Below are 45,450 nucleotides of genomic sequence, written 5' to 3' on the forward strand. Positions count from 1 at the left end.
GGCAGGGCGTGGGCGCTCGCGCTGGCGGGGTGGTTGATCTTGCCGCCGCTGTTGCTCCTCGCCGTCTCGCACCTGGTCACGCCGGTCTATGTGGACCGGTATCTCTTCGTGACCGCCCCGGCCTTGGCGCTGCTCGCGGGGCTGGCCGTGGCGGGTGTCCCGCGTTTCCACGTGGCGGCCGGGACGGCGGTGGTGCTGCTGGGCTGCGTGCTCGCCTTTCCCGCTCATGTGGAGATACGGGAGGAGAACGGGCGCTTCGAGAACATTCCTTGGGCGCTACGGGTGATCAAGGCTGAGCCCGAGGATGCGATCGTGTACGGGCAGAGTCAGCTGCGCACGGGGTTCGACTACTACGCGGATTCCTTGATGCCGGTCGATGTGCTGCGGGCCAGTGATGCGCCCCTGCCTGATGGGTTCGGCTATCCCGAGCGATCGGATGTTTCGGTGGCGCTGGACGGGCTCGAGCGGGTTTGGGTGGTGTGGCGGGGGTCGAGGACGTCGGGTCTGGAGGGTGACGGGATTCCTCGGGTGGGAGAGGTGAAGGCGGCTGGGTTCGAGCTCAGCGTGGCCAAGCACTCAGGGGATCTGCCAGGGCTCACGGTGGCGTTGTTCACTCGTCGGTGAACTGGTGAGCCCAGCGGGACGGCTCTTCCTCGTGCGCCCGGCCCGGACGTAGTGGGTCTCCCGGTCCAGCGCCTATTACGCCGAAGCGGGCCTTCCGTCGCCGGAGAGACCCGCTTCGGCAAAGGTGGTCAGCCGACCTCGACGCCGCCGATCGACTTCTTGCCGCGCCGCAGCACCATGAAGCGGCCGTGCAGCAGGTCGTCGGCGGTCGGCGCGTACGACTCGTCGGTGATCTTGACGTTGTTGAGGTACGCCCCGCCCTCCTTCACCGCGCGGCGGGCCGCCGACTTCGACTCCACCAGGCCGCTGTCGGCCAGCAGGTCCACGAACAGCGCCCCCAGCGCGGGGATCTCCGCCTTGGGCACCTCGGCCAGCGCCGCCCCAAGCGTCGAGGCGGGCAGGTCCTCCAGCGTGCCCTGGCCGAAGAGCGCCTTCGAGGCCGCCACGACCGCGTCGAGCTCCTGCTTGCCGTGGAGCAGCTCGGTGAGGTCCTCGGCCAGCGTCCGCTGTGCCTCGCGGGCGAAGGGGCGTTCGGCCACGGCCTTCTCCAGGGCCTCGATCTCCTCGCGGCTCTTGAACGTGAACACCTTCAGGTAGTGGATCACGTCGCGGTCGTCGGAGTTGAGGAAGTACTGGTAGAAGGCGTAGGGCGAGGTCATCTCGGGGTCGAGCCAGAGCGCGCCGCCCGCGGTCTTGCCGAACTTGGTGCCGTCGGTCTTGGTGATGAGCGGCAGGGTGAGCGCGTGCACGTGCGCGCCCTCGATGCGGCGCACCAGGTCGGCGCCCGCTGTGATGTTGCCCCACTGGTCGCTGCCGCCGATCTGCAGCGTGCAGTCGTAGCGGCGGTGCAGCTCCAGGTAGTCGTTGGCCTGCAGGATCTGGTAGCTGAACTCGGTGTAGCTCAGCCCTTCGCCCTGCAGGCGCGCGGAGACCGCCTCCCTGGCCAGCATGCGGTTGACGGGGAAGTGCTTGCCGATGTCGCGCAGGAAGTCGATGGCGCTCAGCTCGCCGGTCCAGTCGAGGTTGCTGACCATGAGGGCGGCGTTCGGCTGGGCGTCGAAGTCGAGGAAGCGGCCGACCTGCCCGCGCAGGCGCTCCACCCACTCGGCGACGACCTCGGAGGCGTTCAGCGAGCGCTCACTGTTGCGGCCGCTCGGGTCGCCGATCAGGCCGGTCGCGCCGCCGACCAGGCCGATCGGGCGGTGCCCGGCGAGCTGCAGGCGGCGCAGGGTGAGCAGCGGCACGAAGTGCCCGACGTGCAAGGAAGGAGCGGTCGGGTCGAAACCGGAATAGACCGTGATCGGTCCCTTGGCCATGGACGCGCGCAGGGCGTCGAGGTCGGTGGACTGAGCGATAAGGCCTCGCCAGGCGAGGTCATCGAGAATGTCGGTCACGGTGCCGGCTTTCCAGTAGTTAGACATTTGGATGGATACAGCGTGCCCGATCGCCTCGGTCGCGCGCCACTTGGATACGCTCGGTGTCCATGTGGAGGGTCCGTCGCGAGCTGGCCGTTTTCAAGATCTTAGGGGCTCTGGTGTGTGCCGGGCTCGCCGTCTACTGGTGGGTCGAAGGCGATTTCCGCGGGGTGATCCTGGCCGTTCCCGCGGCCGTTCTGGTGGGCGCGATGGGGCTGCGCGACCTGCTCGCCCCGGTGCGGCTGGCGGCCGACGAGAGCGGGATCACCGTGGTGCACGGGTTCGCCGGTAAACGGCATGTGCCGTGGGAGTCGATCTGGGACATCAAGGTGGACGTCCGCAGGCGTTGGGGCGTCAGGAGCGAGATGCTGGAGATCGACACGGGCGACAACCTGCACATCTTCAGTCCTCACGAGCTGGGCGCCTCCCCCACGGAGGTGGCGGCGGCGTTGCGGCGGCGCGGCACGTGAGCGCGGTACGGCGACACGGTGGGGTCGCCGTCGATCCAGAACCGCCACGGCACTTCCTTGGCCGTCGAGATCCCGGTGCGGGGCCCTGACCTGATCGAGGAAGGGTCGGCGGGCACGCCTTCGAGCATGGTGGCCGACTGACGGGGCCGGCCGAGCGGCGAGCCCTCCATGATGGTGTCGAGGCCGTTGTGCTCGCGCATCAGGCCCAGAGCGACCGCGAGCCTGGCCGGGCCGCGAGCGAGGTCCCGGTCGGCGAGCGGTTTGCCGTTGGAGCGCCGCGCCCGCGCTTCGGCCAGGCCCTCGACGACCTCGCCCGCCCGCAGCAGCACGGCCGAGCCGAAGCCGTCGGGCAGGCACACGAGGTTCGCGCAGAAGTGCATGCCGTAGGTGAAGTACACGTACAGGTGCCCCGGCGGGCCGAACATGACGGCGTTGCGCGGCGTCCTGCCGCGGTAGGTGTGCGCGGCCGGGTCCTCGCCGGGGCCGCCGTACGCCTCGACCTCGGTCAGGCGCACGGCGACGGAACCGTGCGCGAGGACGCGCCCGAGCAGGTCGGGCGCCACCTCGTGCGACGGCCGGTCGAAGAAGCTCCGCGGCAGCGCGGCGAAGCTCAGCTGCCCGCGGCCCATGCCGCCTGCGCGTCGACCGCCTCGCGGAGCGCGATGAGCTGGTCGCGTACGCGGTCGGGCGCGGTGCCGCCGTGTGCCTTGCGCGCGGCGAGGGCGCCGGGCACGTTGAGCACGTCGCGCACGTCGGGCGTGAGGTGCGGCGAGACCTTGGCCAGCTCGTCGTCGGTGAGCTCGCCGAGGTCCTTGTCGTGGACCTGGCACCACACCACCAGGTGGCCGACGGCCTCGTGGGCGTCGCGGAACGCCACGCCGCGGCGTACCAGCAGCTCGGCCAGGTCGGTGGCGAGCGCGAACCCGTCGGGGGCGGAGGCCTCCATGCGGGCGGTGTTGACCCGCATGGTCGCGACCAGCCCCGCCATCGCCGGCAGGACGAGCAGGAGCGTGTCGACGGTGTCGAAGACCGGCTCCTTGTCCTCCTGCAGGTCGCGGTTGTAGGTCAGCGGCAGGCCCTTGAGCGTCGTCAGCAGCGACATCAGGTTGCCGATCAGGCGGCCTGACTTGCCGCGGGCCAGCTCGGCCACGTCGGGGTTCTTCTTCTGGGGCATGATCGACGAGCCGGTGGAGTAGGCGTCGTCCATCTCGATCCAGCGGAACTCCTGCGAGGCCCACAGGACGATCTCCTCGCCCAGCCGCGACAGGTGCACGCCGATCAGAGCGGCGTCGAACAGGAACTCGGCCGCGAAGTCGCGGTCGGCGACGGCGTCCATGGAGTTGGGCGCGGCGGCCGAGAAGCCGAGCTCCTCGGCCACGGCCTGCGGGTCCAGCGGCAGCGACGAGCCGGCCAGCGCGCCGGCCCCGAGCGGGGAGAACGCGGCGCGCTTGTCCCAGTCGATGAGCCGGTCGATGTCGCGGGTGAAGGCGTGCACGTGCGCCAGCAGCTGGTGGCCGAACGACACCGGCTGCGCGTGCTGCAGGTGCGTCATGCCGGGCGCGGCCGTCTCGGCGTGCTCGGCGGCCTGGGTCATGAGCGCCGTCTCCAGCTCGACCAGGCGGGAGACGATCGTGCGGGCGTGGTCGCGGAGGTAAAGGCGCAGGTCGGTGGCGATCTGGTCGTTGCGCGAACGGCCGGCGCGGAGCTTGCCGCCGAGCGAGCCGAGCCGCTCCAGCAGGCCGCGCTCCAGCGCGGTGTGCACGTCCTCGTCGGCCACCGTCGGCCGGAACTCCCCTGCCTTGCAGGCCCGCTCCAGGTCGTCGAGCGCGCCGATCATGCGCTCGAGCTCCTCGGCGTTCAGCAACTCCGCCCTGTGCAACACGCGTGCGTGCGCCCTGGACGCAGCCAGGTCGTACGGCACGAGCCGCCAGTCGAAGTGCACGCTCACCGACAGCCGGGTCAGCGCGTCGGCCGGGCCGCCTTCGAAGCGCCCGCCCCACAGCCGCATCGGCTTGCCATCACTCACCGTCATCTCCTTCGTGCCTGTATTGATGGTCGCGCCCGCTTCGGTGCTCGTTGGCATCGTGCCTCGCTCTCCCCCCGAGCTACTGCGCTCCGGCGCGACCATAGTGCAACTCAACCCTTCTTCGCGTCACGAGCCGCCGCGATCTTCGCGGGGAGTGAGAAGAGCTGGACGAAGCCCTTGGCGAGCGACTGGTCGAAGGTGTCGCCGGTGTCGTACGTGGCCAGCGAGAAATCGTACAGGGACTGCGCGGAGCGGCGGCCGGTGACGGTGGCCTTGCCGGCGTGCAAGATCATGCGGACGTCGCCGGAGACATGCTTCTGGGCCTCGGCGATGAGCGCGTCGAGGGCGTCCTTGAGCGGCGAGAACCACAGGCCGTCGTAGACGAGCTCGCTCCACCGCTGGTCCACGCCGCGCTTGAAGCGGGCCAGGTCGCGCTCGACGGTGACGTTCTCCAGCTCCATGTGGGCGGAGATGAGCGCGACGGCGCCCGGCGCCTCGTACACCTCGCGGGACTTGATCCCGACGAGCCGGTCCTCGACCATGTCGATCCGGCCGACGCCCTGGGCGCCGGCGCGCTGGTTGAGCTCGTCGATGACCTGGTACGGCGTCAGCGACCGCCCGTCGATCCTGACCGGGACGCCGGCCTCGAACGTGATGACGACCTCGTCGGGCTCGCGCGGCTGGGACGGGTCGGCGGTGTAGGAGTAGACCTCCTCGGTGGGGCCGTTCCAGATGTCCTCGAGGAAACCGGTCTCGACGGCGCGGCCCCAGAGGTTCTGGTCGATGGAGAACGGGTTCTTCTTCGACGTCTCGATGGGCAGGCCCTTGGCCTCGGCGTACTCGATGGCCTTGTCGCGGGTCCAGGCGAAGTCCCGGGCGGGCGCGACGACCTTCAGGTCAGGCGCCAGCGCGGCCAGGCCGGCCTCGAAGCGGACCTGGTCGTTGCCCTTGCCGGTGCAGCCGTGGGAGACGACGGTGCCGCCGAACTGCTGGGCCGCCGACACCAGATGCTTGACGATGAGCGGCCGCGACAGCGACGACACCAGCGGGTAGCGGTCCATGTAGAGGGCGTTGGCCTGCAGCGCGGGCACACAGAAGTCGGCGGCGAACTCCTCCTTGGCGTCCACCACGACCGACTCGACGGCGCCGCAGTCGATGGCCCGCTTCTGGATCGCCTCCATGTCCTCGCCGCCCTGGCCGAGGTCCACGGCGACGCAGACGACCTCAGCGTCCATCTTCTCGGCCAGGTACGGGATGGCGACGGAGGTGTCGAGTCCGCCCGAATACGCGAGGACTACTCGCTCGGTCATTTCTGCTCCAAACTGCGCCGGTCGGCGGCCTTCAGCAGCGCGTGGGCGAGCGTCTGCCCCCCGGCCGGGTCGCGGCTGATGACGAGAATGGTGTCGTCGCCCGCCACGGTGCCGAGGATGGACTCCCAGTCCGCGTGGTCGATGGCCGAGGCGAGGAACTGGGCGGCGCCCGGCGGGGTCCGCACGATGACCAGGTTGGCCGACGCCTCGGCGCTGACCAGCAGCTCCTCCGCGATACGGTGCAGCCGCGCGGCCGGGGACTCCCCGGTGCCCAGGCGGGCGACCGGGATGCGGGCGCCGCCTTCGCCGGGCAGCGCGTACACGAGCGAGCCGTCCTCCGCGCGGAGCTTGAGCGCCCCGAGCTCGTCGAGGTCGCGCGAGAGCGTGGCCTGGGTGACCTCGACGCCGCTGTCGGCGAGCAGTTTGGCCAGCTCCGGCTGGGAGCGCACGGCCTGCCGCCGCAGCAGGTCGGTGATCTTCGCCTGCCGGCCCGCCTTGGTCATCGGGATGGTCACGGCCGGGTCACCAGCCAGTGCAGCAGCGCCTTCTGCGCGTGCAACCGGTTCTCGGCCTGGTCCCACACGACGCTGCGCGGCCCTTCGAGCACCTCGTCGGTGATCTCGTAGTCGCGGTAGGCGGGCAGGCAGTGCAGCACGATCACGTCCGGCGCGGCGTGTTCCAGCAGCTCGGCGTTGACCTGGTACGGCATGAGGTCGCGGACCCGCTGGTCCTTGCCGTCCTGGCCCATCGACACCCAGGTGTCGGTGGCGATCACGTGAGCGCCCTGGGCGGCGGCGACCGGGTCCGACAACGCGACCACCGAGCCGCCGGTCTTGACGGCGATGGCGGCGGCCTGGTCGAGGATCGCCGCGTCGGGCTGGTAGCCGGCGGGGGCGGCGATGCGTACGTGCATCCCCGCCGTGGCGCCGCCGAGCAGGTAGGAGTGGGCCATGTTGTTGGCGCCGTCGCCGAGGAAGGTCAGCGTGAGCCCGGCGGTCCTGCCCAGGTGCTCCTTGACGGTCTGCAGGTCGGCGAGGATCTGGCACGGGTGGAACTCGTCGGTGAGCGCGTTGACGACCGGCACCCGGGAGTGGGCGGCCATCTCCTCGATGAGCTCCTGGCCGCTGGTCCGCCAGACGATGGCGGAGACCTGCCGGTCGAGCACCCTGGCGAGGTCGGCGGTGGGCTCGCCGCGGCCCATCAGGACCGAGACGTTGTCCACGACCAGCGGGAGACCGCCGAGCTCGCCGATGCCGGTGTGGAAGGAGACGCGGGTGCGGGCCGAGGGCTTGTCGAACAACACCGCGACCGTCTGCGGGCCCTCGAACGGGCGGTAGCCGAACCGGTCCTTCTTCATCGCGGCGGCGAGATCGAGGACCTCCGCCTGCTCCGCCGGCGACAGGTCGTCGTCCTTCAGGAAGTGCCTGATTTGCGCCGAGTCCGCGCGGTGTCTGACTTGCGCCGAGTCCGCGCGGTGTCTGACTTGCGCCGAGTCCGCGCGGTGTCTGATTTGCGGCGAGTCCGCGCGATGTCCGGTCATTGTGCGGCCTCCGCCAGAATCGCCGGGAACGCCGCCACGAAGGCGTCCACCTGGCCGGCCGTCACGACCAGCGGCGGCGCGATGCGCACCGCGTCGGGCTGGAGGGCGTTGACCAGGAAGCCGGCGTTCGCGGCGGCCTCCTGGACCTGGGCCGAGCGCGGCTCGTTCAGTACGGCGGCCAGCCACATGCCGCGCCCGCGGACGCCCTTCAGCAGCGGGTGGCCGACGGCCTCCAGCCCGCTGCGCAGGTGCGCGGAGACCGACTTGACGTGGTCGAGGTCCACGGTGTCCAGCACCGCCAGGGCGGCGGCGCAGGAGACCGGGTTGCCGCCGAACGTCGAGCCGTGGTCGCCCTTCTCGAACAGCTTGCCGGCCTCGCCGAAGCCGATGCAGGCGCCGATCGGCATCCCGCCGCCCAGGCCCTTGGCCAGGGTCAGGATGTCCGGCGTGACGCCGTCGGCCTGGTGGGCGAACCAGTGCCCGGTCCGCCCGATCGCCGACTGGATCTCGTCGGCCACCAGGAGCGCGCCGGTCGAGTCGCAGATCTCACGCGCCGCCTCGAAGTAGCCGGCCGGCGGCGGGACCACGCCGGCCTCGCCCTGGGTGGGCTCGAGGAAGACCGCGATGCAGTCGACGGTCACGGCCTCCTTGAGCGCGTCGGCGTCGCCGTACGGGACGAAGCGCACGTCGACCGGGAACGGGCCGAACTGGTCGCGGATGGATTGTTTGCCGGTCAGCGACAGGGCGCCGATCGTGCGACCGTGGAAGCCGTTCTCGGCGGCGACGAAGTAGGAGCGGCCCTCGCGGCGGCCGTACTTGAGCGCCAGCTTGTACGCGGCCTCGTTCGCCTCGGTGCCGGAGTTGGCGAAGAAGACCCGGGCGGGGGCGTTCAGCAGGGTGAGGAGCTTCTCGGCGAGCAGCACCTCGGGCTCGTGCAGGAACAGGTTGCTGGTGTGCGCGATGGTGGCGACCTGCTTCGACACGGCCTCGACCAGGGCGGGGTGCGCGTGGCCGAGCGAGCTGGTCGCGATGCCGCCGATGAAGTCGAGGTATTCCTTGCCGTCCACGTCCCACACGCGGCTGCCCTCGCCGCGCGCCAGCGCGATCGGCGGGACGCCGTAGTTGGGCATGAACGCCTTCTCGAACCTCTCAAAAAGGTTCATCAGGGCATCACCATCGTTCCGATTCCCTCATTGGTGAAGATCTCTAGCAGCAGTGAATGGGGTACGCGGCCGTCGAGCACGTGGGCCTGGGGCACGCCGCCCTGCACCGCTGTCAGGCAGGCCTCCATCTTGGGGACCATGCCGCTGGACAGCGTGGGCATGAGCGTCTCGAGCTCGTCGGCGCCGAGTTTGTCGATCACGTCGGTGTCGTCGGGCCAGTTGGCGTACAGGCCCTCGACGTCCGTCAGCACGATCAGCTTCTGCGCCTGGAGCGCCACGGCCAGCGCGGCGGCGGCGGTGTCGGCGTTGACGTTGTAGATCTGGCCGTCGTCTCCCCTGGCGACGCTGGAGACGACGGGGATGCGGCCGTTGTCGATCAGCGCCTTGACGGCGCCGGCGTCGACCTTGATGATCTCGCCGACCTGGCCGATGTCGACCGGCTCGCCGTCCACGAGCGCGTGCTTGCGTACGGCGGTGAACAGGTGGGCGTCCTCACCGGACATGCCGACCGCGAACGGGCCGTGCCGGTTGACCAGGCCCACGATCTCGGGGTTGACCTGTCCTGTCAGGATCATCCTGACGACCTGCATGGCCTCGGGCGTGGTGACCCGCAGGCCCGCGGTGAACGTCGACTCGATGCCGAGCTTGTCCAGCGCGCTGCTGATCTGCGGGCCGCCGCCGTGCACCACGACCGGGCGCAGGCCCGCGTGGTGCAGGAAGACGATGTCCTCGGCGAAGCCCTTCTTGAGCGCCTCGTCGGTCATGGCGTTGCCGCCGTACTTGATGACGACGGTCGCGCCGTGGAAGCGGATCAGCCAGGGCAGGGCCTCGATCAGGGCCCCGGCCTTGGTCTGGGCGGTGGAGATCCTCATGAGCTGTACGCCGAGTTCTCGTGGACGTAGTCGGCCGTCAGGTCCGTCGTGTGCACGGTCGCGGTGTGCGGTCCCGCCGACAGGTCGATGGTGATGGTCACATCCCTGGGGCGCATGTCGACCTTGGAGCGGTCGTCGCCGACCGCGCCGCCGCGGCAGATCCAGATGCCGTTGATCGCCACGTTGAGCCGGTCGGGCTCGAAGACGGCGTCGGTGGTGCCGACCGCGGCCAGCACACGGCCCCAGTTGGGGTCCTCGCCGTGGATGGCGCACTTGAGCAGGTTGGACCGGGCGACAGAGCGGCCGACCTTGACCGCGTCCTGCTCGGAGTCGGCGCCGACGACCTCGATGGCGATGGCCTTGGTGGCGCCCTCGGCGTCCACCAGGAGCTGCCTGGCCAGGTCGGCGCAGACCTCGGTGACCTTCTGCTCGAACTCCGCCAGGTCCGGCTTGACCCCGGAGGCGGCGCTGGCCAGCAGGAGCACGGTGTCGTTGGTGGACATGCAGCCGTCGGTGTCGAGCCGGTCGAACGTCTGCGCGGTCGCCTTGCGGAGCACCACGTCGAGCTCGTCGCTGGTCACGTCGGCGTCCGTGGTGATCACGCAGAGCATGGTCGCCAGGGCCGGGGCGAGCATGCCCGCGCCCTTGGCCATTCCGCCGACCATGTAGCCGTTGGCCCGCTTGAACGAGATCTTGGAGACCGTGTCGGTCGTCCGGATGGCGTCGGCCGCGGCCAGGCCGCCGTCGCGGGACAGCTGGGTGGCGGCGGCGTCGACGCCGGACAGCAGCTCGTCCATCGGCAGCCGCTCGCCGATCAGGCCGGTCGAGCAGACCGCGACCTCGCCCGCCGAGTCCTCGATCGCCTCGGCGACCTTCTCCGCGGTGGCGTGCGTGTCCTGGAAACCCTCCGGGCCCGTGCAGGCGTTGGCGCCGCCGGAGTTGAGCACCACCGCTCGCAGCCGGCCACCCGCCAGGACCTGCTGCGACCACAGCACGGGAGCGGCCTTCACGCGGTTGGCGGTGAAGACTCCGGCGGCGGCGCGGCTGGGCCCGTCGTTGACGACGAGGGCCAGGTCGCGGGCGCCGCCGGATTTGATCCCGGCGGCGACACCCGCGGCTCTGAATCCAAGCGGGGCTGTGACACTCAAGGTGCGACTCCTGTCAGGGGGAGGCCGAGCTCTTCCGGCAGGCCGAGGGCGAGGTTGACGCTCTGGATCGCGCCTCCGGCCGTGCCCTTGGTGAGGTTGTCGATGGCGATGACGGCGACCACGCGGCCCGCGCGCTCGTCGAGCGTCACCTGCAAGGCGGCGGTGTTGGCGCCGTAGGTCATGGCGGTGGCCGGCCAGACGCCTTCGGGCAGGAGCCGGACGAACGGCTCGTCCTTCAGCGCGGCCTCGTACGCCGCCCTGAGCGACTCCTTGGTCACGCCGGGCGCGGCGGGGGCCGTGCAGGTGGCGAGGATGCCACGGCTCATCGGGGCCAGCGTCGGGGTGAACGACACCCGGACCGGGGTGCCGGCGACGGCCGACAGGCCCTGCTCCATTTCCGGGGTGTGCCGGTGCCCGCCGCCCACGCCGTACGCGCTGACCGAGCCCATGACCTCGCTGCCCAGCAGGTTGGGCTTGAGCGACTTGCCGGCGCCGCTGGTGCCGCTGGCGGCCACCACGACCACGTCCGGCCCGGCCAGCCCGGCGGCGAACGCCGGGAACAGGGCCAGCAGGACCGAGGTCGGGTAGCAGCCGGGGACCGCGATCCGGGTGGCGCCGCGCAGGACGTCACGCTGCCCCGGCAGCTCGGGCAGGCCGTAGGGCCAGGTGCCCGCGTGCTCGCCGCCGTAGAACTCCTGCCAGGCGGCCGGGTCGGCGAGCCGGTGGTCGGCGCCGCAGTCCACCACGACCGTCTCCGTGCCGAGCTGGGCGGCCACCGCGGCCGAGTGGCCGTGCGGCAGCGCCAGGAAGACGACGTCGTGACCGGCGAGCACGTCGGCCGTGGTGTCCTCGATGATCCGGTCGGCCAGCTGCGGCAGGTGGGGCTGGTGGGCGCCGAGGCGGCTGCCCGCGCTGGAGGCCGCGGTGAGCGCGCCGATCTCAAGCTCGGGATGGCCGAGCAGGAGACGCAGCAGCTCTCCGCCCGCATAGCCGCTGGCTCCGGCGATCGCCGCCCTCATTCCCATCCTCCTGCATATTCATGCATAACTACTCATGACCTTGCTTGTGAAGATGATGCACTGCTCAGGATGGATGTGCAAGCCAGCTCTCCCAAGCAGGCTGCAGGTGAGGCCCAAGTAGCAGGAAGAACGATGAGCGTATGAGCGAATTCTTGCCCGATGTGCAGTTCGTCACACCTGCTGGGAGGGACCCCGGACGGGTGCAGAAGGTCGTCCTCGTGCTGCTCTGGCTCGGGGTGTGCCTGCTGCCCATGGTGTTCGCGGTCCGGGATCTCCAGCTCGCCACGGGTCGCATCGGTACGCCGGGCACGCTGCGGGTGGTCTCGTGCGAGGACCTGGGCGAGGGACGCTACGACTGCAAGGGGATCTTCACGCCGGACTCAGGCCCGGCTGACCGGGGCGGCGCTCCCGTCCCGGTGGACGCCTCGCCGGACTCCACTGCGGGGGACGTCAAGCGGGCGCAGCTCACGCCCGAAGGGGACCGGGCCGTTCCGGCCGGGACGATGGGCGTCCTGGCCGCTCTGACGTTGCCGGCGGTCGGGTTCGGCGGGCTCGGGTTCCTGCCTTACGTGATCATGTACTGGGCGGGTGTGCGCAAGGGGCGGCGGGCCGCCGTGATCGGAGGTCTCCTGATCACGGCGGCCGGCGTCGCGGGGATGCTCGTCGGGCTGGTGGCCGCCTATGCCTAACGCAGGAAGGCGGCGGCCACGCCGGCGTCCACCGGGATGTGCAGGCCCGTGGTGTGGGTGAGGTCGCCGCCGGTGAGGGCGAAGACCCCGGCGGCCACGTGCTCGGGCAGCACCTCGCGCTTGAGCAGGGTGCGCTGCGCGTAGAACTCGCCGAGCCGCTCCTCCTCGACCCCGTAGACCTTCGCGCGGTTGGCGCCCCAGCCGGAGGCGAAGATGCCGGAGCCGCGTACCACGCCGTCGGGGTTGATGCCGTTGACGCGGACGCCGTACGCCCCCAGCTCGGCCGCGAGCAGGCGGACCTGGTGGGCCTGGTCGGCCTTGGCGGCGCCGTAGGCGACGTTGTTCGGTCCGGCGAAGACGGCGTTCTTGGAGGAGATGTAGATGATGTCGCCGCCCATGGCCTGGTCGATCATCACCCGGGCGGTCTCGCGGGAGACCAGGAACGAGCCGCGGGCCATGACGTCGTGCTGCAGGTCCCAGTCCGCGAGGGTGGTCTCCAGCAGCGCGCGTGACAGCGACAGGCCGGCGTTGTTGACGACCAGGTCCACGCCGCCGAAGGCCAGCACACCCGCGCGGATCGCCGCGACGACCTGCTCCTCCGAGGTGACGTCCACGCCGACGGCCACGGCCACGTCGGAGACGCGGTACGCGGCGGCGCCGATCTCGGCGGCCACCTTCTCCGCGGCGGCCAGGTCACGGTCGGCGACGACCACGCAGGCGCCTTCGGCGGCCAGGCGGCGGGCGGTCGCCGCGCCGATGCCGGAGCCGCCGCCGGTGACCAGCGCCACGCGCGTGGCCAGGGGCTTGGGCTTGGGCATGCGGCGGAGCTTGGCCTCCTCCAGCTCCCAGTACTCGATGCGGAACTTCTCCGACTCGGGAATGGGCGCGTACGTCGAGACGGACTCGGCGCCCCGCATGACGTTGATGGCGTTGACGTAGAACTCGCCGGCCACCCGGGCGGTCTGCTTGTCCTTGCCGAAGGAGAACATGCCGATGCCCGGCACCAGCACGATCGCCGGGTCCGCGCCGCGCATCGGAGGCGAGTCCGGGGTGGCGTGCCGGTCGTAGTAGGTGGTGTACTCCTCGCGGTAGGCGGCGTGCAGCTCGCGCAGCCGCTCGACCGCCTGCTCCAGCGGAGCGTCCGGCGGCAGGTCGAGCACCAGTGGCGCGACCTTCGTCCGGAGGAAGTGATCCGGGCAGGACGTGCCGAGCGCGGCCAGCCTCGGGTGCTCGGCGCGGGAGACGAAGTCCAGCACCTCGGGCGTGTCGGTGTAGTGGCCGACCGTGCGCACGTCGCTGGAGGCGAGGCCGCGGATGACGGGGAACAGCGCGGCCGCGCGCGCGTGCCGCTCGGCCTCCGGCAGCGTCTCGTGGATCACCGAGCCGAAGGGGTCCGGGCGGCCGTGCTCGGCCAGGTACGCCTCCGCGGTCCGGATGATCTCCAGCGAGCGGGACTCGCACTCCTCGGACGTGGCGCCCCAGGCCGTGATGCCGTGGCCGCCGAGGACGCAGCCGATCGCCTGCGGGTTGGCGTCCTTGATCGCGGCGATGTCCAGCCCGAGCTGGAACCCGGGCCGCCGCCACGGCACCCACACGACCCGGTCGCCGAAGACGCGCCTGGTCAGCTCCTCGCCGTCGGCGGCGGTCGCGATGGCGATGCCCGCGTCGGGGTGCAGGTGGTCGACGTGACCGGCCTCGACCAGGCCGTGCATGGCCGTGTCGATCGACGGTGCGGCCCCGCCCTTGCCGTGCAGGCAGTAGTCGAACGCGGCGACCATCTCGTCCTCGCGCTCGACGCCCGGGTAGACGCCCTTGAGCGCGCGCAGCCGGTCCAGGCGCAGCACCGCCAGGCCGGGCTCCTTGAGCGTGCCCAGGTCGCCGCCGGAGCCCTTGACCCACAGCAGCTCGACGTCCTCGCCGGTCACCGGGTCGGCCGCGCTGCCCTTGGCCGAGGTGTTGCCGCCGGCGAAGTTGGTGTTGCGCGGGTCGGCTCCGAGGCGGTGTGAGCGTTCCAGCAGTTCGTTGATGACGTCCATGATGGTGTCAGGCCCCCCAGCCGGCCTGGTTGCCGCCGACGCGCTCGGCGGCGATCTTCTCGAAATATCCGGACTTGGCGTACGCGGCCATCGGGTCGGGCGCCAGGCCCATCTCCTCCCGCAGCTCGGCGAGCAACGGCCGCACGTCGGTGTTGTAGGCGTCCATGAACACGGCGTTCGAGCCCAGCACGTCGCCCTCGTTCTGGGCGGCGGCCAGCGCGTCCCGGTCGACCAGCAGGGCCTTGGCGGTGGCCTCCTGGACGTTCATGACCGAGCGGATCTGGCCAGGGATCTTCGGCTCGATGTTGTGGCACTGATCCAGCATGAAGGCCACGTTGAGCTCAGGATCGAAGCCGCCGCCGCGCACCACCTCGAACATGATGCGGAACAGCTGGAACGGGTCCGCCGCCCCCACCATCAGGTCGTCGTCGGCGTAGAAGCGGGAGTTGAAGTCGAAGCCGCCGAGCTTGCCCTCGCGCAGCAGGAACGCCACGATGAACTCGATGTTGGTGCCCGGCGCGTGGTGCCCGGTGTCCACGACCACCTGGGCCTTGGGGCCGAGCTTGACGCAGTGCGCGTAGGCGGTGCCCCAGTCGGGCACGTCGGTGGCGTAGAAGGCCGGCTCGAACAGCTTGTACTCCAGCAGGAACCGCTGGCCTTCGCCGAGCCGCTCGTACACCTCGGCCAGGGACTCGGCCAGCCGGTCCTGGCGGGCGCGGATGTCGTCCTGGCCCGGGTAGTTGATGCCGTCGGAGAACCACAACTTCAGCGTGTCGGAGCCGGTGGCGTCCATGATGTCCACGCACTCGAGCAGGTGGTCGGTGGCCTTGCGGCGGACCCGCGCGGACGGGTTGGTGACGCTGCCGAGCTTGTAGTCGTCGTCCTGGAAGACGTTGGAGTTGATCGCTCCGATGCCGACGCCCAGGTCCTTGGCGTGCCTGGCCAGGTCGGCGTAGTCGTCCACCTTGTCCCACGGGATGTGCAGGGCGACCGTGGGCGCCACCCCCGTATAGGCGTGCACCTGCGCGGCGTCGGCGAGCTTCTCGTACGGGTCGCGCGGCACGCCCTGCTGGGCGAACACCTTGAACCTCGTGCCGCTGTTGCCGTACGCCCAGGACGGCGTCTCGATGTGCTGCGCGCGTAGCGCGGCCTTGATGTCAGTCATGACTCCCCGATCAATCCAGGTGGAACACTTCGGTCAGCGGCGCCATGCCCTCGTCTGGGCGCCCGTCGAGGTCTTCGAAGAACGGCGCCATCTCGGCCTGCCAGCGGGCGTTGACGTCCGTCTCGGCCATGGCCTTCTTGGCGGCCTCGAAGTCCTCGGTCTCCAGGTAGCCCACGAGCAGGCCGTTGTCCCTGAGGAAGAGCGTGTAGTTGTGCCAGCCGGTGCGCGACAGCGCCTCTCGCATCTCCGGCCAGACGTTCTGGTGGCGTTCCCGGTACTCCGCCAGCCGCTCTGGGCGGACTTTCAGCAGGAAGCAGACGCGTTGCACTGACACTCCCTTCAAAACGTTTTAATCCTCCGTGCAGGAAACTATGATTCCTGGTGCTCGCTGTCAATGCGAGCCCCCCCCCGGCTTGACCATGGGGTCAGCCGGGGGCGGTGACACGTTTTAATGGTCAGGTGGGGAGCTTGTCGCCGACGAGGGCCATGTTCTGGATGGCGGCAAGGCCGTACAGGGCGGTGGTGTTGGTCGAGACCCAGGCCGCCTCGTCGGTCGGGTTCAGGGTGGCGGTGACCTTCTCCGACTTCCACGGCAGGGTCGGGGCGTAGCCGTCGCCGGTGCGGAACTCCGTCCAGGCCCGGGTGGCGAGGTCGTCGCGCTGCAGCCGGACCGCCGCGTACGCCGTGAGCCTGGAGTGCCCCTGCTTGAGGATGAGGTTGCCGAAGTGCGCCCCGGTCTCGGCCGTCTGCTCGGCTCTGGTGGCGTTGAACAGCCGGCAGTACTGGAGCCACGCCTTCTCGAAGTCCGGCATGTCCACCAGGTCGATCAGCTCGGCGCAGATCTCGACCTGCCCGAACATGGCCGACAGATGGGACACCGCCACCTTCTTCTCGGCCGGCGCGAACTCACCGGTGTTGATGTTGTAGAGGCCCTCGCCGGTGACGAACCCGTTGGGCATCGCGGCGATGGTCCGCATCGTGGCCTTGAGCTTCTTCTCGGCGATCGGATCGCCGCCGCGCTCCCATTCGGTGAGCCAGGCGGCGGCCAGGCCGCTCCAGTCGGTGCCCAGACCGATGGCCAGCGCCTCCGGATTCGGCGTGTACGGCGCCGTGCGGATCTTGCGCAGCGGGTCGAGGGCCATGAACGTCTTGTCGGAGTCCACCAGCGCCCGCATCAGGTCCCCGGTGCGCTCGTCGGCCGTCAGGAAGTAGAAGATCCGCCGGTAGACCGCGGTCGAGATGCGCTGCTGTTTGGCGCTGCACCCCCAGTGCTGCACGTTGTGCCGGGTGCCGAGCCCCGCCCACGGGCCCAGGTGGTAGACGTCCACCTCGCCGGTGTGCCGGGTCATCGCCTCGGCGAACCTGAAGACGTCGGACCGGCCCGAGCGCAGGTACGCGTACCAGAGCCACAGGTCCGGCGAGAGCTCGGAGTTGTCCCAGGCGTAACCGCCGATGTCGTAGCGCCACACGCGCCGGTCCTCGTCGAACGTGTGCATGATGTCGCCGTAGTCCCAGAAGCCGTACCAGTGGCGCTGCTCGACCTGGTTCTTGTAGTAGTCGAAGAGGAAGTCGAGCCGGTCCTCGATGGTCTTCTTCTCCGGCGTGGACCGGTCGACCGGGCTGAACAGGCCGCCGAACACCTTGGCCGCGGCCAGGTGCGCGGGCGGGGCGACGATCAGCGGGGGCGTGCGCACGGCGTCGGCCATCGCGCCGAGCCGCGCGGCGTCGGGGGTGGCGGCCACGGCCCAGAAGGTCAGCTCGGTCGTCCGCGCGATGCCCAGCGGCGTGCCGAACCCGGGCTCGTAGTCCTCGTACGTGATGTTGAGGCCCTCGATCTGCTCCGGGTAGGTGTCCTGGCCGAGGCCGTCGTGGTAGAAGCGGGTGTCCATGGGCCCGGCCTCCGGCGACCACATCCAGACCGTGATCTCGGCCTCCTCCGAGGCGGCGCCGCGGATGTCGAGCTGGCTGGGGTGGCGCTGCCAGAAGTCCCGCATGCCGAACGCGAGACCGCCGCTCACCCCGCCTACGTAGCCGAATCCCGAGGCCCGCCTGCCCTGGTCGACGGCGACCCAGCCGTACCCCTTCTTGGTGCGCTTCTTCAGCGTGAAGCCCTCGGAGGACAGCTGGGAGAGGGTGTAGTCGCCCCAGTCGGGGATGAGGGGGAGGCGGCTGCTCACGCGGGTGTCCCAGGTGGCGACGTCCGGCAGCTTCTGCCCGGCCACCTGCGCCTTGCGCACGGCCAGGCCCGGGTCGCGGCGCAGGCCGGTGATGCCCTTGACCGCCTCGGCGAGCTGGCCGTGCCCGTCACCGACGAACCGGACGTGCCGGTTGTAGGCCTCGTCGCGCATCGGGACGCGGAAGCGTACGCCGAGGCCGGCGATGAAGTCGTTCTGGCCGTCGCGGTCGAACACGAACGTGTGCGTCATGCGCACGCTCTCCGCGCCCGCGTAGAAGTAGAGCCTGATCGTGAACGGCAGCCAGGACTTGCCCTTCTTGGAGGTGTGGCGGCCCTCGATCCTGACCACGGCGCGGACCGGGCCGGACTGCTCGACCTCGACCTTGGCGATGTCGCTGAGGTAGGAGTCCACCTCGGTGGTGCGGTCGTCGCCGTCGTCGATCTTGCCCTGCCTGAGGCTGACCAGCTGGCCCTTGCGGGCGATCTCGGTCTCGCCGCGCCAGATCTGGGAGATCAGCTCGCTGCCGCCCTTGCGCACGCGGACCCGGATCACGCCGGTGTCCACGTCCACGTACTGCTTCTCGTCCTTGACCATGACCGGCTTGGCGGGGGTGGCCGCGGCGCCGGGGCGCAGCGTGTACGTCTCGGCGATGGGCGTGCCAGGGCCCGCGGCGTGTCCCGTCCACTTGAGCGAGCCGTCCGGCCAGTACGCCAGCGGCCACGTCTGCACGGGCACGGCCGCGCCGTCGGCGGCGGTGAGGGCGAACTGCTGCTCCTTGGGCACCGCGCCCTTGGGCCACGGGACGCCCCACGTGGTGCCGGGGGCCTCGGCGGGCTTGCCCTCCAGCCAGCGCAGGCTGACGTCGGGGATGTCCAGAGCGGCCACGGCCGGGGACTCCAGCATCGACGCCAGCGGCACGGCAGCGCCGGCGACAGCCAAGCCCTTTAACGCATCACGTCGTGAAATTTCCGACATTGGGGGGTGCTCCTTTGCGGGGATGGGGTGGTCGGCCGGGGTGGTCAGTTGCGCAGGATCAGGGCGTCACCGGCGGGAACGGTCGCCTTCTCACCGGCGGGCGTGGTCACGACGGCGTCCGCACGCGTGTGGTTGATCGCGAACAGGAACGAGCGGCCGTCGGCGTGCGAGCGCCGCACGATCTCCACCCCCGGTCCGGCCTGGGCCACGGCTTCGACCCCCGCCTCGGCGCAGACTGCGGCCACGACCTCGGCCAGTCCCCCGTCGTCGAGCCGGGTGGTCAGGTAGTGCGCGGCCCCGTCGCCCCACTCGTTGCGGGTCCAGGCAGGCTCGCCCGTGGCGTACGTGTCCAGGACCTTCGCCCCGCCGGCGTGCGCCAGCTCGCTCCACACGGTCCCCGTCGCCCCTGACGCCAGCGGGATCGGCCCGTCCAGAGGGAAGAACTCCTCGACGGTCACTCCGAGCAGCTCACGCCACGCCCCGGGGTAGCCGCCCAGCCGCACCCGGTCGTGGTCGTCCACGATCCCGCTGTACGGCCCCACGAGCGCGACCCCGCCCCGCCGGACGAAGTCCTCCAGGTTGGCCGCGCCCTCGTCGCTCACCAGGTAGAGCGCGGGCACCAGCACGAGGCGGTAGCCGGACAGGTCGGACTCGGGCCGGGCCAGGTCGCAGGTGACGCCGGCCCGCCAGAGCGCGGCGTGCCAGCGCTTGACCTCTTCGACCGGTTCCAGGTCGGCCGTCGGCTGGGCGGGATGGTCCTGGGCCCACACGCTGGAGTGGTCGAGCAGGATCGCCACGTCGGCCTTGACCGTGCTGCCCACGACGTCGGAGAGCCCGGCCAGCTCGGCCCCGAGCGCGGCGACCTCGCGGAAGATCTTGGTGTTGGGCCCCGCGTGCGGCACCATCGCCGAGTGCCACTTCTCGGCGCCGGCCCGGGAGGCCCGCCACTGGAAGAACATGATCCCGTCCGCGCCCCTGGCCAGGTGCTGCAGCGAGTTGCGGCGCAGCTCGCCGGGCGCCTTGGCGAGGTTGCGCGGCTGCCAGTTGACGGCGCTGGTCGAGTGCTCCATCAGCAGCCAGGGCCGCCCGCCGTTCAGCGAGCGCGCGTAGTCGGCGGCGAAGGCCAGGTCGATGTGCGGCTCGGCCCGCGCCCCGACCAGGTAGTGGTCGGTGGAGACCACGTCGAGCTCGGCGGCGAAGGACCAGCAGTCCATGTCCCAGTGCGCGCCCGCCATCAGGTTCGTGGTCGCGGGCACGTCCGGGGTGATCGACTTGAGCAGGTCACGCTCGGCGGCGTACAGCTCGACGAGCGCGTCGGAGCTGAACCTGCGGAAGTCGAGCTGCTGGCCCGGGTTGGGGAAGCTGGGGGTGGCGCGTGGTGGCAGGATCTGGGCCCAGTCGCTGTAGCGCTGCGACCAGAAGGCCGTCCCCCACGCGTCGTTGAGCTCGTCCAGCGAGGCGTAGTGCGCGCGCAGCCAGGCGCGGAACGCCGCGGCAGAGGTGTCGCAGTAGCAGCGGGCGTTGTGGCAGCCGTACTCGTTGTGCACGTGCCACAGGGCCAGTGCCGGATGATCGCGGTAGCGGAGGCCCATCTGCTCGGCGATCCGCAGCGCCTTCTCTCGGTAGATCGGCGAGCTGGGGCAGAAACCCTGCCGGCTGCCGTGGTAGAGCCGCCGCCCGTCGGCGTCCACCGGCAGTGCCTCCGGGTACGTGTCGGAGAACCAGGGCGGCGGCGACGCGGTCGGGGTGGCCAGGTTGGCCTGGATGCCGTTCGCGGCCAGCAGGTCCATCACGCGATCGAACCAGTCGAAGTCGAACACCCCCTCGACGGGCTCCAGCATCGACCAGGAGAAGATCCCGACACTGACCCTGTTGACGCCGACCTCGCGCATCAGCGCGACGTCCTGCTCCCACGTCTCCTCGGGCCACTGCTCGGGATTCCAGTCCCCGCCATAGGCGATGACATCCGGCATGAGCCTGCCTTTCAAATAACTGATAGCGCCCACGGCTTGTTACAGGTGCGTTTACGGGGGATTAAAACGTTCCTCACACCGGCCGCACAAGACCTTGACGTCGTGCTGAGCGGATCACTCCTGGTCAGAAGGCGGGAAATTGCCGCGACGGCCCACTTCCCCTCCATCCGCCAGCGCGGCTGTGGCGGTCTCCCCCACTGAACGATTCAATGCTAGACCTGGAGCTCCTTGATCGCCGCAGGCGCCGCGTCTCCGGCGTGTGACGACCTCGCAGGGGGTTGGCCTGGGCCTTCGGCGACGGCACGATCGTGTGGCGTCGCTGGCGTTTGTACGTTTTAATTGGGCTCCATGGCCATGGTCAGCATCAAGGAGGTCGCCGCGCACGCCGGCGTCTCCCCCGGCACGGTCTCCAACGTACTGAACCGGCCAGGCAAGGTCGCGCCCGCCACGCGGGAGCGGGTGGAGGCCGCCATCAGCGAGCTGGGGTTCGTCCGGCACGGCTCGGCCTCGACCCTGCGCGCCGGATACAGCAGGACAATCGGCCTGAGCGTGATCGACATCGGCAACCCCTTCTTCACCGAGGTCGCGGCCGGGGTCGAGGACGTGGCCAGCGAGCTGGGCTACGCCGTCATCCTGGGCAACTCGGCGGGCTCGCAGGACAAGGAGGACCGCAACCTGCGGGTGCTGGCCGAGCACCGGGTGCGCGGCGTGCTGATCACCCCGTCCGGCGAGGACCCCGGCAGGCTGGACCGGCTGCGCGAGAACGGCATCAGCGTGGTGTTGGTCGACCACCCGGCGCACCGGCCCGACCAGTGCGCGGTCGCCGTGGACGACGTGGCGGGCGGCCGGGCGGCGGTCGCGCACCTGCTGTCCAAGGGCGCGCGCAGCGTCGCGTACGTGACCGGCCCGCTGACCATCAGGCAGTGCATGGAGCGCCGGGAAGGCGCCAAGCAGGCGATGCGCTCCGCCGGGCTCGACCCCGACGAGCTGCGGGTGGTGGAGTCGACCACGATGACGGCCCGCGCGGGTGAGAAGGCGGCCGCCGAGCTGATGTCCGGCGGCGCCCTGCCCGAGGCCGTGTTCTGCGCCAATGACCTGCTCGCTCTCGGCGTGCTGCGGGCGCTGCTCCGGTCCGGGGTGCGGGTGCCCGAGGAGGTGGCGCTGATGGGCTATGACGACATCGACTTCGCCGCCGCCTCGACGGTTTCCCTGAGCTCGATGCGCCAGCCCACGTACCAGCTCGGCCGCATCGCCACTGAGCTGCTGCTCGACGAGTGCGACAATCCCGAGACGCACGCCCACCAGCACATCATGTTCCAGCCGGAGCTGGTCGCGAGGGAGTCGACGCAGTCAACTGCCACCGGGTGAAGCCGATGGTCTGCTCTCGCGGTCCCGTCTGGCTGAAGGGAGGCCGGTAGCGTGCGGCTGGTTGACAACAGCCCAGCCCGCCACGCCGCGTACGGCGATGTTGCGGGCCGCGATGTGATCGGCGTGCCCAGCGAGGCCGCAGCCGGTGTGGTTGAGGTCGGTCATCGTCCGGTGCTCGCGCCCGGACGGGGCCGGGCCGGGCAGCACCGCGCCGTCGTTGGTGACGGCCAGGTTCGCCACTCCTTGATCCACCCCGAGGAAGCCGTTGACCGGCTCGCGCACCGCGGGTTGGGGCAGGGTGACGGCGCCCTGCGACAGCCACACCCCACGCCGGAAGATCAGCGAGACGGTGCGGGCGTCGCGGTTCCAGCTCGGCAGGCGTGCGTCGTAGGGGATGGCGCCGTACAGGCGGAGCAGGTGGGCTCGTTTCTTGGTGGCGCGCAGGTCGGCGTGGGCGCCGGCCACGCGGGCAATGGCCCGGGTGGCCGCCTGCGCGCCCAGCCCGGCGAACTGTGCGCGCGCTGGGTAGTAGGCGAGCCGGTGCAGCTCCACCACGGTGAAGGTGCGCTGCTGCCAGGCCGGCCGGGAGACGAAGGTCTCCGTCTGGGTTTTTCCATATTGTTTTCGAAAGGAGGGTGGCGCTTGCTCGGTCCTGAAGGACCGGTCTCCGCGCCACATTCAAGATGAGTCGCCGTTTCGCCGCCGTGGATCTCGGCGCTTCCAGTGGCCGGGTGATGCTGGCCGAACTGACCGATGGGCTGGAGGGGATGAAGCTCACCGAGGCACATCGTTTCCCCAACGGCCCGGTACGCGTGGCCGGCCGCCTCTACTGGGACGTCCTGGGCCTCTACCGCGAGATCCTGACGGGTCTGCGGGCCGCGGGCCCGGTGTCGTCGATCGGCGTGGACTCGTGGGCGGTCGACTACGGGCTGCTGGACGAGACGGGCGCGCTGCTGGGCAACCCGGTCCACTACCGCGACGACCGCACGCGCGGCGTGGCCGAGCGGGTGGCCGGCGAGGTCGGCGCCGAGGCGCTGTACGACGTGTCCGGGCTGCAGGTGCTGCCCTTCAACACGATCTACCAGCTGCTGACCGACCGGCTGGACCAGGCGGCCACGATGTTGCTGATCCCGGACCTGCTCGGCTACTGGCTGACCGGTGAGCTGGGCGCGGAGGTGACCAACGCCTCGACGACGGGCCTGCTCGACGTGCGTTCCAGGCAGTGGGCGTCACCTCTGATCGAGCGGCTCGGCCTGCCGTCCGGGATCTTCCCGCCGCTGCGGCAGCCGGGCGAGGCGATCGGCGGGCTGCGGCGTGAGGTGGCCGCCGAGATCGGCTGGTCGGCGCCGGTCAGGGCGGTGGGCTCGCACGACACCGCCTCGGCCGTGGCCGCGGTGCCCGCCACCGGCCCGGCGTTCGCGTACATCTCCTGCGGGACGTGGTCGCTGGCCGGTGTGGAGCTGCCGGGTCCGGTGCTGACGCCGGAGAGCCGCGCCGCGAACTTCACCAACGAGGCCGGCATCGACGGCACCGTCCGCTATCTGCGCAACGTCATGGGGCTGTGGCTGCTGCAGGAGTGCCTGCGCGCCTGGCCGGGCTCAGACCTGGGCGACCTGCTGAAGGCGGCGGCGGGCGAGCGGCCTTTCGCGGCCGTGGTGAACCCGGACGAGCCGGTGTTCCTGCCGCCGGGCGACATGCCGGCCAGGATCGCGGGCGAGTGCCGCCGCACCGGGCAGCGCCCGCCGGCCACTCCGGCGGCGTACGTGCGGTGCGTGCTGGAGAGCCTGGCTCTCGGGCACCGGCTGGCGGTGCGGCAGGCCATGGAGCTGTCGGGGCGCGACGTCGAGGTCGTGCACCTGGTGGGCGGCGGGTCCCGCAACGAGCTGCTGTGCCGGCTGACCGCGGACGCCTGCGGACTGCCGGTGGTGGCCGGGCCCGCGGAGGCCACCACGTTCGGCAACGTGCTCGTGCAGGCCCGCGCGGCGGGGCTGGTGTCCGATCTGGCGGAGATGCGGTCGCTGGTGGCGGCGGCCGAGCCGCTGCGCCGTTACGAGCCGTCCGGCGACGTCGGCGCTTGGGACGAGGCCGCATCGCGCGTTTTCTGACCCCCTCTGACCTGGGTTTTCGTCTTGTCCGAGAAGGGGAGGAGTCGGACCAGGGGCATCGGGGGGCGTCATGGATTTCGCGTGGCCGCTACTGCGGCAGCTGACCGGCAAGGATTTGTACGGGCGGGGACAGGCGGTGAAGTCCGCCCGCACGGAGACGTTGCGGGCGCGGACGGCCGACGCCGAGCGGGTGGTCAAGTCGGTGTGCCCGTACTGCGCGGTGGGCTGCGCCCAGAACGTGTACGTACGTGAGGGGAAGGTCGTCCAGATCGAGGGCGACCCCGACTCGCCGGTCAGCAGAGGGCGGCTGTGCCCGAAGGGCGCGGCCAGCCTCCAGCTCACCACCGGGCCCGGACGGCTCCACAAGGCGCTCTACCGGCCGCCGGGCGCGGCGGACTGGCAGGAGCTCGACCTGGCCACGGCCATGGACATGGTGGCCGACCGGATCATCGCCACCCGGCGCGAGACCTGGGAGTGGGAGCGGGACGGCCGGCGCACCGCCCGCACGATGGGCATCGCGAGCCTGGGCGGCGCCACGCTGGACAACGAGGAGAACTACCTCATCAAGAAGCTGCTGACGGCGCTCGGCGTGGTGCAGATCGAGAACCAGGCCCGGGTGTGCCACAGCTCGACCGTGGTGGGCCTGGGCACGTCGTTCGGCCGCGGCGGCGCCACCACCTTCATGCAGGACCTGCAGCACTCCGACTGCGTGGTCATCCAGGGCTCCAACTTCGCCGAGGCCCATCCGGTCGGCTTCCAGTGGGTGATGGAGGCCAAGGCGCGCGGCGCGGTGATCATCCACGTGGATCCGCGGTTCACCCGCACCAGCGCGCTGGCCGACCTGCACGTGCCCATCCGGGCCGGCTCCGACGTGGCCTTCCTCGGCGGGATCATCAACCACGTGCTGGAGAACGAGCTGTTCTTCCGCGAGTACGTGGTCGAGTACACCAACGCGGCCACCATCCTGCGCGAGGACTACCGCGACGCCGAGGACCTCGACGGCCTGTTCTCCGGCTTCAACCCCGACGACCACACCTACGAGCACGGCACCTGGCAGTACGAGGGCATGGAGGTGGTCCCCGCGGCCGGCGCCAGGGACCAGGACTTCGAACGGCGGGCGGACCGCTCGGAGGCGCAGGGCAGCCTCGGCGCGCCCATGGACGGCACGCCGCGACGGGACGACACGCTGCGCCACCCGCGCTGCGTGCTGCAAGTCCTGCGCCGGCACTTCGCCCGGTACACGCCGGAGATGGTGGAGCGCACGTGCGGGGTGCCGCGCCAGCTGTTCGAGGAGGTGTGCCGGCACCTGACGGAGAACTCCGGGCCGGACAAGACGGCGGAGTTCGTCTATGCGGTGGGGTGGACGCAACACAGCGACGGCTCGCAGTTCATCCGGGCGGCGAGCATCCTGCAACTGCTGCTGGGCAACATCGGCCGGCCCGGCGGCGGCATCCAGGCGTTGCGCGGGCACGCCAGCATCCAGGGCTCCAGCGACATCCCGACGTTGTTCAACCTGCTGCCCGGCTACATCCCGATGCCGTACGCGCACGAGCACGAGCGGCTGCGCGACTACCTGCACGCCGACTCCCCGCCCAAGGGGTTCTGGGCCAACATGCCCGCCTACCTGGTGAGCCTGCTCAAGGCGTGGTGGGGCGAGGCGGCGCGGGCGGACAACGACTTCGCGTTCGGCTATCTGCCCAGGCTGACGGGGTCGCACAGCACGTACGACACCGTGCTGGCGCAGCTCGACGGCACCTGCAAGGGCTACATCCTGCTCGGCGAGAACCCGGCCGTCGGGTCGGCCAACGCCAGGATGCAGCGCCTCGGGATGGCGAAACTGGACTGGCTGGTGGTACGCGACCTCGCCCTGATCGAGAGCGCCACCTGGTGGAAGGACGGCCCGGAGATCGAGACGGGCGAGCTGCGTACCGAGGACATCGGCACCGAGGTGTTCTTCCTGCCCGCCGCCGCGCACACCGAGAAGAGCGGCAGCTTCACCAACACCAACCGGCTGCTGCAGTGGCACCACCAGGCCGTCGAGCCCGAGGGGGACGCCCGCAGCGACCTGTGGTTCATGTACCACCTGGGGCGGATCATCCGGCAGAAGCTGGCAGGCTCGCAGGACCCGATGGACGCGCCCATACTCGACCTCACCTGGGACTACCCGGTCGCGGGTGCGACGGCCGAGCCGGACGCGGAGGCGGTGCAGGCGGAGATCAACGGCTGGGACGCGGCGGGGCGGCCGCTGTCCGGCTACACCGAGCTGCGGGACGACGGCTCCACCGCGTGCGGCTGCTGGATCTACTGTGGCGTGCGTGCCGACGGCGTCAACCAGGCCGCCCGCCGCAAACCGGGCTCCGAGCAGGACTGGATCGCGGCCGAATGGGCGTGGGCGTGGCCGGCCAACCGGCGCATCCTCTACAACCGGGCCTCGGCCAGGCCGGACGGCAGCCCGTGGAGCGAGCAGAAGAAGCTCGTCTGGTGGGACGGGAGCCGGTGGACCGGCTATGACGTGCCCGACTTCGAGGTGGACAAGAGCCCGGACTACCGGCCGCCGCCGGACGCGCGGGGCGTGGCGGCGTTGTCCGGCATCGATCCGTTCATCATGCAGGCCGACGGCAAAGGCTGGTTGTTCGCGCCCGCCGGGGTGGTGGACGGGCCGCTGCCGGTGCACTACGAGCCGCAGGACTCGCCGGTGGCCAACCCGCTGTACGGGCACCAGCGCAACCCGGCCCGCAGGCTCTACCCGCACGAGGACAACCGGTACCACCCGAGTGGGGACGAGCCGGGCGCCTCGGTCTTCCCGTACGTGGTCACGACGTACCGGCTGACCGAGCACTTCACCGCGGGCGGCATGAGCCGGCACACGCCGTACCTGGCGGAGCTGCAGCCGGAGATGTTCTGCGAGGTGTCGCCCGAGCTGGCCGCCGAGCGGGGGCTGGTGCACGGCGAGTGGGCCACCATCGTCACGGCCCGCAACGCCATCGAGGCCAGGGTGCTGGTCACCGACCGGATCGCGCCGCTGCACCTGAACGGGCGGACGCTGCACCAGATCGGGCTGCCGTTCCACTACGGGCCGAATGGGCTGGCCAGGGGCGACGCGGCCAACGAGCTGTCGTCGATCTCGCTGGACCCCAACTCCCACATCCAGGAGGTCAAGGCGCTGTCGGCGGACATCCGGCCGGGGCGGCGGCCACGCGGCGCGGCGCTGCCCGAGCTCGTCATGGCCTACCGGCGGCGGGCCGGCGTGACGGGCGAGACCGGAATGGAGGCCTGAGCGATGGCCTTCGACCTGGACGAGGCGATCGGCGCCGGTCGGGTGGGGTTCTTCACCGACACCAGCGTCTGCATCGGGTGCAAGGCGTGCGAGGTGGCGTGCAAGGAGTGGAACGCCGTCCCCGAGGACGGGCTGACCTTCACCGGCATGTCGTACGACAACACCGTGGGGCTGGGAGCGGACACCTGGCGGCACGTGGCGTTCATCGAGCAGCGGCGGCCGCTCGGCCACCAGGAGCCGGGGCTGAACGATCAGGACTTCCGCTGGCTGATGGCGTCCGACGTGTGCAAGCACTGCACGCACGCCGCCTGCCTGGACGTGTGCCCGACGGGGTCGTTGTTCCGGACCGAGTACGGGACGGTGGTGGTGCAGGAGGACGTGTGCAACGGCTGCGGCTACTGCGTGCCCGCCTGCCCGTTCGGGGTGATCGGCAAGCGGGAGCGCGCCGGCGGCGGCACGGCGGCCAAGTGCACCATGTGCTACGACCGGCTCGGGGCCGGGGAGGAGCCGGCCTGCGCCAAGACGTGCCCGACGGACTCCATCCAATTCGGTGACCTGGAGGAGTTGCGGGAGCGGGCGGAGCGGCGGCTGGAGCAGGTGCGCGCGTCCGGGGTCACGTCGGCCCGGTTGTACGGCCACGACACCGGCGACGGGGTGGGCGGCATGGGCGCGTTCTTCCTGCTGCTCGACGAGCCCGAGGTGTACGGCCTGCCACCCGACCCCGTGGTGACGACGCGGGACCTGCCCGCGATGTGGCGCCACACCGCCACCGCCGCCCTCGCCCTCCTGGCGGGCATGGCCGCGGCGGCCTGGCTCCGGCGGCCGGGCACGGCGTCCACCGCTGGGGCCTCCACCACCGCGGACTCCACCACCGCGGCGCTGCGGGCATGGGCGGGCACGGCGATCTCACGGAGGAGAGCATGAGTCAGACCGATGTGCGGCTGGACGGCTCGGCGGAGGTGCGGACCGAGCGCGAGGCCACGCCGGGGTCGGCGGGCCCCAGGCCGCTGCGCCCCGCGACGGCGCAGCCCGAACCCGGCTCCTACTACGGCCGGCCGGTGCTGAACGAGCCGACGTGGCAGGCGGCCGACATCGCCGGCTACCTGTTCCTCGGCGGCCTGGCCGGGGCGTCGTCCACGCTGGCTGCCGCCGCCGAGCTGACCGGGCGCCCGCGCCTGGCCAGGGCGGCCAAGACGGGGGCGCTGTGCGCGGTCGGCGGCTCGCTGTACTCGCTGATCCACGACCTCGGCCGCCCCGAGCGGTTCGTCAACATGCTGCGCGTGTTCAAGGTGACCTCGCCGATGAGCGTCGGCACGTGGCTCCTGACCGCGTACGGCCCGCAGGCCGGCTGCGCGGCCGCCACCGCCCTGACGGGGCGGTTGCCCCGGCTGGGCCGGGCGGCCACGATCGGAGCCGGGCTCGTCGGCCCGGCCGTGGCCACCTACACCGCCGCGCTGATCTGCGACACCGCCGTGCCCGCCTGGCACGAGGGGTACCGCGAGATGCCGTTCCTGTTCGCCGGTTCGGCCGCCGCGGCGGCAGGCGGTCTCGGCATGCTGGCCGCGCCCCCGGACGAGGCGGGCCCGGCCCGGCGGGCGGCGTTGCTCGGCGCGGCGGCGGAGTGCGCCGCCGCCCTCCGGATGGAGCGGCGGCTCGGCCCGCTGGCCGAGCCGCTCAAACGCAGCAGGCTGCTGCGCGCGGGCGAGGCGCTGTCGCTGGCCGGCGCGCTGGCCGGGATCGCGTTCGGCCGGCGCAGCAGGGTCGCGGCGGGCGCGGCGGGCGCCGCCCTGCTGGCGGGGTCGGCGTGCACCCGGTTCGGCATCTTCCGTGCAGGGATGGAGTCGGCCAACGACCCGAAGTACACCATCCAGCCGCAACGCAGGCGGCTGTCGAGAGCGAGAGCGGAGCGTGATCTCCAATGAACCGTAAGATCGTCGAGTACCTGCCTTTCCTGGGTTTCGTGATGATCATCTGCACGGCGTCGTGGCTGGCCGGTCGGGCCCTGCCGGACGCGGTCCCGGTACGCCGGTAGAGCGGGGGGACGTACGATCATCCAATGACCGAAAAGACCGAAACGACGCCCAGCTGGCTGCCGCCGGAAGAGCTGGAGTCCATCCGCGGCCAGCTGCCGATCCTCTACATCGACGCGGTCCCGGTGCGCGTCGACGACACCGGCGTGGTCACCCGCGTCGGCCTGCTGCTGCGCATCGCGTCGGACGGAACGGTCAGCCGGGCGCTCGTCTCGGGACGCGTGCTCTACTACGAGCGGGTCCGCGACGCGCTCCTGCGCCACCTGGAGAAGGACCTCGGTCCGGTGGCCCTCCCGCACATCCCGGCGTCCCCGCAGCCGTTCACCGTCGCCGAGTACTTCCCGACGCCGGGCGTCACCCCGTATCACGATCCGCGCCAGCACGCCGTGTCCCTGGCCTACATCGTCCCTGTCGCGGGCGACTGCCGGCCCCGGCAGGACGCGCTGGACCTCGTGTGGTTCACGCCCGAGGAGGCGGCGTCGCCGATGGTGCAGCAGGAGATGGCCGGCGGGCAGGGAGTGCTGCTGAAGCAGGCCCTCGCGCACGTCGGCTGCCTCCCGTGAGGCTTTAGGGCGGGTCAGGCGGCGACGGCACCGGGTCAGCGGGCGAGGACGTCGGCGGGGAAGGTGTTCGTGCGGTGCACCTTGCGGAAGAGCTGTGGCCTGCCGCCGGCCTCGAAGTCGGCGAGGACCATGACGCGGCCCCGGCTCCGGGCCGGCAGCTGGAACCCGACCGCGATCGCCATCCCCGGATCGACCCGCGCCACCGTGTGCGCGCGGACCTTGCGCAGCCCGTCCAGCCCCAGCTTGACCTCGTTCCACGGCATGGTGGAGCCGTTGTGCAGGGTCACGACGATCTCGTTACCGCTGATCTGGGTCTTCAGCCCGTACGGGATGCGCGGGTCGGGCCCGATCGACTCATCCAGCGCGATCATCAGCTCGTCGGTCAGGTCGGGCCGGGCCGGGGCGAGGTCGAGCCGCTCCCCCGGGTCGGCGGCCAGGTCGTACAGCTCGATCCGGCCGTCCGGCCCGGCGCCGGCGATGTTCGGGGCGAACCTGATGGCCTTCCACCGGCCACGGCGGATGGCTTGGGCCTTGCGCGGCCGGTTCCACACCAGGTGCTCGTGCTGGGGGGCGCCCGCGCCGGTGAGCAGGCCGCGGAAGGAGATCCCGTCGAGGTGCGCCGGGACCGGCGCCTCGGCCAGGTCCGCCAGCGTCGGCAGCACGTCCCAGGAAGCCACCGGCTGCTTGACCACGCGCGGCCGCAGCCGCGGTGACCAGGCGATCAGCGGCACGCGGATGCCGCCCTCGTACACCTCGCGCTTGTCACCGCGGAACGGGCCGTTGGAGTTGAACAGCCGGGGCGTCACGCCCTTCTCCCGGTGCGGGCCGTTGTCGCTGGTGAACAGCACGAGCGTGCGCTCGGCCACGCCCGCGTCGCGTAACGCGCGCAGCAGCGCGGCGACGTCGGTGTCGAGCCTGGCCACCTGCGCTGCGTGGCGGCGGTTGGGACCGCTCCACGGCCGGTCCTCGTACGGCCCGGCGTCGCCCGCGATCACGCTGGGCGAGTGCGGCAGATTGGTGGCGAAGTAGAGCAGGAAGGGGTCCTCACCGCCCTCCTGGATGAACTCGACCGCCCGCTCGCGGAACAGGTGCGGCGCGTACGACCTGCCGTCCAGCTGCACCCTGACCCCGTTGTGCCACAGGTACTCGGGGAAGTACTGGTGGGCGTGGCGGTGGCCGATGTAGCCGAAGAACTCGTCGAAGCCGCGCAGGTTCGGGTGCGAGACCTGGTCCGGCTGCTCGGGCCCGAATCCCCACTTGCCGACGCAGGCGGTCCGGTAGCCGGACAGCTGCAGCAGCTCGGCGAAGGTGAGGTCGGCGTCGGTGAGCGAGAGCTGCGGCCCGCCCTCGGGGTTCTCGCGTACGGTGCCGTGCCCGGCGTGCAGACCGGTGAGCAGGGCGCAGCGCGAGGGGGCACAGAGCGGCGCCCCCGAGTACGCGGCCTCGAACCGCACGCCCTCCGCCGCCATGCGGTCCAGGTTCGGCGTGCTGATCAGACGCTGGCCCTGCACGCCGATCTCGCCCCAGCCCAGGTCGTCGGCCAGGATGACGACGATGTTGGGACGCGAAGGCAGGCCGCCGCGCTCGGCGGCGGCCGCCGATGAGGGGATGGCGAGACTGGCGAAGGTTCCGGCGATTAAGGCACGGCGCGAAGGCCCGTTGATCACGACGGGCACAATATCGGAGCCCAGGGCGAACGGCGGGCAAACGGCGGACGAAACTCTGTCACAGACCTGCAACCGTTACTGTGCGGACTGGTTCAGGCCAGGAGACAGGTACTCCCACTTCCGGCAGATCTCGTGCAGCGGCTCGGGCACCTCGTCGGGTGCCGGCAGCGGCCGGCCGGCGACGACGGTGCCGCTGCGGATCTTGTCCCGCCAGTCGCCGATGCCCTTGACGAAGGCGCCGTGCTCCTTGTTGCCGTAGGTGAGCATGCCCGGCTCCCATTCGACGCCGAGGAAGAGGCAGAGCCGGCGCAACTCGGCCTCCGGCTCGGCGACCAGCTGCTCGTACCGCATGGTCAGCCCGTCCAGGTGGGTGCGGGCCTCCTCCAGGTACGTCATGTAGCTCAGCGTGCGCGGCACGGCCTCCTCCATGGGCCGCTTCTCCGGGTCTGCCTCGTGCCAGGACTGCACGATGGACGCCGGGTGGCGCAGCAGGAAGATGAACCGCGCGTCCGGCCAGCAGGTCGCGATGCGCCGCCAGACGAACACGTTGCTCGGCGTCTTCTCCACCAGGATCGGTTTCCCGCTGCGGGTCAGCTCTCTGTGCAGCATGCGGTCCCAGACGATGTGCTCGATGTCGCTGTGGTGGTGACCGAGCGCCTCCATGGCCTGCCGTACGGGGTCGGTGCCGAGGCCCACGGTGATCCGCCTGAAGTGCGTCTCGATCGGCGAGTGCACCCGCGAATGGCTGTTGAGCATGACCCGCAGCAGCGTGGAGCCCGACCGCACGGACGACAGCAGGAAGACCGGCTCGCGCAGCAGCCGGTCGTGCGCCGGGTCGACGGGCGGACGCACGGTGTCGCCGGGAAGCCGCTGCAGCTCCAGCGGGGGTGGGGGCGGGGGCTTCGGCGGCTCCTTGTGCAGTTTCCGCGTCAAGGTGTAACCCGTGAGGCCCTCAAGCGTCGCGTTGGCCCGGTACTTCCAGTTCATGGCTCTACAAGGTAGAGACGGCCAGTGAACCGCAGGTGAATCCGGCCTGTGAACATGTTGCAAGGAATACAGATCATGCGTGCAGAAAGACGCAGAGCAGAACAATGTTCCGGCCGCACTATGGAGCCCGTCAACCAACATCGACTCCATAGGAGGAGCCATGCGCACGCTCAAGCGAGCGATGCACTTTTCTCTACTGAGCGGCCTCGTGGTCGGCGCGCTCGCCGCGCTCCCCGGCACGGGTCACGCGGCCGCCGGGACCTCGAGCGCCTCGGTGAGCAACGTCGGCGGCCGGCTGCAGCTGAACTACGTCGGCTCAGCGGACGCCAACGGCGTCCGGATCTCGCTCGAGTCCGGCACCAACGCATTGGTGGTCAGCGACTCGGTGAGCATCTCGCCCGCCGGCGGCTGCGTCGCGGTCCCGAACAACCCGACCACCGTGCGCTGCTCGGTCGGCATCACGCTGATCTCCGCCCGGCTGGGCGGCGGCGCCGACACGTTCAGCACGCTCGTCCCGCTGAAGGGAACCGTGGAGGGCGAAGGCGGCAACGACACCTTCCGCCCCAGCCGCAGCGTGGGCGCCATCGGCGCCGCGACGAGCGAGATCATGTACGCCGGCGGCCTCGGCGAGGACACCGCCACCTACGCCGGGGTGCCGGCCACTGGGCCGACGGGCAACACGGGCGTGCACGTGACCCTGGACCTCGCCGCCAACGACGGCCGCGACGCCGATGGCAGCCGCCCGGCCGACAAGGACAACGTCCAGGTCGAGAACCTCATCGGCAGCTCCTTCGGCGACCGCCTGTCCGGCGACGGCCAGGACAACGAGATCACGGCCGGGAACGGGCGGGACACGGTGTCGGGGGGCAACGGCAACGACGTCGTCAACGTCCAGGACCAGGCCGCCGAGAACTCCGTCAGCTGCGGCGAGGGCACCGGCGACGTGGCGATCGCGGACCGCTTCGCGCTCGACCCGGTCAACGTCGACTGCGAGACGGTCCAGCGTGGCGCCTAGGCCCGCTTGACCACGCGGCCGTGCACGACCGCGTACGTGGCGCGCAGCGCCTCCATCGACTCGTCGTAGGAGGCCTGCGCGACCCCCGTGAACAGGCAGTCCACCACCATGAGCTGGGCGATGCGACTGCCCAGCGCGCCGGATCGGAACTTGGTCTCCCGCGCGGCCGTCGTGAGCGTCACGTCGGCCGCGCCGGCCAGCGGCGAGTCGCGGAAGTTCGTGATCGCGACCGTCGCCGCCCCGGAGTTGCGGCCGATCGAGAGGAACTCGACGGTGTCCACCGTGGCGCCGGAGTGCGAGACCGCCACCGCCACGCACGTGCCGTCGAGCGTGGCGGCCGACGTCCAGGCCGAGTGCGGGTCGTGCCAGTTGATCGCGGTGCGCCCGATGCGGGACAACTTCTGCTGCAGGTCGAGCCCGACGAGCGCGCTCGCGCCGACGCCGAACGTGTCGATCCTGCGCGCGGCCCCCAGCAGCGCCACCGCCTTGGCCAGGGCCGCCATGTCCAGCGAGCGGGCGGTGTCGGCGATGGACAGCGTCTCGTTCATCGCCACCTTGGAGACGATGCCCTCCAGGCTGTCGTGGCGGTCGAGCCTGCCCGAGGCCTCGGGCAGGCTCGACGTGGCCAGCTCCTCCTGGCTGGTCAGGTCGATCGTCAGCTTCTCGGCCCTGACGGAACCGAGCTTGCAGCTCCTCGCGCCGATGGTTTCGGCGGTCGGGCCGCATTAGGCAGCGTGACTCACTGCCCAGGCATGGCAGGCCATGCCGCGTCGCGGTGCCGATAGCAGATCGCAAGAGCCGTACCCCGGCAGGCCGGGTGCGTTCGATCCCGTCATCGCATCGCTACGCGTAACACCAACACCACGATGCGTGAAATCCTGAGGCCACTCGATAGATCACGCTGAAGTCCTTGTATGGTCTGCGTAATTTTATGACCTACTGCCCGAGGAGGCCACATGCCCCGTGGCGCGTTCTCCGCGGTCGCCCTCACGGCTGCGCTGTCCATCGCCCTCACCAGCTGCTCGTCCTCCTCCGGGCCCGCCACCGGCACGGGCGCGCCCGCCGCCAAGGGACTCGTGGTCGGCGTCACCTCCGACCCGGACACTCTCTTCCCCTGGAAGGCCACCCAGTTCCAGGCCGTCAACGTGCTGCAGAACCTGTACGGGACGCTCACCGAGTTCGACAAGGACCTCAACGTGGTGCCCGGTCTGGCCGAGTCGTGGGAGACGTCGGAGGACGGCAAGACGCTCACGCTCAAGCTGCGGCAGGGCGTCACCTTCGCCGACGGCAGCGCGTTCGACTCCAAGGACGCCAAGCACTCACTCGACAAGATCATGGACGAGGCCACCGCGGCGGTGGCCATGGCGTCGTTGTCGTCGGTGAAGTCCGTCGAGGCGCCCGACCCGGCCACGGTGGTGCTGAACCTGACCGGTCCCGACGCCGCGCTGCCCGCCAACCTGGCCACGGTCAACATGGCGATGCTCTCCTCCGACGACACCGAGGAGAAGCTCAACTCCACCCCCAACGGCACCGGGCCGTTCACGCTGAGCAAGCGCGTGCCCAGCCAGTCGATCACTCTGGCCAGGAACGACAAGTACTGGGGCGGCGAGAAGCCGAAGGCGCCCACGATCGAGTTCCGGGTGATCCCCGACGAGTCGTCCATCGTCTCGGCCATGCAGTCGGGCAACGTGCAGCTGGCGGTCTTCAACGACCCGCTGGTCGCGCAGACCGCCGAGGGCGGCGGCACGATCACGGTCGCCAAGACGCCGCAGCTCAGCTACCACGTGCTCCAGCTCAACGCGCGGCGCGGCGACCTCAAGGACGTCAACGTGCGCCTGGCCGTGCAGTGCGCGATCGACCGCAAGCAGGTGCTCGACACCGCCGCGCTCGGCGAGGGCGAGGTGACCGGGCCGATCACGGCCCCCGCGTTCAAGTCGGACCCGAACAAGCGCCCCTGCCCGAACCGCGACCTCGCCAAGGCAGCCGAGTACCTGGGCAAGGCCGGCAAGTCGGGCGGGGTGACCGTCAAGGCCATCGTCTCCCAGGGCGAGTACGCGACCTCCGTCAACGAGGCCCAGAACCTCAAGGCCCAGCTCGCCGAGGCCAAGATCAACCTGGAGCTGGAGGTGCTGGAGTCGGGCGCGTTCGTGGACCGCTGGGTGGCCGCCGACTTCGACGCGGCCGTCGCGCTGAACGGCGGCCGCCCCGACCCCGACGGCTCCTACGGCCGCTACTTCACCAGCAAGGGCAACCTGAACAAGGTCGCCGGCTACAGCTCCCCCGAGCTCGACAAGCTGTTCGCCGAGGGCAAGGCCACCACCGACCAGGCCGCCCGCAAGGCGATCTACGACCAGGTCGGCGCCCACCTGGAGGAGAACGCCGCCTGGATCTGGCTGTTCGCCGGCTACACCTACACCGCCACGACCGCGGGCGTGCAAGGCTTCGTCCCGATGGCCAACGGCTCGCTGCAGTACCTGCGCACCACGTCCACCGGCTGATGCGCGCTGTCGTACGCAACCGCGTCGTCCGGCGGGTGGCGGGCACGCTCGGCACCCTGTTCGGGGTGGCCGTGTTCGTGTTCGTCATGCTCCGGGCGATCCCCGGCGACCAGATCACGGCGGGGCTCGGCACCGAGGCGGCCGCGCTCACCCCGGCCCAGCGGGCGGCGCTCGAGCATTACTACGGCCTCGACCAGCCGCTGGTCACGCAGTTCTTCTCGTGGCTGGGCAACATGTTCACCGGGAACTTCGGCTACTCGGCGCGTAACCAGCAGAGCGTGCTCGACCTGACGGTGCAGTCGCTGCCGGTGACGTTCGAGCTGGCGGTGCTCTCGATCGTGCTGGCGCTGCTGATCGGCGTGCCGCTCGGCATGGTGTCGGCGTCGAAGGCCGGTGCCCCGCGCGACGCCGTCGGGCAGGCGGTGAGCCTGGCGGGCCTGTCGATCCCGGCGTTCCTGCTGGCCACGACGCTGTTGTCGATCTCCGCGGCGTCGTTCGGGTTCAACCCGAACGGGCAGGGGTTCGCGACGCTGCTGGAGGATCCGCTGCTCAACCTGCAGCAGATGGTGCTGCCGGCGCTCGTGCTCGGCTTCGGGATCGCGGCGCCGATCCTGCGCACGACGCGCGCGGCGGTGCTGGAGGTGCGCTCGCACGACTTCGTGCGCACCGCCCGCGCCAAGGGCGTGCCGGAGCGGCGCTTGCAGGTCAGGCACGTGCTCGGCAACGCGCTGGTGCCGATCGTGACGATGACCGGCCTGCAGTTCGGCTACCTGCTCGGCGGCGCGGTCGTGGTCGAGCAGATCTTCTCCGTGCCGGGCATCGGGCGGCAGGTGCTGCTGGGCATCCAGCAGAAGGAGTACGCGGTGGTGCAGAGCACGGTGCTGGTGATCGCGCTGGCGTTCGTGCTGGTCAATCTGCTGACCGACGTGCTCTACCGGATCATCGACCCGCGGGTGAGGGCGTCGTGACGGCCTTGCGCAGGAGCCCCGCCGCGCTGGCGGGCTCGGCCGTCCTCGCGGTGCTGGCCGGCGTGGCGGTGCTGGCGTCCTTCGGGTTGCTGCCGTACGACCCGATCGCGCAGAACCCGCCGGCGCGGTTCCAGGCGCCGTCGGGGGCGCACCTGTTCGGCACCGACCAGTTCGGCAGGGACGTGTTCTCGCGGGTGGCGGCCGGGGTGGGGAACTCGGCGCTCATCGCGGTCGTCGCCGTGGCGTTCGCGACCCTGATCGGCACGCTCGGCGGGCTCGTGTCGGGTTTCTACCGCGGCTGGGCCGACGGGGCGATCGGCGGGGTGACGAACGTGTTGTTCGCGTTCCCGCCGCTGCTGCTGGCGCTGTCGCTGGCGGCGGTGCTGGACCGCAACTGGTTCACGATCGCCGTGGCGATCGCCATCGTGTACGTGCCGATCTTCATCCGCGTCACCCGCGGCCCCGTGCTGTCGCTCAGGGAGATCGAGTACGTGAAGGCCGCGGTCGCGACCGGGCAGAGCCGCTGGCAGATCATGCTGCGGCACGTGCTGCCGAACATCACCTCGATCATCGTGGTCCAGGTGGCGCTGTCGTTGTCGTGGGCGGTGCTGACGGAGGCGTCGCTGAGCTTCCTCGGACTGGGCACGCCGCCGCCCGCCCCGTCGCTCGGCTCTATGATCTTCGAGGCGCGCAGCCTGGTGTTCGTGGCCCCGTGGACGCTGATCGCGCCGGGCGCGGTCGTCGTGCTGCTCGTGGTGGGGCTGAACCTGCTGGGCGACGGCCTGCGTGACACTCTCGACCCGCGCAACCGAGGAAGGCGCTCATGAAGGTTCTCGGGATGATCTCCGGCACCTCGCACGATGGCATCGACGTGGCCGTCGTCGATTTCGCACGCACCGGTGACGTGCTGGCGGGCCGGGTCGGGCACACGGCGAGCACGCCGTACCCGGACGAGCTGCGGGCCAGGCTGATCGCGGCGCTGCCGCCGGCCGGGACGACGCTGGCGAAGGTGTGCGAGCTGGACACGCTCATCGGGCAGACCTTCGCCGCGGCCGCCGCCGAGGCGGTCGAGCGGGGCGGGCCCGTCGATCTGATCGTGTCGCACGGGCAGACGGTGTTCCACTGGGTGGAGGGCACGCACGCGCGGGGCACGCTGCAGATCGGGCAGCCCGCGTGGATCGCCGAGCGGACCGGCGTCCCCGTGCTGTCGGACGTGCGCATCCGCGACATCACGGCGGGCGGGCACGGGGCGCCGCTGGTGTCGGTGCTGGACGGGCTGCTGCTGGGCGGGCACGCGGGCGGCGCGGGCGCGCTCAACCTGGGCGGCATCGCCAACATGACCGTCGTGCGCGAGGGCGAGCTGGTCGCCTATGACATCGGCCCGGCGAACGCGCTGATCGACGCCGTGGTGACGAGCAGGCGGCTGAACGGGCGGGGGTTCGACGCGGACGGCGCGATCGCGGCGTCCGGGCGGGTCGACGCCCGGCTGCTGGAGGAGCTGCTCGACGAGCCCTACTACCGGCTGCCCGTCCCGAAGAGCACCGGCAAGGAGCTCTTCCACCTGGACTACGTGGAGGCGGCTCTGGCCAAGGTGGCTCCCCGGGTCGGGGACGCGGACCTCGTGGCGACGCTGACCGAGCTGACCGTGCGGACGGTCGCCGACGACGTGCGGGCCGCCGGCGTGAGCACGCTGGTCGTCTCGGGTGGCGGGTGCCGCAATCCGGTCATCATGCGCGGGCTGCGTGCGGCGCTGCCCGGCGTGGACGTGGCGCCGTCCGACGCCTACGGCGCGCCCGCCGACGACAAGGAGGCCATCGCGTTCGCCCTGATCGGCTGGCTGACCGCGCACGGCCTGCCCGGCACCGTCCCCGGCGGGACGGGCGCGCGGGCCACGCGCATCCTCGGCACGCTGACGCCGGGCGCGGGCCCGCTCGTCCTGCCCGCCCCCATGGCCGAGCCGCCGCGCTCGCTGGTGCTGACCCGATGAACGCGGTTCCCATCGCCGGAGAGGCCCCGCACGAGCCGCCCGCGGGCCTGATCATGGCCGCGCGGACACCCTGGTTCGACCTGACCGAGTGCACCGGGCACCGGACCGTGCGCTGGGCGGGCGGCGAGCGCGCCGGCGAGGCGCCCATGACCCTCGACACCTACCACGACCTGGCCTCGGTCACGAAGATCGTGGCGACCACGACGGCGCTCATCCGCCTGGTGTCGGAGCGGCTGGTGGACCTGGACGCGCCGCTGAGCGCGTACCTGCCGCGGTCCTACGAGGTGATCACCGTGCGGGACCTGCTGCTGCACCGGGGCGGGTTGTGGGAGTGGTGGCCGCTCTACATCCAGCCGGACCTGCCGCCGCCGCGCTACCGGCCCGGCCGCGCGCGGCGCTACTCCGACCTCGGGTTCATCCTGCTCGGCCGGATCGTCACGGCCGCGACCGGGCTGCGGCTGGACCGGGCGGTGGCCGAGCTGGTCACGCGGCCGCTCGGCCTCACCCAGACCACGTACGCCCGTCCCACGGGCACCGAGGTCGCCATGAGCGCCCTGGACGACCGGGTCGAGATGGCCATGCTCGACACCGGAAGGCCGTACCCGGTCCCCTACCGCAGCACCGACTTCACCCGCTGGCGGCGCGAGCCCGTGCTCGGCCAGGTCGCCGACGGCAACGCCTACCACGCCCTCGACGGCGTCGCGGGGCACGCCGGGCTCTTCTCGACCGTGCCCGACCTGCTCAAATACTGCGCCGCGCTGTCCCGGTACGAGGAGCACGACCGGCTGTGGCGGCCCGAGGTCGCCCGGGAGTTCTTCGCCCCGGGGCCGGACCCGGAGCAGGCGCTCGGCTTCCGCCGGTACGCCCTGGACCTGGCGGGCGAGACGGTCACCGTGCTCGGCCACCCGGGCTACGTGGGCTGCGCGATCGGCTTCGTGCCCGGCCGGGACGTCGCCCTGGTCGTGGCCGGCAACCGCCTGCTCGTCGCGGGCGCCCCGACGCCGACCGAGGACCTCTGGCACGGCCTGCTGCAGGCCACCACGGAACGATCGAGGACCGTATGAATAGCCCGCTCCTGGAGATCGGCGACCTGTCGGTCGCCTTCCGCACCCGCAAGCAGGACGTCACCGTCGTCAAGAACGTCTCCATGGAGATCATGCCGGGCCAGACCGTCGCGGTGGTCGGCGAGTCCGGGTCGGGCAAGTCCACCACGGCCGCCGCGGTCAACCGGCTGCTGCCGGACAACGGCCGCATCACCTCGGGCCGGGTCGTGTTCGAGGGACGCGACCTGGCGACGGCGAGCGAGCGGGAGATGACCGCGATCCGCGGCGCCGGCATCGGGCTGGTCCCGCAGGACCCGATGTCGAACCTCAACCCGCTCATGCGGATCGGCGACCAGATCGCCGAGGCTCTGGAGGTGCACGGCGTGGCCGCGGGGAAGGCGGCACGGGCGCGTGTGCTCGAGCTGCTGGACATGGTGGGCATCCCCGACCCGGCGCGGCGGATCGGGCAGTACCCGCACGAGTTCTCCGGCGGCATGCGGCAGCGGGCGCTGATCGCCATGGGGCTGGCCTGCCGGCCGCGGCTGCTGATCGCCGACGAGCCGACGTCGGCGCTGGACGTGACCGTGCAGCGGCGCATCCTCGACCAGCTCGCGCAGCTCACCGCGGAGATGGGCACGGCCGTGTTCCTCATCACGCACGACCTGGCGCTGGCGGCCGAGCGGGCCGACGTGGTGGCCGTCATGTACCAGGGTGAGATCGTCGAGACGGGGCCGGCGGCGCGCATCCTGACCGAGCCGGAGCACGAGTACACCAGGCGGCTGCTGCGGGCCGTGCCGAGCCTGTCGTCGGCGCGGGTGGCCCGGCCGGAGCCGGCCACGCCGGACCTGGTGGTGGTCGACGGCCTGCGCAAGGTGTTCCCGATCAGAGGCACGGGTGAGGAGCTGACCGCGGTGGACGCGGTCTCGTTCACGATCCCGCGCGGGCGGACCGTGTCGATCGTGGGCGAGTCGGGCTCCGGCAAGTCGACCACCGCGAACCTGCTGCTCGGCCTGGACGACGCCACCGCGGGCAGCATCCGCTTCGACGGCACGGACCTGGCCGGGCTCGGGCGGCGCGAGTTGTTCGCGTTCCGCAGGCGGGTGCAGCCGGTGTTCCAGAACCCGTACGCCTCGCTCGACCCCCGCTACACGGTCGAGAAGTCGATCATCGAGCCGCTGCGCGTGCACGGCGTCGGCACGGCGTCCGAGCGCCGCAGGAGCGCAGCCGAGCTGCTGGAGAAGGTGTCGTTGCCGGCCTCGCTCGGCGAGCGGCTGCCGCACGAGCTGTCCGGCGGCCAGCGCCAGCGGGTGGCCATCGCGCGGGCGCTGGCGCTCTCGCCGGAGCTGGTCGTGCTCGACGAGGCCGTCTCGGCGCTCGACGTGATCGTGCAGGCGCAGATCCTGGAGCTGCTCGCCGAGCTGCAGCGGGAGCTGGGGCTGAGCTACCTGTTCATCAGCCATGACCTGGCCGTGGTACGGATGATCTCCGACGCGGTGCACGTGATGCGCGGCGGGCGGATCGTGGAGAGCGGCACGACGGACGAGATCTTCGACGATCCCGCCGACGACTACACCCGCGAGTTGCTGGCCGCGATCCCGGGTGCACAGTGGACGGTGTGAAGACGTGGCAGGGCGCGCTCTGCTCGGCCTGCCGGCTCGTGACGCTCGTGCACGGCGTTCAGCGTGCGGCGTAGGCGCGGATCACCTCTTGCGTCAGCGTGTTGCCCGCGACGTCGGAGGCGGTGAGCCGTAGCGAGACGAACCCGGACGGCGAGCGGTCCAGTGTCGTCTCGTAGCCGCGATCGCCCGTGTCGCGCAGGCGGGCCGGCCTCCAGGTGGCGCCGTCGTCGTACGACACCTCCAGCGACACGCTCTGGATCGTGCTCTGCTCGGCGCCCTGCTGGTGGTGGAGCCGCACGCCGAGCCGGCGGGAGGCGGCCTGGTTCCTCAGGTCCACCGGCGCGTCGAACGTCGCCAGCAGCAGCGGGACGACCGTGGTCTGCGCGGCCCGTTCCGAGGTGAACGTCCAGACGGCCTTGGTGCGGGTGGACATCCTGGCCCATTCGGCCTCATTGGCCAGCTCGTACTCGATCCGGTACGAGGACCGCTCCGCCGGCAGCGTCGCCGTCCCCGAGGGCAGATGGTTCGTCTGCACCAGCAGCGTGTCGCCCCGGTAGAGCCGGAAGTCGGTCTTCAGGCCGCGCTCGTACGGGCTGGTGTAGGCCTCGCCGTAATTGCCGTCCGCGTCCACGAAGCCCTGCATCGAGAGCCGCAGCCGGTCACCCTCCCTGCGCAACGGGTTGCGCGGGTTGACGCCGGGCAGGAGCGGCTGTTTGAACACCGTGCGGCGGACCCGCTCTCCCGCCGCGTAGGGGCGGAGGTCCGGCGAGGACACCGAGACGCGCGGCGTGTCGGGGTGCGGCCACATGTTGTTGTAGGACCGCTCCGGGCTGATCGCCGACGAGGTCCACCGCACCTCGGGATCCGGGGTGACGTAGTCGATCCGGGTACGCGGCACCTCGGCCATGGGGTGGTTGGTGGAGATCGACAGGGTGTCCCACGGCTCGAAGGCGAACCTGGCCTCGTTCACGGTCACGTCATCGGCGAGCTGGCTGTGGTAGCCGGTCTCGATCCTGGCCAGCGATCGGGCGCGGACCACGTACGCGAGCCGGTCGCGGACCCGGCCCTGCTCGCGCAGGTACAGGTCGTACACGTACGGGCTGGCCACGACGCCCTTGGCCAGGACCGGCACCGGCCGCTCGATGAGTTTCCGTCCCTCCTCGTACGTGAGCCGGACGGTCGGGACGGCGAGCTTGACCATGTTGCCGCCGGTGGTGACGTCGGCGCCGGGCCGGTCGCTGTAGACCGCCACCATCGCCGCCCCGGCGGCCGCGGCCGCGTTGGCCTGGGCGGAGACCGGAACGCCGTCGGTGCGCCGGATGACGGCCAGCTTCCCGCGCAGGTCGCGGGCCTGGATCTCCTCGGCGCCGCCCCGGCCCGCGTCCACCGCCATGAGCAGCCGGGTGCCGTCCAGGCGCGGGTACTCGGTGGAGAAGTCGCTGAACTGGACCGGGTCCACGTACTGGGGCTCCAGGCGGAGCCCTGGGGCGGTGAAGGCGATCTCGGGGGCCTTCAGCCGCCAGCGGGTGGCGACGGCGAAGACGCCCTTGGTGACTTTCCTGGTGGGCTGGACGAACAGCCGCTCCTCGATGTGCGCGCCGGGCGAGATCGTGGTGCCGCCGCGGAGCGCGGTGCCCTGCTCGCCGGCGCGGTACCACATGAGGGCGGCGGCCGCGCCGGTGTTCCGCTTGGTCTTGTGGTCGGGCGTCACGATCTCGACCTCGACGGCCTTGCGGGCGTCCAGCACGACCTCGGTGTCCTCGGTGATCTCCATTTCGGGGTCGCCGAGGAGGCTCTCGTTGAGCGGCTTGCCGCCGGCGGTGCTGTCCTGGGTGGCCGGCATGGTGAAGACGTGGCCGAGCACGGAGTAGGTGCCGGGCTTGACCAGCAGGCAGGTGCCGGTGCCGTACTTCTGGTCGGTGCACGGCTGTGCCGGGTTGCCGGGGAGCACGCGGCCGACCAGGGTGCCCTCGTCGAGGTTGAGCACGGTGAAGCCGCCGCGTGCGGTGCGGCCGTCCCTGGCGATGCCGCGTACCCGCAGCTCGACGCGGCGGTCCTCGACGAGGCCGGTCAGCAGGGTGCGCACCGGCGGGCCGCCCGCGACGGCGGCCGTCAGCTCCTGGCGCAGCCGGCCCGGCTCGGCCGCCGTGATCGTGACCGTGGCCTCGGCCGTCCCCGCCGGGGGCACGGTCAGCCTCGCGGGCTCGACCGTGAACGCCGCGCCACTCGTCAGGTCCACCTCGGCAGGCGCCTGGCCGAGGTTGCGGTAGGTCACGGTGAGGGTCTTCCGTTCGCCTGTCGCGAGCCGGCCGAAGTTGGCCGAGCCGAGCGAGGCCACGACGGTGCCCTTGAGCGCGGCGGCCACGTCGATGCGGCCCGCGCCCTGCGCGTCGACCGGGATGTCCGCTCCGGGCGTGGCGGTGGCCATGAGGAGGGACTTCAGCTCGCCACTCGTGATGCCGGGCCGCGCCTGGCGCAGCAGCGCGGCCGCGCCCGCGACGTGCGGGGCCGCCATTGACGTGCCCGACATCGCGACGTGGCCGCCGCCCGGCCTGGCCGCGGCGATGTCCACGCCGGGCGCGGTGACGTCCGGCTTGACGGCCTGGTCGGCGACGACCGGGCCGCGGTTGGAGAAGTCGGCGAGCCGGTCCTCCCGGTCCACCGCGCCGACGGTCAGCGCCTCGGGGGCGTCGCCAGGGGTGCCCACGCACTGGTCGCAGCCGTCGTTGCCGGCCGCCACGACGAACAGGGTGCCGTGCTTCTTCGTCAGCTGCGAGAGCGCGTCGGTGAGCGGGCCGCCCGCCTCGCTGGCGCCGAGGCTCATGTTGACGACCTGGGCGTGCTGCTCACCGGCCGCCCACTCCATGCCGTCGATGATCCAGGACGACAGGCCGTAACCGGTGGAGTCGAGCACGCGGCCGCTGACCAGCCGGGCGCCGGGCGCCACTCCCTTGGCGCCCGCGACCGTGGCGGCGACATGGGTGCCGTGGCCGTGGGGGTCGCCCGTGACGTCCCCGCCGGCGAAGTCGCGCTGGCCGGTCACCCGGCCCGCCAGGTCGGGGTGTCCGGCGTCCACGCCGGTGTCGAGCACGGCCACCGTGGTGCCCGCGCCGTCGTGCCCGGCGGACCACGCCGCGGGAGCGCCGATCTTCGGCACGCTGTGCTCCAGCACCGGTGTGACCTTGCGGTCGAGCCAGATCTTCGACACGCCGGCCAGCGGCCCCGCGGCACGCGCCCGCGGCGAGGTGAGCTGCGCGCCCAGCCTGGGCGCGTCCGCCGCGGCGACCGTCACGGCCGCGGCGCCGATGCTCTCCAGGGTGCGGACCTGCTTCAAGGCCGGGATCGCGGCCTTGGGCGTGTTCTCCGCGTAGTCCAGGATCAGCGGGATGTCGGCGCCGTAGTCCTGCGCGGCCAGCTCCGTCACGTTGAACAGCGCGCTGTCGAGCCGCTCCGGCACCAGGGCGGCGACGTCGTCGGGGATGACGCTCACCGCGCCGTCCGCCTCCAGCACCTGGAACGCCGGCACGGAGCCGTCGGCCCGCGGCACTGGAGTGACCGTCACCGTGCTGTGCTCGCTGTCCACGGCCGTCACCCGCACCCGGTCACCGGTGATCAGGGTGATCTCGTCGCCCGCGGCCGTGGCCTTGAACGTCACCGGCGACGCCTGCGCGCCGGAGGCCGAGAGCGGCCCGGCGGCCAGGAGCAGGACGCCGGCCACCAC

At 71.4% G+C, this 45,450-nt stretch carries 36 protein-coding genes and 1 pseudogene; 17 read left to right on the forward strand and 20 right to left on the reverse strand.

The features are described 5' to 3' along the window. A pseudogene (locus ETD86_RS19950) lies at window positions 1-624 on the forward strand (glycosyltransferase family 39 protein); the annotation flags it as partial. A gap of 128 nt (window positions 625-752) precedes the next feature. On the opposite strand, the gene tyrS reads toward ETD86_RS19950, so the two are convergent. Next, complete coding sequence (tyrS, locus tag ETD86_RS19955) at window positions 753-2,018, reverse strand: tyrosine--tRNA ligase (RefSeq protein ID WP_138667663.1); 1,266 nt, start codon at window positions 2,016-2,018, stop codon at window positions 753-755. Between the two features lie 89 nt (window positions 2,019-2,107). Between tyrS and ETD86_RS19960 the strand changes: the two genes are divergently transcribed. Continuing rightward, window positions 2,108-2,509, forward strand: a complete 402-nt coding sequence (locus ETD86_RS19960) for a PH domain-containing protein (RefSeq protein WP_138667664.1) — start codon at window positions 2,108-2,110, stop codon at window positions 2,507-2,509. On the opposite strand, the gene ETD86_RS19965 is transcribed toward ETD86_RS19960, so the two are convergent. From ETD86_RS19965 to argC, 9 genes are all read right to left on the reverse strand, one after another. Further along, entirely contained in the window at window positions 2,449-3,138 is a 690-nt protein-coding gene (locus ETD86_RS19965; protein WP_138667665.1) for a DNA-3-methyladenine glycosylase, read from the reverse strand. The genes ETD86_RS19960 and ETD86_RS19965 overlap by 61 nt on opposite strands. Continuing rightward, window positions 3,120-4,541, reverse strand: a complete 1,422-nt coding sequence (gene argH / locus ETD86_RS19970; protein WP_138667666.1) for an argininosuccinate lyase — start codon at window positions 4,539-4,541, stop codon at window positions 3,120-3,122. The genes ETD86_RS19965 and argH overlap by 19 nt, the downstream gene beginning before the upstream one ends. A gap of 104 nt (window positions 4,542-4,645) precedes the next feature. Then, a complete protein-coding gene (locus ETD86_RS19975; RefSeq protein WP_138667667.1) occupies window positions 4,646-5,845 on the reverse strand; it encodes an argininosuccinate synthase in 1,200 nt (399 codons plus the stop codon). Then, complete coding sequence (locus ETD86_RS19980) at window positions 5,842-6,348, reverse strand: arginine repressor (RefSeq protein ID WP_138667694.1); 507 nt, start codon at window positions 6,346-6,348, stop codon at window positions 5,842-5,844. Before ETD86_RS19980 ends, ETD86_RS19975 begins: the two co-directional genes overlap by 4 nt. Before the next feature lie 8 nt (window positions 6,349-6,356). Continuing rightward, a complete protein-coding gene (gene argF / locus ETD86_RS19985; protein WP_138667668.1) occupies window positions 6,357-7,385 on the reverse strand; it encodes an ornithine carbamoyltransferase in 1,029 nt (342 codons plus the stop codon). Next, the gene (locus ETD86_RS19990) at window positions 7,382-8,548 is read right to left on the reverse strand and encodes an acetylornithine transaminase (RefSeq protein ID WP_138667669.1); all 1,167 of its coding nucleotides are present in this window, start codon (window positions 8,546-8,548) and stop codon (window positions 7,382-7,384) included. Before ETD86_RS19990 ends, argF begins: the two co-directional genes overlap by 4 nt. After that, a complete protein-coding gene (gene argB, locus ETD86_RS19995; protein WP_138667670.1) occupies window positions 8,548-9,420 on the reverse strand; it encodes an acetylglutamate kinase in 873 nt (290 codons plus the stop codon). Before argB ends, ETD86_RS19990 begins: the two co-directional genes overlap by 1 nt. Further along, entirely contained in the window at window positions 9,417-10,568 is a 1,152-nt protein-coding gene (gene argJ / locus ETD86_RS20000) for a bifunctional glutamate N-acetyltransferase/amino-acid acetyltransferase ArgJ (protein ID WP_138667671.1), read from the reverse strand. The genes argB and argJ overlap by 4 nt, the downstream gene beginning before the upstream one ends. Further along, the gene (gene argC / locus ETD86_RS20005) at window positions 10,565-11,593 is read right to left on the reverse strand and encodes an N-acetyl-gamma-glutamyl-phosphate reductase (protein WP_138667672.1); all 1,029 of its coding nucleotides are present in this window, start codon (window positions 11,591-11,593) and stop codon (window positions 10,565-10,567) included. The genes argJ and argC overlap by 4 nt, the downstream gene beginning before the upstream one ends. A 134-nt stretch (window positions 11,594-11,727) precedes the next feature. Between argC and ETD86_RS20010 the strand changes: the two genes are divergently transcribed. Beyond that, entirely contained in the window at window positions 11,728-12,276 is a 549-nt protein-coding gene (locus tag ETD86_RS20010) for a hypothetical protein (protein ID WP_246148021.1), read from the forward strand. Here the strand turns inward: ETD86_RS20010 and ETD86_RS20015 are convergent. The 5 genes from ETD86_RS20015 to ETD86_RS20035 all read right to left on the reverse strand — a co-directional run bounded on the left by ETD86_RS20015 (window position 12,273) and on the right by ETD86_RS20035 (window position 20,602). After that, on the reverse strand, window positions 12,273-14,312 hold the full coding sequence (locus ETD86_RS20015; protein WP_138667673.1) for a bifunctional aldolase/short-chain dehydrogenase: 2,040 nt from the start codon (window positions 14,310-14,312) through the stop codon (window positions 12,273-12,275). The two genes, ETD86_RS20010 and ETD86_RS20015, sit on opposite strands and share 4 nt — an antisense overlap. Before the next feature lie 7 nt (window positions 14,313-14,319). Then, on the reverse strand, window positions 14,320-15,477 hold the full coding sequence (rhaI, locus tag ETD86_RS20020) for an L-rhamnose isomerase (RefSeq protein ID WP_138667674.1): 1,158 nt from the start codon (window positions 15,475-15,477) through the stop codon (window positions 14,320-14,322). Between the two features lie 10 nt (window positions 15,478-15,487). After that, the gene (locus ETD86_RS20025) at window positions 15,488-15,805 is read right to left on the reverse strand and encodes an L-rhamnose mutarotase (RefSeq protein WP_138667675.1); all 318 of its coding nucleotides are present in this window, start codon (window positions 15,803-15,805) and stop codon (window positions 15,488-15,490) included. 127 nt (window positions 15,806-15,932) lie between these two features. Further along, entirely contained in the window at window positions 15,933-18,629 is a 2,697-nt protein-coding gene (locus ETD86_RS20030) for an exo-rhamnogalacturonan lyase family protein (RefSeq protein ID WP_138667676.1), read from the reverse strand. A 44-nt stretch (window positions 18,630-18,673) separates the two neighbouring features. Continuing rightward, the gene (locus ETD86_RS20035; protein ID WP_138667677.1) at window positions 18,674-20,602 is read right to left on the reverse strand and encodes a beta-galactosidase; all 1,929 of its coding nucleotides are present in this window, start codon (window positions 20,600-20,602) and stop codon (window positions 18,674-18,676) included. 348 nt (window positions 20,603-20,950) lie between these two features. Between ETD86_RS20035 and ETD86_RS20040 the strand changes: the two genes are divergently transcribed. Beyond that, window positions 20,951-21,970: a LacI family DNA-binding transcriptional regulator gene (locus ETD86_RS20040; protein WP_138667678.1), complete on the forward strand. Its 1,020-nt coding sequence runs from the start codon at window positions 20,951-20,953 to the stop codon at window positions 21,968-21,970. On the opposite strand, the gene ETD86_RS57070 is transcribed toward ETD86_RS20040, so the two are convergent. Continuing rightward, the gene (locus ETD86_RS57070) at window positions 21,953-22,522 is read right to left on the reverse strand and encodes a hypothetical protein (RefSeq protein WP_211370176.1); all 570 of its coding nucleotides are present in this window, start codon (window positions 22,520-22,522) and stop codon (window positions 21,953-21,955) included. The two genes, ETD86_RS20040 and ETD86_RS57070, sit on opposite strands and share 18 nt — an antisense overlap. Before the next feature lie 131 nt (window positions 22,523-22,653). Between ETD86_RS57070 and ETD86_RS20050 the strand changes: the two genes are divergently transcribed. From ETD86_RS20050 to ETD86_RS20070, 5 genes are all read left to right on the forward strand, one after another. Continuing rightward, window positions 22,654-24,075, forward strand: coding sequence for a rhamnulokinase (locus tag ETD86_RS20050; protein WP_138667679.1), 1,422 nt, complete (start codon window positions 22,654-22,656; stop codon window positions 24,073-24,075). A gap of 70 nt (window positions 24,076-24,145) precedes the next feature. Then, window positions 24,146-27,352: a formate dehydrogenase gene (fdh, locus tag ETD86_RS20055; RefSeq protein ID WP_138667680.1), complete on the forward strand. Its 3,207-nt coding sequence runs from the start codon at window positions 24,146-24,148 to the stop codon at window positions 27,350-27,352. Window positions 27,353-27,355: 3 nt separating this feature from the next. Beyond that, window positions 27,356-28,276, forward strand: coding sequence for a 4Fe-4S dicluster domain-containing protein (locus ETD86_RS20060; RefSeq protein ID WP_138667681.1), 921 nt, complete (start codon window positions 27,356-27,358; stop codon window positions 28,274-28,276). Then, the gene (nrfD, locus tag ETD86_RS20065) at window positions 28,273-29,274 is read left to right on the forward strand and encodes an NrfD/PsrC family molybdoenzyme membrane anchor subunit (RefSeq protein ID WP_211370177.1); all 1,002 of its coding nucleotides are present in this window, start codon (window positions 28,273-28,275) and stop codon (window positions 29,272-29,274) included. Before ETD86_RS20060 ends, nrfD begins: the two co-directional genes overlap by 4 nt. Before the next feature lie 134 nt (window positions 29,275-29,408). Further along, window positions 29,409-29,945 (forward strand): NUDIX hydrolase family protein, encoded by a 537-nt coding sequence (locus tag ETD86_RS20070; RefSeq protein ID WP_138667683.1) that lies wholly within the window; start codon window positions 29,409-29,411, stop codon window positions 29,943-29,945. A gap of 35 nt (window positions 29,946-29,980) precedes the next feature. Here the strand turns inward: ETD86_RS20070 and ETD86_RS20075 are convergent, their stop codons facing one another. Both ETD86_RS20075 and ETD86_RS20080 read right to left on the reverse strand, forming a co-directional pair. Beyond that, the gene (locus ETD86_RS20075; RefSeq protein ID WP_170223170.1) at window positions 29,981-31,612 is read right to left on the reverse strand and encodes an arylsulfatase; all 1,632 of its coding nucleotides are present in this window, start codon (window positions 31,610-31,612) and stop codon (window positions 29,981-29,983) included. A 75-nt stretch (window positions 31,613-31,687) separates the two neighbouring features. After that, window positions 31,688-32,599 (reverse strand): sulfotransferase family protein, encoded by a 912-nt coding sequence (locus ETD86_RS20080; RefSeq protein WP_138667685.1) that lies wholly within the window; start codon window positions 32,597-32,599, stop codon window positions 31,688-31,690. Window positions 32,600-32,759: 160 nt separating this feature from the next. Here ETD86_RS20080 and ETD86_RS20085 point away from each other — a divergent pair, with 160 nt between their 5' ends. After that, window positions 32,760-33,614, forward strand: coding sequence for a hypothetical protein (locus tag ETD86_RS20085; protein WP_138667686.1), 855 nt, complete (start codon window positions 32,760-32,762; stop codon window positions 33,612-33,614). Here the strand turns inward: ETD86_RS20085 and ETD86_RS20090 are convergent. Further along, the gene (locus tag ETD86_RS20090) at window positions 33,611-34,162 is read right to left on the reverse strand and encodes a MurR/RpiR family transcriptional regulator (protein ID WP_246148022.1); all 552 of its coding nucleotides are present in this window, start codon (window positions 34,160-34,162) and stop codon (window positions 33,611-33,613) included. The two genes, ETD86_RS20085 and ETD86_RS20090, sit on opposite strands and share 4 nt — an antisense overlap. Here ETD86_RS20090 and ETD86_RS58260 point away from each other — a divergent pair. The 7 genes from ETD86_RS58260 to ETD86_RS20120 all read left to right on the forward strand — a co-directional run bounded on the left by ETD86_RS58260 (window position 34,143) and on the right by ETD86_RS20120 (window position 41,729). Continuing rightward, a complete protein-coding gene (locus tag ETD86_RS58260) occupies window positions 34,143-34,343 on the forward strand; it encodes a hypothetical protein (RefSeq protein WP_246148023.1) in 201 nt (66 codons plus the stop codon). The genes ETD86_RS20090 and ETD86_RS58260 overlap by 20 nt on opposite strands. 227 nt (window positions 34,344-34,570) lie before the next feature. Further along, entirely contained in the window at window positions 34,571-36,112 is a 1,542-nt protein-coding gene (locus ETD86_RS20095; protein WP_138667687.1) for an ABC transporter substrate-binding protein, read from the forward strand. Continuing rightward, window positions 36,112-37,080, forward strand: a complete 969-nt coding sequence (locus tag ETD86_RS20100) for an ABC transporter permease (RefSeq protein ID WP_138667688.1) — start codon at window positions 36,112-36,114, stop codon at window positions 37,078-37,080. The genes ETD86_RS20095 and ETD86_RS20100 overlap by 1 nt, the downstream gene beginning before the upstream one ends. Beyond that, window positions 37,077-37,907 (forward strand): ABC transporter permease, encoded by an 831-nt coding sequence (locus tag ETD86_RS20105; RefSeq protein ID WP_138667689.1) that lies wholly within the window; start codon window positions 37,077-37,079, stop codon window positions 37,905-37,907. The genes ETD86_RS20100 and ETD86_RS20105 overlap by 4 nt, the downstream gene beginning before the upstream one ends. Next, window positions 37,904-39,067 (forward strand): anhydro-N-acetylmuramic acid kinase, encoded by a 1,164-nt coding sequence (locus tag ETD86_RS20110; RefSeq protein ID WP_138667690.1) that lies wholly within the window; start codon window positions 37,904-37,906, stop codon window positions 39,065-39,067. Before ETD86_RS20105 ends, ETD86_RS20110 begins: the two co-directional genes overlap by 4 nt. Next, window positions 39,064-40,131, forward strand: a complete 1,068-nt coding sequence (locus tag ETD86_RS20115; protein WP_138667691.1) for a serine hydrolase domain-containing protein — start codon at window positions 39,064-39,066, stop codon at window positions 40,129-40,131. The genes ETD86_RS20110 and ETD86_RS20115 overlap by 4 nt, the downstream gene beginning before the upstream one ends. Further along, a complete protein-coding gene (locus ETD86_RS20120) occupies window positions 40,128-41,729 on the forward strand; it encodes an ABC transporter ATP-binding protein (RefSeq protein ID WP_138667692.1) in 1,602 nt (533 codons plus the stop codon). Before ETD86_RS20115 ends, ETD86_RS20120 begins: the two co-directional genes overlap by 4 nt. 58 nt (window positions 41,730-41,787) lie before the next feature. Here ETD86_RS20120 and ETD86_RS20125 read toward each other — a convergent pair. Beyond that, window positions 41,788-45,450: S8 family peptidase (locus tag ETD86_RS20125; protein ID WP_138667693.1), on the reverse strand; the 3,663-nt coding region annotated here is incomplete at its 5' end.

Source organism: Nonomuraea turkmeniaca, from assembly GCF_005889735.1.
GTDB lineage: Bacteria > Actinomycetota > Actinomycetes > Streptosporangiales > Streptosporangiaceae > Nonomuraea > Nonomuraea turkmeniaca.

Bases quoted from the DNA above. Each gene is read 5' to 3' on its own strand.
- ETD86_RS20095 (WP_138667687.1), top strand. From the start codon at position 34,571: ATGCCCCGTGGCGCGTTCTCCGCGGTCGCCCTCACGGCTGCGCTGTCC.
- ETD86_RS20090 (WP_246148022.1), bottom strand. From the start codon at position 34,162: ATGAACGAGACGCTGTCCATCGCCGACACCGCCCGCTCGCTGGACATG.
- ETD86_RS20085 (WP_138667686.1), top strand. From the start codon at position 32,760: ATGCGCACGCTCAAGCGAGCGATGCACTTTTCTCTACTGAGCGGCCTC.
- ETD86_RS19965 (WP_138667665.1), bottom strand. From the start codon at position 3,138: ATGGGCCGCGGGCAGCTGAGCTTCGCCGCGCTGCCGCGGAGCTTCTTC.
- ETD86_RS58260 (WP_246148023.1), top strand. From the start codon at position 34,143: ATGGACAGCGTCTCGTTCATCGCCACCTTGGAGACGATGCCCTCCAGG.
- ETD86_RS20050 (WP_138667679.1), top strand. From the start codon at position 22,654: ATGAGTCGCCGTTTCGCCGCCGTGGATCTCGGCGCTTCCAGTGGCCGG.
- ETD86_RS20030 (WP_138667676.1), bottom strand. From the start codon at position 18,629: ATGTCGGAAATTTCACGACGTGATGCGTTAAAGGGCTTGGCTGTCGCC.
- argF (WP_138667668.1), bottom strand. From the start codon at position 7,385: ATGACCGGACATCGCGCGGACTCGCCGCAAATCAGACACCGCGCGGAC.
- ETD86_RS20060 (WP_138667681.1), top strand. From the start codon at position 27,356: ATGGCCTTCGACCTGGACGAGGCGATCGGCGCCGGTCGGGTGGGGTTC.
- ETD86_RS20010 (WP_246148021.1), top strand. From the start codon at position 11,728: ATGAGCGAATTCTTGCCCGATGTGCAGTTCGTCACACCTGCTGGGAGG.
- ETD86_RS20100 (WP_138667688.1), top strand. From the start codon at position 36,112: ATGCGCGCTGTCGTACGCAACCGCGTCGTCCGGCGGGTGGCGGGCACG.
- ETD86_RS20080 (WP_138667685.1), bottom strand. From the start codon at position 32,599: ATGAACTGGAAGTACCGGGCCAACGCGACGCTTGAGGGCCTCACGGGT.
- ETD86_RS19960 (WP_138667664.1), top strand. From the start codon at position 2,108: ATGTGGAGGGTCCGTCGCGAGCTGGCCGTTTTCAAGATCTTAGGGGCT.
- ETD86_RS20040 (WP_138667678.1), top strand. From the start codon at position 20,951: ATGGCCATGGTCAGCATCAAGGAGGTCGCCGCGCACGCCGGCGTCTCC.
- ETD86_RS20115 (WP_138667691.1), top strand. From the start codon at position 39,064: ATGAACGCGGTTCCCATCGCCGGAGAGGCCCCGCACGAGCCGCCCGCG.
- fdh (WP_138667680.1), top strand. From the start codon at position 24,146: ATGGATTTCGCGTGGCCGCTACTGCGGCAGCTGACCGGCAAGGATTTG.
- ETD86_RS19990 (WP_138667669.1), bottom strand. From the start codon at position 8,548: ATGAACCTTTTTGAGAGGTTCGAGAAGGCGTTCATGCCCAACTACGGC.
- ETD86_RS20015 (WP_138667673.1), bottom strand. From the start codon at position 14,312: ATGGACGTCATCAACGAACTGCTGGAACGCTCACACCGCCTCGGAGCC.
- nrfD (WP_211370177.1), top strand. From the start codon at position 28,273: ATGAGTCAGACCGATGTGCGGCTGGACGGCTCGGCGGAGGTGCGGACC.
- argH (WP_138667666.1), bottom strand. From the start codon at position 4,541: ATGACGGTGAGTGATGGCAAGCCGATGCGGCTGTGGGGCGGGCGCTTC.
- ETD86_RS20110 (WP_138667690.1), top strand. From the start codon at position 37,904: ATGAAGGTTCTCGGGATGATCTCCGGCACCTCGCACGATGGCATCGAC.
- ETD86_RS20120 (WP_138667692.1), top strand. From the start codon at position 40,128: ATGAATAGCCCGCTCCTGGAGATCGGCGACCTGTCGGTCGCCTTCCGC.
- rhaI (WP_138667674.1), bottom strand. From the start codon at position 15,477: ATGACTGACATCAAGGCCGCGCTACGCGCGCAGCACATCGAGACGCCG.
- ETD86_RS20035 (WP_138667677.1), bottom strand. From the start codon at position 20,602: ATGCCGGATGTCATCGCCTATGGCGGGGACTGGAATCCCGAGCAGTGG.
- ETD86_RS19980 (WP_138667694.1), bottom strand. From the start codon at position 6,348: ATGACCAAGGCGGGCCGGCAGGCGAAGATCACCGACCTGCTGCGGCGG.
- argC (WP_138667672.1), bottom strand. From the start codon at position 11,593: ATGGGAATGAGGGCGGCGATCGCCGGAGCCAGCGGCTATGCGGGCGGA.
- argB (WP_138667670.1), bottom strand. From the start codon at position 9,420: ATGAGGATCTCCACCGCCCAGACCAAGGCCGGGGCCCTGATCGAGGCC.
- ETD86_RS20070 (WP_138667683.1), top strand. From the start codon at position 29,409: ATGACCGAAAAGACCGAAACGACGCCCAGCTGGCTGCCGCCGGAAGAG.
- ETD86_RS19975 (WP_138667667.1), bottom strand. From the start codon at position 5,845: ATGACCGAGCGAGTAGTCCTCGCGTATTCGGGCGGACTCGACACCTCC.